Genomic DNA, 57,671 nt, shown 5'->3' on the forward strand with positions numbered 1-57,671 from the left:
ACCCAACCTTCTTGAAGTTCTGTTAATTGAAATTCTGGACTTGCATACGACATGACTCCAGAAATAATTCCAGCATCAAAACCAAATAAAAATCCTCCTAAAGAGACTACAAATGCAATTAATGCTAGTTTTTTTGACATGGGTTTAAATTTAAACTAATCTAATCTTCAAATTTTCTAAAAATAACTTCTTTTGAAAATATTTGATAATCAACGTTAATATAATAGTTTTTATATTTAAAAACTGTTTCTCCAGGATTGTCAGTAATGTAATCTTCCATTTTATCAAAAGCATTTTTTCCGATTATCCCTTTTACATGATTAAATTCTTGATCAAATAAACATTCAATTCTTGTGGCTTTGTTATTAGTAGCTGAGTTAAATGCTAATTGAGCTGGGTTAAAAAATACGGTTACATTACCCATTGAGGCAATTGGAAGTCCACCAAAAGGCATCATCATCATTCCTCCACCAGAATTTTGCTCTACATAACCTCCAATAACAACATGGAATTTATCATAAAAATTTCTAAAAGACACACCAATTTTACCACTAGAAATCTTTCTAAAAAACTGTTTAGTTTTTTCTAATTCTCTGTAATCCTCAAACCTTCCTCCTTCTTGAATAATAGGAGTGTTTTTAAAACTAATAGAGTCATTTACATTTAAAGTGAGAGTTTTTAATAATTCTCCTGATGTAAAATTTAAAAAATTAATGGATAAGTTTTCTTTATTAACTGCTATATTGCTAAGAATATCTCCATTTAGAAAAGAATTGGTTTTTGTGGAATTGCCTCCAAGTATACTTTTTTTGAATTTATTTGATGTTGCTTTTAGTGTCTTTAAATCTATTTGAAGAATTTGGCTAAACTCGTTATTAATATCTATAGAAAAAACAATATAATTTTCTCTTGAGAACATTTTTACTTCCTCTGATGCAATTTCTATAGATATTGGGGTATTATCTTCAATTTTTTTGATTGAACCAGCATTGAGTAAAATTGATAAAAGATTATAGTCTGTCCCTTTTTTGTTTATAAATTCTAAATCTGAAGTTTCAATATAATTTCTTTTTGGAAAACCATCGTCATCAAAAGTATATATAAAAAGTTTATTGTTTAATTTAGATCCAGTTATTAAGTAAAATTGATTGTTCCAATCAGCAGTTTGTATAAAGTATTCTTGTGAACTTATCAAAAAATCATTGGAAGAACTAATTTTATTTTCAAAAGAAAAGCTTACAGAAGAAAATTTATCTTCATTTTTATTTGTTAAAAAAACACGATAAGAATTTGATTCTGAAACACTTGATCCAATTAAAGTTTTATATTCTCTACTTTTTTCTTCAGATACCATTTTATCCAAAACTTTAAAGTCAGAGTTTAATTTATATCCATAAACATTTTTAGCATCAACAATAAAATATGCAATATCACCATTTTTAGCATTTACAATTGGGATAACATCTTTTACAGTTGAGGACGATTTTTTTAAATCATTTTCAAAAGAAACCAATCTTTGTTGTGAGTTTAAAAGATTACTTGTTCCTAAAAAAATCAGGAAACATAAAATTGTTTTAGTCATAATTATTAACTTATTTCTTGTCCGTTTGCAACTTTTTCAGAGGGCTCTACAAAAGCCAATTTTCCATCAACAGTATCAGTCATTAAAATCATTCCTTGACTTTCAATTCCTTTGATATTTCTTGGCGCCAAATTTACCAACACAGAAACTTGCTGTCCAATAATTTCTTTTGGCGAAAAACTCTCAGCAATTCCAGAAACAATAGTTCTAACGTCCAACCCAACATCGACTTTTAGTTTCAATAATTTTTTGGTTTTGGCAACTTTTTCAGCTTCTAAAATAGTCCCAATTCTGATATCTAATTTTGTAAAATCTTCAAATTCAATAATTTCTTTTTGAGGATTTACGGTTTTATTACCTGCCTGTTCGTTAGACAGGTCATTTTCATTGGCTTTTTTCGTGGCAATTAATTTTTGCAATTGCGCTTCAATAGCATCATCTTCAATTTTTGAAAATAACAAATCAGCTTGTCCAATTTGATGATTTGGTTGCAATAACACTTCTTTTTCAGCAACATCATTCCAAGAAATTCCTTTGTCTTTTTTGCAAAAAACAATGTTCAATAAGTTTTTCAATTTGGTGGATGTAAAAGGCAAAAAGGGTTCAGAAACAACTGTCAAACCAGCTACAATTTGCAAAGCAACATAGAGGATAGTTTTGACACGTTCTTCATCAACTTTGATTACTTTCCAGGGTTCTTCATCCGCCAAATATTTGTTTCCCAATCTTGCCAAATTCATCATTTCTTGAGATGCTTCTCTGAAACGATACCGTTCAATAGATTTTCCAATTTTGTCTGGAAATTCTTTCAAAGCCGCTAAAACATCTTCATCAATTGCTGAAAAATCGTTTGGAGTTGGCACAAATCCATCATAATATTTGTGTGTCAAAACAACCACTCGATTGATGAAATTTCCAAAAATTGCCACCAATTCATTGTTATTTTTTGCTTGAAAATCTTTCCAAGTAAAATCGTTGTCTTTATTTTCGGGCGCATTTGCAGTTAACGTGTAGCGCAATACGTCTTGTTGATTTGGGAAATCTTCCAAATATTCGTGCAACCAAACTGCCCAATTTTTAGAAGTTGATAATTTATTTCCTTCTAAATTTAAAAATTCATTTGCAGGAACATTGTCTGGCAAAATAAAATCTCCATGTGCTTTTAACATACTTGGAAACACAATACAATGAAAAACGATGTTGTCTTTTCCTATAAAATGCACCAATTTTGTGTCGCTGTTATACCAATAATCTTCCCAATTTTTTCCTTCTCTTTCAGCCCATTCTTTGGTGGAAGAAATGTATCCAATGGGTGCATCAAACCAAACATACAATACTTTTCCTTCCGCATTTTCCAATGGCACTGGAATTCCCCAATCCAAATCACGTGTAACCGCTCTTGGACGCAAACCATCGTCAATCCAACTTTTTACTTGTCCATAAACATTGGGTTTCCAGTCGTTTTTGTGACCCACTAAAATCCATTCACGCAAAAAGTTTTCATATCTATCCAAAGGTAAAAACCAATGTTTTGTAGATTTTAAAGTAGGAATATTCCCAGTAATCGCTGATTTTGGATTGATTAAATCTGTGGCATTATGACTCGTTCCACAACTTTCACATTGATCACCATAACTGCCATCAAAACCACATTTTGGGCAGGTTCCTACCACAAAACGATCTGCCAAAAATTGATTAGCTTGTTCGTCAAACAATTGTTCTGTAATTTCTTCGATAAAATCTCCTTGGTTGTACAATTTTGTAAAAAAATCGGAGGCTGTTTTGTGATGAATTTCAGCAGAAGTTCTTGAATAATTATCAAAAGAAATTCCAAAATCTTGGAAGGATTTTTTGATGATTTCGTGATATTTATCGATAATTTCTTTTGGAGAAATGCCTTCTTTTTTGGCTTTCATAGGAATCGCAACTCCATGTTCATCAGAACCACAGATGTAGGCAACATCAGCTCCTTTCAATCGCAAATAACGTGCGTAAATATCTGCAGGCACATACACACCTGCCAAATGTCCAATGTGAATAGGACCGTTTGTATAAGGTAATGCTGCAGTAATGGTATATCTTTTGGGATGAGTCATCAAAATTTCTTAGAATTTAAGAATGTAACTATTTTTTTGTTGGACAAAAGTACAAAAAACAGGGTTTTAATTTCGATTGAAATTGATACATTTACAAAGAATAGTTTTTAAATTTATAAAAAAAGAGAATGGCAATTATTTACAGAAAAACACTTCTGCCTTTAATGTTACTTTATTTCGTTTCATTTGTTTCTGCTCAAGAAAAATTCATAAAACCACCCTATTTAAAAACAGGGGATACTGTCGCAATTGTTGCGCCAGCAGGAATTTTGAAAAACAGAGAAGAAACGATTGAAAAAGCAAAAAGCGTATTGATTTCTTGGGGATTAAACGTGGTTTTGGGCAAGAATGTGTTCAATCAAAACAATCATTTTGCAGGCACAGATGAAGAACGGTTACAAGATTTTCAAGAAGCCTTAGACATTCCAACTGTCAAAGCAATTTGGGCTGCAAGAGGAGGGTATGGCTCTGTTCGGATTTTAGACAACATCAATCTTTCCAAGTTCAAAAAAAAACCAAAATGGATTGTTGGATATTCTGATATTACAGCTTTTCACAACCATGTAAACAACCTAGGTTTTGAAACCTTACATGCCATGATGCCCACAAGTTTAGAGGAAAAACCGGAAGAAATTGTTGAAACTATGGCAAGTTTTAAAAATGCTTTGTTTGGCGAAAAATTGTCTTATGAAATTCCGTCTTCGACATACAACAGAAATGGAAAAATTTCAGGAGAGATTGTAGGTGGGAATTTATCCATTTTAATGTCAATGTTGGGCTCTAAAAGTCAATTGAAAACTGATGGAAAAATCCTTTTTATCGAAGAAATTGGAGAGTACGAATATGCCATAGACAGAATGTTGCAAAGTTTGAAAAGAGCAGGGTATTTCAATAATTTGAAAGGAGTTGTTTTGGGAAATTTTTCTAAAATTAGAAAAAATCCTACCTCTTGGGGAAGCACCATTGAAGAATTGATTTTAGCAGTTTTACCAAAAGAAATTCCTATTTTATTTGATTTTCCTGCTGGGCATGAAGCGGATAATAGAGCCCTATTTTTTGGAAGAAAAGTGGAAATACACATTCAAAAAGATACTTCAACAGTGATTTTTCATCAAAAATAAATTGAAATAATTTGGCAGAACATAACGAATTAGGAGAAATTGGAGAACAATTAGCGATTGATTATTTGCTGAAAAATGGCTATCAAATCTTGGAACGCAATTATCGTTATATCAAAGCAGAAGTTGATATTATTGCGCTGAAAGAGAACACGTTAATTGCTGTAGAAGTAAAAACAAGAAGCTCCAATTATTTTGGAAATCCAGAGGATTTTGTGAGCAAAAAAAAGATAAAATTATTGGTTTTTGCTGTTGATCATTATGTGGTTCAAAGAGATTTGGATGTCAACGTTCGCTTTGATATCATCGCTATCACATTGGAAAAAAATTCGCACAAATTAGAGCATTTGGAGGATGCTTTTTTATACTTTTAATCAGTTGGGTGTAATTGAATTTTAAAATGAAATTGCCACGAATTCACAGATTTTTTATATCCAATGAATCCTATAAATTTGAATTTTCATCAAAGATGAAAACAATTATTCTTATGAATTTCTTAAAATTTGTGAATTCGTGGCAAAAAAATTATTTTTCTATCAAATAAAATAGATTAACCCAACAGGTTACTTTTAGTTCACTTCTGTTTTTTCTTTTACAAACGAAAGTAAAAATGGACGCAGAATAGAAAGTAAAATACTGAACAATAATGCGTGCCAAAAGCCTGCTACCATGAATCCATCTACAAATTTATCAGCCAAAAGAATAATTCCTGCATTGATAACGAATAAAAACAGCCCTAATGAAATGATGGTCACTGGGAAAGTAAGCAACACAATGACGGGTCTTACAAAAATATTTAGCAATCCAATAACCAACGCAACTGTAATTGCGGCAATGTAATTTTCAATTCTTACCCCTGGTAAAACAGATGCCAAGAAAAATACAGCTAAGGCAGTCAATAAAATTCTGAGAATTATATTCATTTTTTTAAATTTATTTTTTCAATGACTCTTCTGTCGCTTTTCGTTCTAATTCCGCTTGGAATTCTTCCATGACTGGTTTTACAGTACTTTCAGGAATATCTGCCACTTTGATGTACATCAAACCATCAATTGCATTGTTGAATTTTGGATCCACATTGAATGCCACTAAACGTGCGTTTTGTTTCACATATTTTTTTATCAATACTGGAATTCGCAATGCTCCTGGCTCAATTTCGTCAATTACTTTATCAAATTTTTGCATATCAGCTTTTGTAGCATCAAAAACAAAATCTTTATCTGCGTCTTTCAATTTCACTTTATATTCCTTTTTTGGTTGAATATATTGCGCAATATAAGGATCGTAATAATGCGATTTCATGAATTCAATCATCAACGATTTAGAAAAATCTGAAAATTGATTGCTGATAGAAACGCCTCCTAATAAATATTTATGCTCTGGATAACGCAACGTAACATGCACAATTCCTTTCCATAATAAAAATAATGGCATAGGTTTTTGCTGATATTCTTTGATGATAAAAGCACGTCCCATTTCAATGGTATTTTCCATCATTTGATACAATTCTGGTTCTATTCTGAACAAAGTTTGCACATAAAAACCATTGATACCATATTTTTTAAAAATCTCACTTCCTAAACCCATTCTGTAGGCACCAGCCAAACAATTTGCTTCTCTGTCCCATAAAAATAAATGGTAATAATATTTGTCATATTTGTCCAAATCAACTGAATTATTGGTGCCTTCACCTACATCTCTAAAGGTAATTTCGCGCAAACGACCAATTTCATGCAACAAATTAGGAATGTCTTTTGCATTGGCAAAAAAGACTTCATAATTTTTACTTTCCAATAATCTTCCTTCTTTTTCACGCAAATCATCCACTTCTTTGACAAACAAATCCACATTTTTTTGTGGGGCAATTTTTTTAGCAGGCTTTTTTATTTTGATGTTTTGAGCAGAAATCAGTTTGTGCGCTTTTTCAAAAGGATTTGCCAACATGTAGGTTTTTTTTCTTATAAATTCTGAAAAAGCGGGGATTTCAGTAAACTCTCTCTGGTCATCTACAGATATAGGTTTTCCAATACGAACTCTAATCACTTTTCCGTTTTGAGAAATCACTTCTGATGGCAATTTGGCAGTACGTAACGTATCACTGATTTTAGATAAAAAGTAAAAAAGGCGACTGTTTTTTGCGTGAAAATAAATCGGAATTACTGGAACTTCAGCTTTTTTGATAAGCCTCACAGCAGCTTCTTCCCAAGGTTTATCTACTTTTAATTTTCCGTCTTTGTAAGTAGAAACTTCGCCTGCAGGAAAAATTCCTAAAGGTTTTCCTTCTTGCAAATGCAACAACGCATTTTTGATTCCTGCAACACTAGATTTTGCATCCTTTCTATTTTCAAAAGGATTTACAGGCATTACATAAGGCTGTAAAGGCTCAATTCTGTGCAATAAAAAATTGGCTATAATTTTATAATCAGCGCGTTTTTCAATCAGTAATTTTAGCAATAAAACACCGTCAATTCCACCCAAAGGATGATTGGAAACTGTAATAAAAGCGCCGTCTTTTGGAATTCTTTTTAAATCTTCCTCAGGAATTTGAAAAACGATATTACAATCGTTCAAAACACCGTTTAAAAAGTGAAGTCCTTCTTTGTTTTTATTTTTGTTATAAATCCTGTTGATGGCGGAAATACGCAAAATTCGAATCAAAAGCCAACCTACAAAAGTTCCTAAAAAACCAAACTTTTCAAGACCAATTACGCCTGCAATTTCTTTAGATGTTACTAATGCCATAAGTTATTCAAAGACTAACGACAAACATACTAAAAAAAATGCAACTACTACTTTTAAATCGCTTTTACCACCATTTGAAGTGTTTCTTTATTTACTTGTGTCAATAATGAAGCACCTTTTTCTTCAATAGTTTTGATAGCTTTGTCATCAAAATGACGCACTGTAAAAAGATCTACTTCTTTTTGAACGTCCATCTTAAATTCGTTTTTCAAATCTTGATAAAAGTCATCAAACTTATTGAATTTGTTATCCACACAAACTGAAAAACTAATGGCAGAATTTTGAATTAAATTTACTTTCAGTTGATATTCATGTAATTTTTGAAAAATAAAACTGATGTTGTTCTCCACCATAAACGAAAAATCGAGTGCAGAAATAGAAACTAAAATTTGATTTTTCTTGACAATAAAACAAGGAATATAAGGCTCTAAAAGGGCACCTTTTGAAACTCTAGTTCCAGGTTCTTTGGGATTGATAAACGAACGAACCAACAACGGAATTTCCTTTTTTTGCAATGGTTGCAAGGTTTTTGGATGAATTACAGAAGCTCCATAAAACGCCATTTCAATTGCTTCTTCGTAGGAAATTTGATTTAATAATGTGGTTTCTTCAAAAACTCTTGGGTCAGCATTCAGTACGCCTTCTACATCTTTCCAAATAGTTACGCTTTCAGCATTCAAGCAGTAAGCAAAAATTCCAGCAGTATAATCTGAACCTTCTCTACCCAAAGTTGTGGTATTTTCAGTATCATTTCCAGCCAAAAATCCTTGAGTAATGTTCAGTTTTGAGGTGTCAACTTTTGAGGTAATTATACTTTCTGTAAGATTCCAATCTACTTTTGCATCTCTATAATTACTATCTGTTTTGACGTAATTTCGAACATCAAACCAGGTATTATTGATGCCTAATTTTGCCAAATACGCACTTACAATTTTGGTAGACAACAACTCACCAAAACAGATAATTTGGTCATATACGTAATTGTATCTTTGTGATGTATTTCTCGCTAAAAACCAACCCAATTCACCAAAAAGAATGTCAATTTCTTGATAAACAGCGTCGTTTTTATCAAAAAGCGAATTCATAATATTTTTGTGATACTCATCAATAAAATTCAATTTTGAGGGCAATTCTTCTGATTTGTGATAGTAAGCGTCTATTACTTCTTCAAAAGCATTGGTTATTTTTCCCATCGCAGAAATCACCACTAGTGTATCTGAATTTCCTTCAGATTGAATAATTTTTGCTACATTTTTTACGCCTTCAGCATCTTTTACAGATGCTCCTCCAAACTTAAATATTTTCATTTTGCGTTATTTTTGAATAAATTTTGCTAAATTTTCTTTGTTCATTTGAACTACGTGCCAACCACTTAAATACGTTGCGCCAGTACTTTTATAAAATTCAATGGCGTTGGTATTCCAATCCAATACTTCCCATGCAACCCTATTAAAATTATGATTATAAGCATATTTTAAAACTGCTGTGTACAATGCTTTTCCAACACCTAAATTTCTTTTTTGATTTGTTACAATTAAGTCTTCTAAATGAATTGTTTTTCCTTTCCAAGTAGAATATCGTTCGTAAAAAAGCGCCATTCCAATGATGATTTCATTCTCTTCTGCCACAAAAAGTTTGAATTTTGGAGTTTCAGAAAATCCGTCTTTTAGTAAATCTTCTGTTGTGATTTCAACAGCATTGGGTTCTTTTTCAAAAACAGCCAATTCAATAATCAAGTCTAAAATAGCTTGCACGTCTTTTGGCTGTCCTTGTCTGATGGTAAAACTCATTTTTATAAATTTTCAGCAAATGTAAATCATTTTCAATTGGACGAAAATTTTCAGAAATTTTTTGACAAAATAACCTATAATGTTGAATTTTTATAGAATGAATTTTTCATAAAAAAAGTTGCAAAAAGACCACTAAATCGTTGTAGTTCTTACAAAAAGATAGCATCTTTGTGGCATCAATCAAAAACATATTTCATGTCATCAAAAAATCAAACATTAGGAGAGTTTATTATTGAAAATCAATCCGCATTTAGATATACTTCTGGAGAACTTTCACGATTGTTAAACTCGCTAAGATTGGCTGCAAAAGTGGTGAATCACGAAGTGAATAAAGCAGGTTTGGTAGATATTTTGGGTGCTGCTGGTGATGTGAATATTCAAGGCGAAAATCAACAAAAATTGGATGTATATGCCAATGAAGTATTCATCAAAACCTTAACCAAAAGAAATATTGTTTGTGGAATTGCGAGTGAAGAAGAAGATGATTTTATTTCTATCAATAGTCAAGATGAAAACCATCAAAATAAATATATCGTTTTAATTGATCCTTTGGATGGTTCCTCAAATATTGATGTAAATGTTTCTGTAGGAACGATTTTTTCTATTTACAGACGTGTAACTCCTGTTGGAACTCCAGTAACCATTGAAGATTTTCTACAAAAAGGAAGTGAACAAGTAGCTGCAGGATATATCGTTTATGGTACTTCTACGATGTTGGTGTACACTACTGGTCATGGCGTTAATGGATTTACATTGAATCCTGCAATTGGCTCTTTTTATTTGTCTCATCCCAATATGACATTTCCAGAAACAGGAAATATTTATTCCGTAAATGAAGGAAATTATTTGGATTTTCCGTTAGGAATCAAAAAATACATCAAATATTGCCAAGAAGAAGAAGGTGATAGACCATACACAAGCAGATATATTGGTTCGTTAGTATCTGATTTTCATAGAAATATGATTAAAGGCGGCATTTACATGTATCCAAAAGGCTCAAGAAATCCTGATGGAAAATTGCGTTTATTATACGAATGCAATCCAATGGCTTTTTTGGCAGAACAAGCTGGAGGAAAATCTTCAGATGGCTATATAAGAACGTTGGATGTTGTACCCACTTCATTACACCAAAGAGTACCCTTTATTTGTGGAAGTAAAAAAATGGTAGAAAAGGCAGAAGAATTTATGCGCGAGTTTGGAGAATAAGTGATTTCTATACAGTTATAAAATATCAACACAGAAACTTCTTGGAAAACCCTTCTGAAATGGTTAATTTTACAATCTTAATATTTTATACTAACATTTTAAAAACATAAAAAAATGGCTTTTCAATTACCAGAATTAGGATATGCTTACGATGCATTAGAACCAAATATTGATGCAAGAACTATGGAAATTCACCATACAAAACATCACCAAGCATATACAAACAACTTAAATAATGCGATTGCAGGAACAGATTTAGAAGGAAAATCTATTGAAGATATTCTGACAAATTTAGACATGAAAAATGGCGCTGTAAGAAACAATGGAGGTGGATTTTACAATCACAATTTGTTTTGGACAGTACTAAATCCTGAAGATAGAGGCTATTTATCTGGCGAATTAAAAGATGCTATTGAAGCTGAATTTGGTTCAAAAGAAGCTTTTATGGATGTATTTTCAAAAGCAGCTGCAACACAATTTGGTTCAGGTTGGGCTTGGTTATGTGTGCATAAAGGAGGGAAAGTGGAAGTTTGTTCAACACCAAATCAAGACAATCCATTGATGCCAGGCGTAACTTGTGGAGGAACACCTATTTTAGGATTGGATGTTTGGGAACATGCTTACTATTTAAATTATCAAAACAGAAGACCAGATTATATCAACGCTTTCTTTAAAGTAATTAACTGGAATGAAGTTGAAAGACGTTATGCTGCTGCTAAGTAATTAGCAATTGATATAAAAACAAAAAAGCATCCAATTTTTGGATGCTTTTTTGTTTTTATAAATAGGTTACTTTTTAATAAGCCCTTTTATTATTCCCTTCATAGAAATTAATAAATGCTTGATTTACAACTCTATGGCCTCCAGGTGTTGGATAATTTCCTGTAAAATACCAATCGCCTAAATTTTCTGGACAGGCTTTGTGCAAACCTTCAATAGTTTGATAAATTACTTCCACGTCAGCATTGATATCATCTGTTTTGAGCATTTGCGCAATTTTAGCCGAAATTTCTTCCGCAGAAAATGGCTTGTAAATTTCCTTTACATGATTGATGATTTCAACATCTTTTTTGGATTGTTGTTCTTTGCATTTTTGGTAAACCTCATCCACAATATGATATTTATTGTGGTCTTTCAGCAATTCTAAGGCAGCTTTGAAAGCAATAAAAGCATCAATTCTTGCCATGTCAATTCCGTAACAATCTGGATATCTAATTTGTGGAGCAGAAGAAACAATCACTATTTTTTTTGGTTGCAATCTGTCTAAAATTCTGATAATACTCTTTTTCAAAGTAGTTCCTCGAACAATACTATCATCAATAACAACCAAATTATCAGTAGGTTTTACCACTCCATACGTTACATCATACACATGTTCCACCAAATCATCTCTTGAACTGTCATCCGCAATAAAAGTTCTCAATTTGGCATCTTTAATGGCGATTTTTTCAAATCGAGGTCTTTCAGATAAAATTTCGGTTACTTTTTGAGCGGATAAATTTTTACCTCCTGCTAAAATTTTGGCTGTTTTTTGTTCATTTAACAAATCTTCAGCAGCTTCTGTCATTCCATAAAAAGAAGTTTCAGCGGTGTTTGGGATGTATGAAAAAACAGTATTTGCAATATCACTATTAATCGATTTTAAAACTTGAGGAAATACATATTTTCCTAGATTTTTTCGCTCTTTATATATGCTGGCATCACTTCCTCTTGAAAAATAAATTCGCTCAAAAGAACAGGATTTTTTGATGCCAGGTTCATTGACCAATTTTACAGAGGTTTTTCCGCTTTTTTTGATAATCAAAGCATGTCCGGGTTCCAATTCTTGGACATCTTCGATTTTTACATTAAAAACCGTTTGAATTACAGGTCTTTCTGATGCAACTACGACAACTTCCTCATTTTCAAAGAAAAAAGTAGGTCTAATTCCATTAGGATCTCTCAATACAAATGCATCTCCATGACCCACCAAACCAGCCATTGCATAGCCTCCATCCCAACTTTTTGAAGATCTTTTCAATACTTTTTTCAAGCTTAAATGTTCTTCAATATAAGGGGAAGCTTGTCGTTTATTAAATCCTTCTTTTTTGGCTTCTTGATACAATTTCGCAACTTCATCTTCCAAAAAATGACCGATTTTTTCCATCACAGTTACAGTATCTGTAAATTCTTTGGGATGCTGACCCAATTCAATCAATTCTTCTAAAATTTGATTGGAATTGGTCATGTTGAAATTTCCAGCAACTATCAAATTTTTATGTTTCCAATTGCTTTGACGCAAAAATGGATGCACACTTTCGATGCTATTTTTTCCAAAAGTTCCATAACGAACATGTCCTAAAAACAAATTTCCAATGTAGGGCATGTTTTCTTCTTGCCATTTTACGTCGTCTTTTTTGTCTGGAAATTCCTCAAAAGTGCTGTTAATTCGTTCGTTGATTTGCGCAAAAATATCCTGAATTGGTTGAGATTGATTCGAGCGAACTCTACTGATATATCTTGTGCCAGGTTCAACATTGAATTTTATACTCGCAAAACCTGCTCCATCTTGACCACGATTGTGCTGTTTTTCCATCAACAAATACATTTTATTGATTCCGTAAAAAGCAGAACCATATTTGTCTTTATAGTATTGTAGCGGTTTTTTTAATCGAACCAATGCAATTCCACATTCGTGTTTGATAGCATCACTCATTTTTACTTTAATAGTTTTATTTTAATATTAAAAAAAAATCCGCAGCCAAAAAACTGCGGATTAAAATTACGATAATTTTATGTCAAATTGTGTCAATTCCTTGAAGGCTTGCAAACGGTTGATAACTTCTTCCGAAGTCAATTCTTGCATGCGTTCTGTACCAAATTTCTCCACACAAAATGAAGCCAAATTAGAGCCATAAATAATGGCATTTTTCATATTTTCAAAGGAAATGTCTCCTGTTTTTGCCAAATATCCACAAAATCCTCCTGCAAAGGTGTCTCCAGCTCCTGTTGGGTCAAAAACTTCTGCCAATGGCAATGCAGGTGCAAAAAACATATTACCTTCATTGAATAATAAAGCGCCATGTTCCCCTTTTTTGATTACCACAAATTTTGGTCCCATTTCATGAATTTTTTTGGCGGCATTTACCAAAGAATATTCTCCTGAAAGTTGACGTGCTTCTTCATCATTGATGGTAATTACATCTACTTTTTTCAATACTTGATGCAGTTCATCTAAGGCAATATTCATCCAAAAATTCATGGTGTCTAAGACAATCAATGTTGGTTTTTCAGTCATTTGTTCAATCACTGAATCCTGCACTGAAGGATGTAAATTGCCCAACATCACTATTTTTGCATCTCTAAATTTTTCAGGAACTACCGGTTTAAAATCTTCTAAAACATTCAGTTCCGTAATCAAAGTGTCTCTAGAATTCATGTCATTGTGATAACGTCCACTCCAGAAAAAAGTTTTTCCTGATTTGATGATTTCTATTCCATCAGTATTGATTCCTTTCTCATTCATCATCGATAAATAAGTCTCAGGAAAATCTCCACCAACCACAGAAACAATGCCAGTTTCAATACCAAATTGACTTGCAGCCAACCCAACAAAAGTGCCTGAACCGCCTAAAATTTTATCCGTTTTTCCAAAAGGCGTTTCAATCGCATCAAAAGCTACTGTGCCAACTGCCAAAAGTTTACTCATTGTGTATCATTTTTGTTTTGCTGAATAAAAATTTTCGTTAAAAGTTTTCTAAAACAGTTTCTTTGAATCTTACTGTTATTTAGATTAATTTAATTTTTATCAGTAATTTTGCACATCAATATTGCAAAACAAATTTAAGTCGCAAAAATAAGTTTAAAAAAATGACTATTAAAGAAATACAAGAAGAAATTATTGACGAGTTTTCGATGTTTGATGATTGGATGGAACGTTATGAATATATCATTGAATTGGGGAAATCGTTGCCAATAATTGACAATCAATACAAATTAGATGAAAATTTAATAAAAGGCTGTCAGTCAAAAGTTTGGATGTTTTCGGAATTGGAAAAAGATACTGTAAAATTTACGGCTGATAGTGACGCTATTTTAACAAAAGGGATTGTGGCATTGTTATTACGTGTATATTCTGGTCAAAAACCAAGTGATATTTTGAGTTCGGATACTGATTTTCTTGATAAAATAGGATTGAAAGAACACCTTTCGCCTACAAGAGCCAATGGTTTGGTTTCGATGATCAAACAAATAAAAATGTATGCCATTGCACAACAATCAAAATTAACTACCTAAGATTTTAAAAAAAATGACAGATAAAGAATTAGACGAAATTGGGGATAAAATTATTCGTGTTTTAAAAACCATTTACGACCCAGAAATCCCTGTAGATATTTATGAATTGGGATTGATTTACGATGTTTTTGTATCTGAAGATCATGATGCAAAAATTTTGATGACCTTGACTTCTCCAAACTGCCCAGTGGCTGAAACCTTGCCTGTTGAGGTGGAAGAAAAAATCAAAACATTGAAAGAAATCAATAATTGTGAAGTAGAAATCACTTTTGATCCCACTTGGACTTCAGAAATGATGAGCGAAGAAGCAAAATTGGAATTGGGAATGCTTTAATAATAGTTGTTCGTTTTTGGTTGTTAGTTATTAGTAGTCGAAAAAACCTTGAATTTTGAATTTTAAACTTTGAACTGAAATATGGAAATCATCAATAAAGTAGCCAATAGCGCACTAAAAACCATTGACTTAGAGGTTTTTTATCCTAAAGGAAAAAGAGTGTTATTTGATATCAAAGATTGGTTGTTTCATGAATTGATTTTAAAAGAAAAGGAGTTTAGAGCGTCTGTTGACAATCATGATTGGAGTCAATACCAACAGAGTTTTGTAGCGGTTACTTGCACTGCAGATGCAATTATTCCTTCTTGGGCATTTATGTTGGTAACGTCTAAATTAGTCCCTTTTGCAAACAAAGTAGTGATTGGAAATTTAGAAACTTTAGAAACCATTTTGTATCAAAAAATTATTGAAGATTTATCCACGGAAGACTTTCAAGGAAAACCAGTGATTGTAAAAGGCTGTTCCGAAAAACCAGTCCCAATTGCAGCCTATTCATTTTTATTGGAAAAATTACAACCCATTGCGAAAAGTATTTTATTTGGTGAAGCTTGCTCTTCAGTGCCAATTTATAAGGTGAAAAAGCAATAATTTTTGTTAAAATAAGTTCAATAGTGTATCAATAAAAATGATATTTTTGTAACTTTTAACAAAAGTGAATGAAAAAAATTATCCTGCTACTTTTTATAGTTTTCGCTATAAATTCATTCTCACAAAGCAAAAAAGATAGCGTTCCAAAATGGAAAATGCATGGACGATTTGCCTTTATTTTTAATCAATCTTCTTTTTCTAATTGGGCTTCAGGAGGTGAAAATACAGTTGCAGGAAATATCAATGTCAACTACGATTTAAATTATAAAAAAGACAATCTCAACTGGGATACTAGAATTATCACCAGTTATGGTTTGAGTCACATCAGCAATAAAGGATATCGAAAAACAGACGACCGTTTTGAACTCAATACATTAATAGGTTTGAAAACTGGGAAATATTGGTTTTTATCATTTATTGGTAATTTTAGAACTCAATACACTAAAGGATTTGACTACAAAAAGGAGCCAAAATTATTGGTTTCGGAGTTTTTATCTCCAGCGTATCTGACTTATGGACCTGGGATGTTGTGGAAAAAATCCAATGATTTGCATTTCAATATTGCTCCTGCAACTGCAAGATATACGTTTGTAAGTGATTTTTTCTCTGGAAAATTTGGTGTTGAAGAAGGTAAAAATACTGCTTTCAGTTTGGGTTTTAACTTTTCTATGTATTACAAATTCTGGATTATGGAAAATGTTGAAATGGAAAATATTTTGACATTATATACGGATTATTTGGCCAATATTGGCAATATAGATGTTGATTACCAGACAAATATTCGTTTTGTGGTCAACAAACATATCAAAATGCACATGACTTTTCACACAATCATGGATGATGATGCCTCAAGCAGAGTTCAATTTAGACAATTGTTTGGATTGGGCGTGAATTATAGTTTTCATGAGAAGGTTAAGTATTAACCTTACCTAAAAGTATTTATTAAACTATTAATAATTATTCAAAAGCGTCATAAACAGTAGCTTTATAATTTTTGTTTACGTGAATTTACCCAAATTCAAAAGATAATTTAATTAGTTCCTTTTCTCTAACTCTTTCATAAAGTAGGATGGTTTAATACCTTTCAACTTGAAAAAGGCTTTGGAAAATGATTCTGTATTATTAAATCCAGCTTCCTTGGCTAATGCATGTAATGTAAATTTTCTCAGTAAAGGATTCACCTTTATTTCTGATATTATGTATTCTATCTTTAAATTATTTATGTAGTTTGAGAAAGAAGTATTTTTATAATGATTGATCACCTTAGAAAGGTAATTTGTATTGGTATCAAGTTTTTTTGCCAAAGAATTTAAAGTGATTTTATTGGATGTGAATTTTTTACTTTTCTCAAACTCATCAAGTTTTGCTAGAATGTCATTAACAATATTTTCTGGAACATCTATTTTGTTTTTGTCTAAATTTCCTTTTGTATCGCAATCATTCTGATCATTATTATTTAGTATTTGGAGAAATCTTTTTTTGTATTTTTTTCTTTTGTTGAATTGATGATACAATAAAAAAAGTAATCCTAAAACAATACATGTAAATAAAGTAATAATGGATTTCAACCTTACTTTGCTGTTTTCCATTTCACTTTGAATCAATGCTTTTTCCTTTTTTAATTTGGGAATGTCATATTCTTTAAACATTTTATTACTTAGATAGCTTTCTGTAGCATTTAAAATACTATCAAAATACATCAGTTTATCTATATAAAATAACTGTTTTTTTAAATTGTTTTCCTCTTTATAATAGCTTATTAAATATTCATAGGATTCCCTGAATTCTTTAGTGTATTTTGAATTTGGATTAAAAAGTGAATCAATTTTTTTGTGATATTTTACAGCTTCCTTTTTATTTGCTTTTGAATCATATAATTTGCCCAAATGAAAATAGATGTACGCTAAATTCATGGAATCTTTATTTTTTTCAAAATAAGGTGTGTGTTTTGAAAGACTATCTAACGCAGTTTCATACCTTTTCTCAATAAAATGAATGATACCTTGATTCGCAGAAAAGTGATGGTATTTTTCGATATCTTGTTGCTTTAAAGATTCTTTTACACCAAGTCTGTTATAGTATTTTGCAGAATCTACTTCTTTCAGTTCATAAAAAACATTAGACATCGCCAATAATGTAAGTAAGTATGTATAACTATTTTTTGATAAATCTTTCTTTGAATATGACAAACAAAATCTATAAAGAAGTAATGCTTCGTCAAATTCGCCAATCTTTCTTTTAATAGTTCCAATACTGTAGGTATTTAAAAAAATTAGTTGGTCGTTTTTTTCTATTTCTGCGAATTTGTTAGATTGTAAATAATTTTCTAATGCATTCTTATAATCCCCTTTTCCGTGATAATAAATAGCTTTGGTATTGTAAGCAACCGTTGGATAATTTTTTAGTGGAGCATTTTTAGATAAATTGATAACACTATCCAAATAAAGTAATTTTTTTTCATCATCATATAATGAAGAAAGTATTTGATACCCTGATAAAACTCTTTTTTTTATGTTCTTTTTTTTGGCAACATATACAAAAGCGTTTATGTATTTTATTTGCTCATTTTTTAAAGAAGAGTTGCTGTAAAGATTGAATAATTCTTCTAATGATTTATTTCTAAGTGTATCATTTTGAGTTTGACCCAAAGTTGTAACATGACTAGAAATGAAAAAATAAATTACTATAAAAAAGTATATTTTTTTACAATTAGCCATTTCTAATGTATTTAGTTTTGATTTCTTACTCATCAAGCATTTATTTCAATTCCTTGAAAAAATTAGAGGTCGCTTATTTTAAAAAATAGTCCCCTTAAGAATTAAATTTACTCAAAACTAAAAAAAATATTGTCATTTACTATTATTTATATGCTAATGTTGACAATTAGAGGTTTTAACCGTTTTTTGGATAACATCCACATAAATATAAATTTAACCATTTATTTATCAGTAATTTAAATTTTAGTTATTGCTATAAAATTCATAAATGACATGTCGTTATTTATAAATCTTGATATATAAAGTTTTTTATACAATCTGTTATGATGTACTATTGAGTAAATAATTATTATTTAACGGTCAGAAATCTATTATCAGAAATTATAAATGAATTATTAAAAGGAAATAATATTTCTTTTGATAAAAAAAATGAATTGAAATTTCAAAATCTAGAACAAGCAGGAAATCAATTTGTCTCTAATAGTTGTGTTAATAGGTTTGGGAATTTTTCTAATACTTGTTCTTAAAAATATCTAAACTTAAAAGAATGAATCTAAAAAAAATATTTTTATTGTTTAACCTTTTGACGGTAATTACTTTATTCAATTGCACTAAAACTGATAAAATTAATGAATCTGATTATTATGAAATAAACGCAATTATCAAAGGAGTTAAAGAAAACTCAAAAGTTGTATTACTTAACTATGATGAAAAAAAGGTAATTGATTCTACAATTATCAAACAAGGGAAATTTTATTTCAAGGGAAAAATAGAATTCCCTTTTGAAGCTGCTATTTCAATTGATGATGAATGGTTAATGATACCATTTTGGGTTGAACAAGGAGAAATTTCCATTAGTACTGATAAGCAAACTTTAAAAAAATCTAATTTAGGATATCATGAATTTATAAAAGGAGGTGAAATTAATGATATGAATCTGAAGTTCAATAAATATATTGAGCCTTCACAGGTTAAAAAGGGATTGAAATATAAGGAAATGAAAGAAGGTGTCATTTCAGAAAAAGAATTTCAAAATCAAATTGACACCATATTCAAAAATGTGAATGCTTTTTTTAAGAATGATTCAAATGCAAATAATTATTTTTCTTTATCTCAAATGATTAATTACAGAGAAGGAATTCCCAAAAAAGATTTGAAGATTTATTATAATAAATTATCCCAAAAATTGAAAGACTCGCCAAAAGGAAAAGCATTGTATGATTATTTTACCTACGATGGCGTGAAAGTTGGTGAAATAGCTCCAGAAATTATTGCTAAAAATGTAAATAGAAAAGAAATCAGTTTAAAAGATTATAGGGGAAATTATGTTTTATTAGATTTTTGGGCTTCTTGGTGCATGCCTTGTATTGAGGAAATAAAAACAACTTTGCCAATTTTATATAAAAAATACCAATCTGATAATTTTAAGATTATTAGTTTTTCAACTGACAATGATACTGAATCTTGGATTAAAAAAAGTAATGAATTAAAAATGGCTTGGGATAATATTTCAAACAATATTAAAGCAAATATAAATTCTGTTGCTATTAAATACGGAGTGAAAGTTTTGCCAACAAGATTTTTAATAGATCCAAATGGAATTGTAATTAAAAGATTTACCAATGAAGAAGATTTATTGATAGAAGTTGAAAAAGTAATGAATAAATAAAACTTATTCTTAACCTATTTTACATAAACTTATGAAAAAAGTTATATCAATAATATCCTTGTTAATTTTAATTTCTTGTGATAAAACAGAGAGCAAAATTAAAAAAGCAATATCAGATAAAATAACCCTAATTATTAAGAATGACCTCAATATCAAAACAAATATAGGTTCAGGAGTTAACAGAAAAAATTTTGATAGAATTGATATTGATATTGAGAAGAAATTAGATACTATTAATATTGATGCTCTTTCAAATTTAAAACTATACATAAAAAATCAAAACACATTTACAACTGTTTTATGTAAAAGTGGAGATACTTTACTAATAAACATCTATGATAATGACACTAAAATTCAGTTTAAGAATACAGTTTTAAAAAAATATGATACTCTTTCTCTTGAGGATATTTACAAACTTAATTCAAAAGACCTTATAATAAATCATAATAAACTTTACGAAAAGTTTATGAAGGTTGATGAATCCTCAAATAGAATAACGCCAAATTATCAAGAAATAAAATCAGATATTGTTGCATTTAGAAAACTAGACGAATCCTCTGAAAAAAAGTTTTACAGAAAAAAACAAATACTGAAAAATATTTTTGATAAAAATTTAATAAGCAGCGTAAATTATGATCATGAATTATCTCAATTAAATTTCAAATATTTCTTGTCAATTGTAGAAAGTTATAATGCAAGTGATGATGCCTATTTTTTAAATAAAATCAAAAACATATTTTTTGAAAGTAATTTAGCTTTTAATGATCCATTTGTATCTTATGGTTTTTTAAATGTTTTTATAAGTCAAATAATTTACAAAGAAGAAAATAATGGAATCGTAAACTTTAGTAAAGTATATGATCTACTTCCTACTTATTTTGAAGCAAATCCACTAAAATTATTTCGAGAATTTTGTTTGCATCAAATGACTGAACAAAAAGAAAGCTCCGAAATTGTTTTAAATTATCTAAATAGCTATAAAAATGAATATGACGAAAATTCTTTTACAACATTTTTTGAAAAGAAATATTTAACAAAAGAAAAACAACTAAGCGTTTCTTCAAATTTAGTGGAATTGATTGATGATAAATCAAATAGAATCTCACTTGATGAACTTATAAAAAAGCATCAGGGAAATTTAGTTTATGTTGATTTTTGGGCGAGTTGGTGTGCCCCTTGTAGAGCAGAAATGCCAAGTTCAAAAAAATTACAAAATGAATTTAAAGACTCTAAAATTAAATTTATTTACATTTCAATTGATACTGATAAAAATAAATGGGAAAAAGCATTTAAAGAAGAATTGATAACGGAAAATAATTTTTTTGCGCTCAATTATCCAAAAGCTGATTTTTACAATAATTTTAATTTGAAAACCATTCCAAGATATATCATATTTGATGCAAAAGGAAATTTAATTTATGAGAATGCACCAAGACCAAGTGACAAAAGATTGAAAGAAATTATTTTAGAAAATTTGAACTGATTAATACATTATAATCCTCATTAATTATGACATATAAAAAAATATATTTCCTGATTTTTTCAATAATATTTTTAGTTTTTATCAATTGCACTAAAAATGATAAAATTAATGAATCTGATTATTATGAAATAAATGCAACAATCAAAGGAGTTAAAGAAAACTCAAAAGTATTGCTATATAATTATGAAAAAGAAGAAGTAATCGATTCTACAATTGTAAATCAGGGAAAATTTAATTTTAAAGGGGAATTAGAATTTCCTTTTCAAGCTGGAATTATGATTGATGATGGCGAAAAAATACTCATAGGTTTATGGGCTGAAGAAGGAGAAATAATAATTGAAACAGATATTGAAACAATTAAAGAAAATCAATTTAAAACCAATGATTTTGTAATAGGAAATGAAATAAATCCTTTGAATCTTTCTTATCAAAATCTTTTAAAAAAGCTTTATGCTAAAAGAAATGAAAAATATCAGCAAATGAAAAACGGAATCATTTCTGAGAAAGATTTTCAAAAATATAAAGATTCAATTTTAACAATTACATATAACTTTTTTAATGATAAATCAAATGCAGATAATTATTTCTCTTTATCTCAAATGATCTATTTTAAAGAAGGTATCTCTAAAAAAGATTTGAAAAATTACTATGATAAATTATCTCAAAAATTGAAAGACTCTCCAAAAGGAAAAGCATTGTATGATTATTTTACATTTGAAGGAGTAAAAGTTGGCGAAATTGCACCAGAAATTATTGCTAAAAATGTAAATGGAAAAGTAATCAGTTTAAAAGATTATAGAGGAAATTATGTGCTTTTAGATTTTTGGGCTTCTTGGTGCAAGCCTTGTATTGAAGAAATAAAAACCACTTTGCCAGTTTTACAAAAGAAATATCAAGCTGATAATTTTAAAATCGTCAGTTTTTCATTTGATGTTGATGAAAAATCTTGGCTAAAATCAAGTACAGATTTACAAATTGACTGGATTAATATTTCCGATAATAAAAAATTATCCACAAGTTCAGTTGCATTCAAATATGGAGTAAGTGAAATTCCTAGCAGTTTTCTAATTAGCCCAGATGGAATCGTTTTGAAAAGGTTTCAATATGGTGAGGATTTATTGAAAGGAGTTGAGAAAGTAATTAAATAAATATAACCCAAATTAGATTTTATGAATATTTCATCAAGAATTTTAATACAAATAAGTGTAATTATTTTTTTTATTAGTTGTAAGAAAAAGGAGGTTTCTAAATCAATAAATACAAATTATGTACGTGTAAGTTTACAAAATCAGATAAATACTGATTTTGAGTTCGATTCAAGGGCAACAGATTTCCTTATGTTTTCATATAAAGAAAAATACCCAAAATATTACAATGAATTAATTAAGAGATCATATAATATTCCAAAATTAGACTCATTTAATATAGTATCTTATTCTTTCCAAAAAGGAAAATTGCTTTATGACCTATTGCAAAACAACTATTTTGAAAATGAAGCTGATAAAATAAATTTTCAATATTATATAAATGACACCATTAAAATGATTGAAAAAACATTTAATCATCAAGTTAATGCCGTTTCAGGTTTCAAAGATGGAAAACAGGTCATCATTTTAGATACTCAAAACAACAATAATTATGGAGATGATGAAATTGTTGTTTTTGATGAAAAATTTGATTTTAATAATGCCGAAAAACTAAACGACTTGCCAATAAGAAGTTTTAATTATGAAATAGCAAGTTATGATACTATCGTAAATTTCAAAAGAAAATTACAAATTTTACCTTCTCCTAATCATCCATATTCTCGTTTTTTTATTAATTCAGAACTATTTAAAAAATACGCTTTATTGATAAAGATTAAAGATTACTGGAAAGGGAAAATTAATATTAAAAACACAGATTATGAAATTGCAATACAAGGAGAAAATAAATTTTATAATAATATAATTTTATTTAGACCAGATTCTCTGAAAAATAAAAATATAGGAAAAGCTTACAATAGAAATTTCATCTACAATTTTAATGATACTATTAAAATCTCTAATAATTTATATAAAATTGATAGTATCTATGATGATATGTCTATGTTAAAATTAAAAAAACTAACAATAAACACCCCTTTTTACAGCTATAGACTTGGTTATACTATCAAAAACTTTAAATTGAAAAGTTTTGATGATAAAGAGCATAAAATAAATGAATTATTAGGCAAAAAATATACCCTTCTCGATTTTTGGGGAACTTGGTGCTCACCTTGTAAAGAGTTAACTCCTAGTTTGGTTAAGCTAAATAAAGAATTAGGTTATAAAGTTAATATAATAGGAGTTTCCTTTAATAGTCCTTTACAAGATTCTAAAAAATATGTTTCGGATAATAATAATATGAATTGGCAACATACTTATAGTAAAGACAGAGTTGGGATTATAAGGGATTTAAATATTGTTAGTTATCCTACTTTTATATTATTAGATAGTAAAAGGAAAATTTTATATAGAGGTACTGGAAAAGATGCTTTGGATTATATTGAAAAGTTTATTTTAGAAAATTAAATATTAATTGATTGAAAGAAATCTAATTTGATTAAATTTTTAAACCTAAAAAGTAGTTTTGGAATTTCCATTCCAAGATACGTAATCCTTGATGAAAATAACAAAATCATTGACAACAATGCTCCAAAACCATCACATAAAGATTTTGAAATGATTGTTAAAAAAATAAATTAAACAATATCTATTTTTAAAAATCCCTTCATAAAACTTGCTCTCTGACGAATATTTTTAAATTTGTAATTTTAAAACTCTAAAAAAATGAAAAAAATTACACTTTTTATATTATTGGTTTTTGTAGGATTTTCTTTTTCTCATGCCCAAACAACAGATGAACTCAAAAAAGAATTGTCATCAAAAAAAGATTCTATTGCTGCATTGCAATCCAAAGCAGATCAACTTCAAAAACAAATTGACGCACTTCCGGGTTGGAGAAAAGGGGCTTTTGGTACAATAGGTGCAAGTTTTTCTGGTTTTAACAATTGGTATTCTAGAAACGCCCCAAATGCATCTGCAGGAAATATTGGAGTGACTGTAAATGGTTTTGCCAATTTGATTGAAGAAAAATTCTTTTGGAGAAATTCTGGAGGCATCAATTTGGGTTGGGTAAAATTGGATGACAAAGCAATAGTTGGCGATGAAGGTTTTGAGACAGCCACTGATGTTTTTACCATCACTTCTTTATACGGAAGAAGAATTAATGAAAAATGGGCCCTTTCTGCATTGACAGAATACAGAACAACCTTGATTGATAATTTTAACAATCCTGGATTTTTAGATTTTGGGGTTGGTTTTACATGGACACCAACTGAAAGATTGGTGGTTGTGATGCATCCTGGAAACTACAATTTTGTGTTTAGCAAAGGGGATGCTAATTTCCAATCTTCTCCAGGAGCAAAATTGGTAGCTGATTATACAGCGTCTTACTACAAATTAAACGTAAAATCAAATGTATCGATTTTTACAAGTTATAATAACAGTAACTTATCCAACTGGAACTGGACAAATTCTTTTTCATACACTTTATGGAAAAAAATTGGTGTTGGTTTTGAATTTGGTTTGCGAAACAACAAACAAGAAGCACTCAACAATGCGCTTATTACAAATCCGATTGCCACTTTTGATACTGCTGATAACAAAATCCAAAATTATTGGCTTGTTGGTTTGAGTTATGCGTTTTAAGAAAAAATAAAAAATCCAAAAACCTTATCATTCAATTGATAAGGTTTTTATCTTTGAGCCACTTTAAAACAACGATTTTATGAACGATTTTATGCTATATCTAAAAATGGGTCTTTTTCATGTTTTGGATATAAAAGCCTATGACCACATTTTATTTTTGATAGTTTTAGCGGTTGTTTTTGGCTTTGTTGATTGGAAAAAAGTCTTTTGGTTAGTGACGCTTTTTACGATTGGTCATTCCATTTCATTGACATTGGCTGCCTTTGAAATCATCCAAATTAAAGTTGAAATTATTGAGTTTTTAATTCCTGTGACCATTTTTATTACAGGAGTTACCAATATTTTTAATGCCAAAAAAATATCAAAAACAAAAGACAGCGTCAATTTGTTTTTTGCGTTATTTTTTGGATTGATTCACGGTTTGGGATTTTCCAATTATTTCAGAGGAATGATTGGAAGAGAAGATGATAAATTAGTGCCATTGGCCGAATTTGCCTTGGGAATTGAAATTGCTCAAGTCATCATTGTGCTATGTATTTTAATTCTTGGGTATGTGCTTCAAAATATGATGAAAGTGAACAAAAGAGATTGGATTTTGGTAACTTCATCAATTGTTGTCGGATTTTCAATTCAAATGATGCTAGACAGAGTGTTTTGGTAAATTATTAACTATTTTTACACGCAAATCTTTTTACTTTCGCTGTTGATGAATGATGAAAAACAATTAAAATACGATAGAGCCTATTTAAAAATGGCACAAGAATGGGGAAAATTATCTCATTCCAAACGCAAACAAGTAGGTGCCTTAATTGTCAAAGATAGAATGATTATTTCTGACGGATTTAATGGCACTCCAACAGGTTTTGACAATTGTTGTGAAGATGAAAATGGCGTTACAAAATGGGAAGTGTTGCATGCAGAAGCCAATGCTATTTTAAAAGTTGCTGCCTCCACACAATCCTGTAAAAATGCTACTTTATACATTACTTTATCACCGTGTAAAGATTGCAGTAAATTAATACATCAAGCAGGCATCAAAAGAGTGGTGTATGCAAATGCGTATAAAGATACTTCTGGATTGGATTTTTTAGAAAAAGCAGGTGTCGAAATTAACCATTTACCTTTTTTATGAACAAGAACAATTTTCCTATTTATTTTTCATTAGCCGTTATTTTCGGAATAATTATCGGGATTTTTTTTAGTGGAAATTCGTCAAGTACTGTCTTTTCAAAAAATAATTTACAGGAACAAAAAATTAAAAAACTCATCAATTTTATCGAACAAGATTATGTGGATGATGTAAATACTGACCAATTGTTAGATGGCGCCATTGCTGAAATGCTCGAAAAATTAGATCCTCATTCTGTCTATATTCCAAAAGAAAATCTGCAAGCAGTTACAGAAAGTATGGAAGGGAATTTTATTGGAATTGGTGTTGAATTCAGAATCATCAACGATTCAATTACTGTGGTTCAACCCATCAAAGGAGGACCAAGTATCAAAGTGGGCATCAAAGCAGGTGATCGTATTTTGATGGCAAATAACGATACGCTTTATGGAAAAAAAATTCGTTCTGCCAATGTTCCAAAATATTTGAAAGGAAAACCACTCACCAAAGTAAAATTGCAGATTTATAGAAAAACATCCGATTCTATATTCACTGTAAATGTGACTAGAGATAAAGTAAACATCAAAAGTGTGGATTTGTCATATATGATTAACAAATCGTTAGGATACATTAAAATAGATCGTTTTGCAAGAAATACGTATAGTGAATTTAAAACTGCGTTAAGTTCCTTGAAAAAAAGCGGCATGACTGATCTGGTCTTGGATTTACGTGGAAATGGTGGAGGTTATATTGATATTGCTACCAGAATTATTGATGAATTTTTGGAAAACAAAAAGTTGATGGTTTTCACCAAAAATAACAAAGGAACTATTGAAGAATATTTTGCGAGTTCAGAAGGGATTTTTGAAAAAGGTGGTTTGTATGTGTTGATTGATGAAAATTCAGCTTCAGCATCCGAAATTGTAGCAGGCGCTTTGCAAGACAATGACAAGGGAAAAATCATTGGACGAAGATCTTTTGGAAAAGGATTGGTTCAGGTAGAAATGGATTTGGGCGATGGTTCTGCAGTGCGTTTGACAACAGCTCGTTATTACACGCCAACAGGACGTTCTATTCAAAAACCGTATGGAAAAAATGCATCCGAAAACTATTATGATGATTATGAAAACCGCATTGAAAGTGGAGAATTGTTAAACAAAGATAGCATCAAAGTGGTTGATTCATTGAAATACAAAACGCCCAAAGGAAAAATCGTTTATGGTGGTGGAGGCATCATTCCTGATGTTTTTGTAGCAATTGATACTACTTCTTATTTGTCTGGTTTTTACTTTAATTCTGTGAATAATTTTGCCTTTGATTATGTAGATGCGAATAGAAAAAAGCTCGAAAAATGGAAATTGAATGATTTTATCCAATACTTTGACAAAGACAATTTGGTTCTTCAAAAATATTTGACAACCATCAAAGAGCGTGCAAATCCATCTATAAAAACCAAGCAGAATATTGAAAAATACTTAAAAGCATCCATTGCAAATGTGCTTTTTGGGGATATTGGTTTTTATAAAATCATTCATCAAGATGATAAAATGCTCCAAAAAGTATTGGAGTTGGAAACGAAACAAGAATAGTGTATCATTGTAAATTATGATTTCAATCACCACTTCTCAATATAAAAAAGTCTATTTTGCTTCAGACCAACATTTTGGTGCGCCAACTGCAGCAGCAAGTTTGCCAAGAGAAAAAAAGTTTGTTGCTTGGCTAGACAGTATAAAAAGTGATGCTGAAGCCATTTTTTTATTGGGAGATTTGTTTGATTTTTGGTTTGAATACAAAAAAGTGGTCCCCAAAGGTTTTACCAGAGTTTTGGGCAAATTAGCTGAAATTTCTGACAGTGGAATTCCCATTTACTTTTTTGTTGGCAATCACGATTTGTGGATGAAAGAGTATTTTCAAAAAGAATTGAACATTCCTGTGTATCACAAACCGCAAGTGTTTTTAATCAACAATAAAACATTTTTTATTGGTCATGGAGATGGTTTAGGCCCGGAAGATTTTGGCTATAAACGCATGAAAAAAGTATTTACTTTTCCTTTATTTCAATGGCTTTTTCGTTGGTTGCATCCTGATTTGGGTGTAAAACTAGGACAATACATGTCAGTAAAAAACAAATTGATTTCAGGAGAAGAAGATGCCAAATTTTTGGGAGATGAAAAAGAATGGCTTGTTCAATATTGCAAAAAAAAGTTGCAAGAACATCAGTATGATTATTTTGTTTTTGGTCACAGACACTTGCCATTAGAAATAAAATTGAATGAAAATAGTACTTATTTTAACCTTGGAGATTGGATTCAATACTTTACTTTTGGAGTTTTTGAAGAAAGTAGGTTTTCATTGAAAAATTTTAACTAAAATCCTTAAAATTAAAGGGATAAGCTAAAAACCTTTAACCTTGTTTTAACAAAATAATTTTGTTAAAATTGTAGTTTTGTTTGCTATAAAAAATTAACTATCAATCAGTATATATAATGGAAGTAGATGTAAGAGCTATTAACGAAAAAATTGAGAGAGAAAGCGCCTTTGTGGATCTTTTATCTCGCGAAATGAATAAAGTGATTGTAGGTCAAAAACAAATGATAGAAAGTTTGTTGATTGGCTTACTTGGAAACGGTCACATATTGCTAGAAGGAGTTCCTGGATTGGCAAAAACCTTGGCAATCAATACACTTTCAAAAGCAGTGCAAGGCAGTTTTAGTCGTGTGCAGTTTACGCCAGATTTATTGCCTGCAGACGTTGTTGGAACCATGATTTACAACACCAAAGTAAATGATTTTTCCATCAAAAAAGGACCTATTTTCGCGAATTTTGTATTGGCTGATGAGATCAACAGAGCACCTGCAAAAGTGCAATCTGCTTTGTTAGAAGCCATGCAAGAACGCCAAATAACAATTGGAGATACTACTTTCAAATTGGAAGAACCTTTTCTAGTAATGGCAACTCAAAACCCTGTAGAACAAGAAGGTACTTATCCTTTACCAGAAGCGCAAGTGGATCGTTTTATGCTAAAAGTGGTGATTGATTATCCAAAACTTGCGGAAGAACAACTTATCATGCGTCAAAATTTAACAGGTGATTATTCATCTGTAAATCCAGTAATTTCTACGGAACAAATCATCAGAGCTAGAAAAATAGTTGATGAGGTGTATATGGATGAAAAAATCGAAAAATACATTTTGGATATCATTTTTGCAACACGTTATCCAGACAAATACAAATTGCCTCAATTGAAAGATTTGATCAGTTTTGGAGCTTCTCCTCGTGGAAGTATCAACTTGGCAAAAGCAGCAAAATGTTATGCTTTTATCAAAAGGAGAGGTTATGTAATTCCTGAAGATGTAAGAGCAGTTGTGTTTGATGTGTTGCGTCACAGAATAGGAATTACGTACGAAGCTGAAGCAGAAAATTTCACTTCTGTAGATATTATCAACGCGATAATTAATGAGATTGAAGTACCTTAATAGCTGTTGGCTTTTAGCTTTTGGCTTTTGACAAATTCCCTAAAGCTAAAAAATTCTTACTTAAATTTAATAAAGGAAAGTTGATGCGAAGATTGAATTCAAAAACGAAATTAAAAAATAATTAAGGAATGTAAAAAGTCCTTCCCTTTGGGAAGGATTTAGGATGGGCTCATGGATACCAAAGAAATACTCAAAAAAGTTCGGAAAATAGAAATTAAGACAAAACGCTTGTCTAATAATATTTTTGGTGGCGAATATCATTCTTCGTTCAAAGGACGTGGAATGACGTTTTCTGAAGTGCGTCAATATCAGTTTGGAGATGATGTTAGAACGATTGATTGGAACGTAACTGCGCGTTATAACGAACCTTATGTAAAGGTTTTTGAGGAAGAACGTGAACTGACCATGATGTTGATGGTGGATATTTCTGGCTCAGAATTTTTTGGAACTACCAATCAATTTAAAAAAGATACAGTTACAGAAATTGCAGCAACATTGGCGTTTTCGGCCACTCAGAATAATGACAAAGTTGGTTTGATTCTATTTTCTGATGCCATTGAATTGTATATTCCACCCAAAAAAGGAAAAAGTCATGTATTGAGAATCATCAGAGAATTGATTGAATTTCATCCAAAAAGCAAAAAAACAAATATTACTGAAGCGTTGAAATTTTTATCCAATGTGATGAAAAAAAGAGCCATCGTTTTTATTCTTTCTGATTTTATGGATGATAATTACGAGCGAACGCTGAAAATCGCTGGTAGCAAACACGATATCACAGGCATTAGAGTCTATGACAGATTTGATGAGGAAATCCCCAATTTAGGGTTGGTACCAATGGTTGATGCAGAAACAGGAAGTGTACAATTGGTCAATACTGCTTCAAAAAGTATCCGAACAAATTACAAAGCAAACGCGCTAAAATTGACAGATTATTATCAAAATTCCTTCAAAAGAAGTGGTGCAGGAACCATCAGTACACGAGTTGATGAAGGGTATGTAAAAAAATTATTAGGCTATTTCAAACAAAAAGGAAGATAGTTTACATCAAAATGAGAAAAATTATAACATACATATTGCTATTTATTTCAAGCATTGGATTTGCACAAAGTTCCATGGTGAATTCGCAGGTTGAAACCTCAAGCATTCGAATTGGAGAGCAATTTCAATATAAAATTTCTGTAAAAGAAACCGAAAATGTCATTCTACCAAAACTAATTTTGGGCAAAGGTTTGGAAATTATTGATTCTGCAAAAGTAGACACCATCAACAATATGTTGATTCAAAAATATGTGTTGACAGGTTTTGATAGTGGCGCATTTTACATTCCACAACAACAAGTATTTGTCAGAAATCAAGCTTATTTGACAGATTCTTTACTGATTAGTGTAGCAACTGTTGAAATTGACACTACTAAAATCAAAAAATATCCTATAAAATCCATTAAAAGCGAACCTTATGTTTTTGATGATTTCAAAATTTATATTTTTTTATTGTTAGCAGCTTTAGCCATTATAGGTTTCTGGATTTACTATTTTGTCATCAGAAAACGAAAAGTAACCGAAGACAAACCTACCTATAAAGTATTGCCTCCTTTTGAAGAAGCCATTTATAAATTGAATGAATTGGACAGCAAGTTGTTGTGGCAAAATAATCAAGTGAAAGAATATTACAGCGAATTGACCGAAATTGTTCGAAATTATATAGAGCGTGAATTGCAAGTGCCTGCATTGGAAAAAACGACCGATGAAATTATTGGAATGTTGCGTGATTTTCAGAATGCAAATACCATTCAAACCTCAAAAGAAACTATCAAAAAATTAAAAGAATTATTGCAAGAAGCTGATTTGGTGAAATTTGCGAAATCAAAACCAATTTCCATAGAAATCGAAGAAGACAGAAAAGACGCTGAAGATATCATCAGTAATTTAAAACCAAAACCAACACCCAAAAAAGATGAATTGGAATAATTTTGAATTTCTGAATCGCGAATTTTTATGGTTGCTCATTTTGATACCATTTTTGGCAATTTGGTACTTTTTGTCTCGAAAAAAAGAAGGAGCCACCTTATTAATTCCGAATGTAAAAGGGTTTAAAGCAACTACGTCATTGTTGTCAAAACTAAAACCTTTGTTACATGTGTTGCGACTTTTAGCACTTGCTGCGATTATTGTGGCTTTGGCAAGACCAAGAAATGTTGCCGTAAGTACCAAAATAAAATCCAACAATGGAATTGATATTGTGATGGCAGTAGACGTTTCTGCAAGTATGTTAGCTCGAGATTTAAAACCTAACAGATTAGAAGCGTTGAAAGTGGTTGCCATTGATTTTGTGGATAGAAGACCCAATGATAGAATAGGAATTGTCTTATATGCAGGAGAAAGTTATACGCAAACGCCCATTACTAGCGATAAAAGTATTGTAAAAAGTGTCATTTCAGAATTGCAATGGGGACAATTGGATGGAGGAACAGCCATTGGAATGGGTTTAGGCTCAGCAGTAAACAGATTGAAAGACAGCAAAGCAAAAAGTAAAGTGATTATTTTATTGACAGATGGCGTTAACAATTCTGGAAATATTGATCCAAAAACAGCTGCTGAATTGGCAAGAGAATTGGAAATAAAAGTATATACCATTGGAATTGGAACCAATGGAATGGCCGATTTTCCTTGGAGTAAAGACCCAAGAACAGGATTGCTAAATTTTAGAAAACAGCAAGTAGAAATTGACGAAAAACTATTGCAATATATTGCCAATCAAACAGATGGAAAATATTTTAGAGCTACCAATAATCAAGATTTGCAAGAAATTTATGATGAAATTGACAAACTCGAAAAAACAGAAATAGAAGAATTTAAATACTACAATTACGAAGAACTTTTTAGACCCTTGGTTTTTTTAGCACTTGGATTGCTCGTTTTAGAATTTTTATTGAGAAATACATTATTTAAAAGCTTTATATAATGTCAGAATTATACAGATTAGAAGAACCCAAATATTTTATGCTTTTAGCAATCATTCCTTTGATGATTGCGGTTTTTCTATTGGTTTTTTGGTGGAAAAAAAGAACACAGCGCAAATTTTCGGATGCTGATTTATTGAAAAAATTAGCGCCAAATTCTTCTCCTTTTAAGGCAAGTTTAAAGTTGACAATGCTACTTTTTGCCATTGCTTTTTTAATCATTTCATTGGTTAATCCAAAAATGGGTTCAAAATTGGAAACGGTTAAAAGAGAAGGAGTTGATGTGGTTTTTGCGTTGGATGTTTCCAAAAGTATGTTAGCAGAAGATATTGCTCCCAATAGATTGGAAAAAGCCAAACAAATTATTTCTAAAATCATTGATAATTTAGGCTCAGATAGAGTAGGAATGATTGTGTATGCAGGAAATTCGTATCCATTAATTCCGATCACCACTGATCATGCAGCTGCCAATATGTTTTTACAAAATGCCAATCCTGAAATGGTTTCAAGCCAAGGAACAGCGATTAGTGAGGCACTAGAATTGGCAAAAACTTTTTTCAATGATGAAGAGCAAACCAACCGTTTTTTGATAGTAATTTCTGACGGGGAAGATCATCAAGAAGAAACGAAAGAAGTTGCTCAAAGTTTGATAAATGAAGGAGTAAAAATTTATACAATTGGTATTGGAACCGAAAAAGGAGGGCCAATTCCAATGCGCATGAATGGCACAATGATTGGTTATAAAAAAGACAATCAAGGGGAAACAGTAATCACAAAAAGAAATGGAGATATTTTAGACAATATTGCTTCCATTGGAGAAGGAAAATATATTGACGGAAATTCTACCGAAAATCCAGTGAATGAAATAACAGAAATCATCACAAATGCTCAAAAAAGTGAGTTTGAAACCAAGCAATTTTCCGATTATAAAGACCAGTTTCAATGGTTTTTGGCAATTGCTATTCTCTTTTTATTGCTAGATGCTTTTTTGTTTGAGAAAAAAACAAAATGGGTAAAAAATATCGATTTGTTTAACGAAGAAAAAACAACAACATAACATGAAAATACTACTAAATACGCTTCTTTTTTTAGGGATTTTCTTTTCTGGGTTGGAAATTGTGGCTCAAAAAGATTCTATTGCATTGCAAAGAAATGCCCGAAAATTAGTAAGAGAAGGAAATGCTTTGTACGAACAACAAAAATTTACTGATGCTTCTGTGGCATATAAAAAAGCGTTGAATAATAGTGCTTATTATGACAAAGCAAGTTATAATTTGGGCAATGCTTTGTATCAAGATAAAAATTATCAAGAAGCAATTCCACAATACGAATTGACAGCAAAAACAGCTACTGATAAGTTTACAAAAGCGGAAGCTTTTCACAATATTGGAAACGCCATGATGGAAACAAAAAACTATCAAGGAGCAGTTGATGCATTTAAAAACTCGTTGAGAAATAATCCAAATGATGATGAAACACGCTACAATTTGGCTGTTGCTCAAAAATTGTTAGACAAACAAAATCAAGATAATAAGGATAACAAAGACAATAAGGATAATAAGGATAAGAAAGATAAAAAAGACCAAAATCAAGATAAAAAAGAAGGCGAAGACAAGGATAAAAAAGACGATAAAAACAAGGATGGTGAAGGAGATAAAAACAAAAAAGATCAGAATCAAGATAAAAAAGAGGATGATAAAAATCAAAAAGAGAAACCAAAACCTCAACAAGGAAAAATGTCTCCTGAACAAATAAAACAATTGTTGGAAAGCCTTCAAAATGAAGAAAAAAAGACCCAACAAAAAATGAATGCTCAAAAAGCAAAAGGAGACAAGTTAAAACAAGAAAAAGATTGGTAAATTTGCCCGTTTTTTAAGAGAAAAATGAAACTGAAAATTTACATATCATTTATAATAAGCGTATTATCCTATTCGATTTTTGCTCAACAAGCTGAATTGAGTGTTTCAATAAGTAAAAATACTCTGGGTTTGAATGAGCGTTTGCGCATCGAATTTTCCATAAACAAACAAGGTGGAGATCATTTTACGCCACCAAAATTCAAAGAGTTTAAAGTCGTTGCAGGACCAAGTCAATCTGTGAGTCAATCTTGGATTAACGGAAAAGTAACATTCTCACAATCATATACTTATATTTTAAAGCCAACTAGAAAAGGCGAATTGATTATTGAGCCAGCATCTATTGAAATTAGTGGAGAAAAAATTTATACAAAATACATAAAAGTAGTAGTAACTGAACCAATTGACATTCCTGAAAATCCCAATGACCCAGAATATATTGCCAATCAAAATATTCATTTGGTAGCTGAAGTAACCAAAACAAATCCTTATGTGGGAGAAGGAATTTATGTAGAATATCGTTTGTATGTGAGCGAAAATGTAAGTGTTTACGACACTTCTGTAACAGAAGCTCCACAATACAATGGTTTTTGGAATCAAGAAATTCAAATTGATGGATATCCTGTGAAAATGGGAAAATACAATGGGCAAAATTACAGATATATTGTATTGCAAAAAGCATTGCTCGTTCCTACAAAAACAGGAAATTTAACCATTGATCCCATGAAAATGGATATTGTAATTGGTGTTCCAACAGGAAGAGCTGATTTTTTTGGAAACGTTATCAGTAAAAATATTCAAAAAGAATTTGCTTCACCAAAGAAAACAATCAACCCAAAAGAATTGCCATTGAATGGAAAGCCTGAGAATTTTACAGGTGCTGTTGGGGAGTTTAGTTTCAATGTAACTTTGAGCAAAGAAGTGCTGAAAGCCAATGAATCTTCGCAAATAAAAATCGATGTTTCTGGAAAAGGTAACTTAAAATTATTTGAACTTCCTACAGTGGAAACACCTGCTGAATTGGAAAAATATCAACCAGAAAGAAAAGAAAATGTCCGTATTAATACAGATGGAATCAGTGGTTCTGTGTCAGATTCTTATACGATTGTTCCCCAATACAAAGGGAAATATAAAATACCTAAAGTGTCGTTTTCGTATTTTAATCCGAAAGAAGGAGCGTATAAAACAATTACTACTGAAGATATGTATGTGGATGTTTTGGAAGGAAAGGAATTGACATCAACAACCAATGAAACTTCACAAAATGCCATTGAAAAACAAAATGTAGTTTCGTTAGGGAACAATTTTAGATATATTCAAACAAAAACGGTTTTCCAATCTCAAAAAACAGCTGATTTTTATAATTCTCCCTTGTTTTATTTGTTATTATTATTGCCATTTATTGCGATTCCAATTGGCATTTTTATTGGAAAAAGAAATGAAGCACGAAATAGTGATGTGATTGGACTTCGTTTGCGAAAAGCAGAGAAATTAGCTCGAAAATTCTTGTCGGAAGCACAAAAACAATTGGGTAAAAAAGAGGCGTTTTATGAGGCTTTAGAGCGTGCATTGCACAATTATTTGAAGGCAAAATTAAACATTGAAACTGCAGACATCAGTAAAGAAAGAATCACCCAAATTTTAGAAGAAAAGAAAGTTGATGCAGCAACAATTTCTAAATTTATTGAAGTGTTACAGGCTTCTGATTTTGCCAGATATACTCCTGTTACAAACACGGAGATGAACAAAGAATTTGAAAAAGCGAAAGAAGTAATCGTTCAAATAGACAAACAATTATCATGATGAAAAAGACATTTTTTTTATTTCTACTGTTTGCGAACACCTTATTTGCTCAAAGTGTTGATGATTTATTTGACTCGGCAAATGATTTTTATAAAAATGAGAAATTTGAAAAAGCCATTGAATTGTATCACCAAATTGCCTCTAAAGGAACTATTTCGGTTGAATTGTATTACAATTTAGGAAACTCCTATTATAAAATCAACAAAGTTGGTCCTGCAATTTATTATTTTGAAAAAGCCCTGAAATTAGACCCGACAAACGAAGATGCTCAAAATAATTTGATTTTTGCAAAGCGATTGGCATTGGATAATATAGAGGAACTTCCGAAAAATATCTTTCAAAAAATCAATGTAAACTATTTGCAACAACTTTCTTACAATCAATGGGCGATTGTTTCCGTAGTTTTTTCATTCCTTGCCTGCATTTTATTTTTGCTATTCTATTTTGCAAATTCATCTGCTAAAAAGAGGTTTTATTTTGGCTCGAGTATAGTAGGTTTTTTATTGTTAGTTATTTCTTTTTCAATCACTTATAACCAATTTTTATTCTTTAAAAACAACAAAGAAGCCATCGTTTTTGCAGAAACATCTGCTGTTAAAAATGCACCAACTTTCAACTCTGAAGATGTGTTTATTTTGCACGAAGGCACTAAAGTTATTGTTTTAGATGCGCTAGATAACTGGAAAAAGATTAAATTAGCGGATGGAAAACAAGGTTGGATCAATGCAAAAGAAATAAAAGAACTATAAATTTGATTGAATACTCTAAATTATTTTATTTAAAACTACTGATTTTACTGTTGTTGACAGTAAAGGTTTCCTATGTTTTATCCGAAACTTTTTCAGATATTCCTTCAGAACAAATCATCAATACTTGTCCAGATGAAATTGAAATCGAGCCAGAATTTGAAACCGCTTTTTTTCAAAAAATCACCAAATTTTCATCACTAATAATTCCTAAAACAAACCCTGCAAAAGCACCTGTTTTTAAAAATACGTTTTCTCACAAAATACATCTTATAGAGTTTACTACTCCACCACCTGAGTTTTTTCTCTAACCTCAGAAATCAACTTAAAATTATCAATCAAAAACTTGCCTTTACGGGTAAGATAAAATTCACATAAATGTTTAAAACGTTAAAAAACGATATTCCTGCGAGTATCGTTGTATTTTTTGTTGCACTTCCCCTTTGTTTAGGAATCGCTTTAGCTAGTGGTGCACCACTATTTTCAGGAGTTATTGCGGGTATTATTGGTGGAATTGTTGTTGGAGCTTTGAGTGGCTCTAAAATTGGGGTAAGTGGCCCTGCAGCTGGTTTGGCTGCTATTGTATTGACTGCAATTGGCACTTTGGGAGGATATGAAAATTTCCTTGTTGCTGTTGTTTTAGCGGGCTGTATTCAATTATTATTTGGTGTTTTAAAAGCAGGAATTATCGGGTATTTTTTCCCCTCTTCTGTGATTAAAGGAATGCTTACTGGAATTGGAATCATTATCATTTTAAAACAAATTCCACATTTTTTTGGATATGATGCAGATCCAATTGGAGATGATGCTTTTTTACAAGTAGACTCTGAAAATACATTTTCTGAGTTACAAAATGCCGTGAATAATATCATTCCAGGATCATTAATAATTGGGATAGTTGGATTATTGGTTATTCTCTTTTGGGACAATGTTCTCAGTAAAAAATCTAAATTATTTCAAGTTATTCAAGGCCCTTTTGTGGCTGTTGTTCTTGGAATTGTATTTTATTTGGTAACAAAAAATAACGCTACTTTATCCATTTCTCAAACACATTTAGTAAATGTTCCTATTCCAGAAAGTTTGAATTCTTTTCTAGGACAATTTAGCTTTCCAAATTTTGGTGTTATCAGTAATTTGGACGTTTGGGTTGTGGCTTTTACGATTGCTTTGGTAGCTAGTTTGGAAACTTTATTAAGCGTTGAAGCTACAGATAAATTAGATCCTGATAAAAATGTAACTCCTACAAATAGAGAATTATTAGCACAAGGAGCAGGAAATATTTTATCAGGTTTGGTTGGTGGTTTGCCAATTACTCAAGTGATTGTAAGAAGTTCTGCGAATGTTCAATCAGGTGGAAAAAGTAAAATATCAGCCATAATTCACGGATTTTTATTGTTAATTTCTGTTTTATTAATTCCCAAATTATTGAATAATATTCCTTTATCGGTTTTAGCAGCTATTTTATTGGTAGTTGGGTATAAACTAGCAAAACCTTCTTTATTCAAAAAGATGTATCAATTAGGTTGGAAACAATTTGTTCCTTTTTTAATTACTATAGTTGGAATTGTTTTTCTAGATTTATTAAAAGGAATTGGATTGGGATTAACTGTTGGAATTGTCATAATTTTGATAAAAAGTTATCAAAATTCACATTTCTTACACAAAGAAATTGATTCAGCAGACAAAAGTCATTTAAAAATGACACTTGCTGAAGAAGTGACTTTTTTTAATAAAGGAGCAATTCTCAATGAGTTAGATAAAATTCCAAAGAATTCTCACCTTGAAATTGATGTAAGAAAAACACAGTATCTAGATTATGATATCATTGAAATATTGGAAGATTTCCTTGTCAAGGCAAAAGAAAGACACATAGAAATAAGGGTAATATCAACCAAAAAAACAATTGAAAATCCTGAAAGTTTCGTGAAATTTTTCAGTGAAATAAATCCAAAAAAATCAAAAAACTAAAAATATGAAAGATAACTATTACGATAATCTGCTTATAAATAACAAAGCTTGGGCAGAAGAAATGATTGCAAACGACAAAGATTATTTTATAAAACTTTCCAAAGCACAATCACCACCATTGTTGTGGATTGGTTGCTCAGATAGTAGAGTGCCAGCAAACGTAATTACAGGAACACTTTCTGGTGAAATATTTGTGCACAGAAATATTGCAAATATGGTAGTTCACACAGATATGAATATGTTGAGTGTTTTAGATTATGCCGTAAATCATTTAAAAGTAAAACATGTTGTTGTTTGTGGGCATTATGGTTGTGGAGGTGTTGAAGCGGCAATGTCGAATAAATCTTTGGGGTTGATTAACAAATGGATACGAAATATCAAAGAAGTGTATCGTGAAAACTATACAGAATTGAACAAAATTAAAGATGATAAAAAACGATTTGACAGACTGGTTGAATTGAATGTAATCGCACAAGTATATGACTTGGCAAAAACATCCATTGTTCAAAAATCATGGAAAAATGATTCTGGTTTAGAGTTGCATGGTTGGGTTTATGGATTGGATAATGGACTCATCAAAGATTTAAAAGTAACCATGAATAGTGATGAACATTTAGACGATGTTTTTAAATTAGATGTTTAAATAACCATTAATTTTAAAAAGCAAAACCATCAAAAATAATTTTGATGGTTTTTAGTTTTACAAAACTACTCATAAAACGAACTTTAAAATAATTGTACCACAGCAAAATAAATGGGCATTCCAATAGTAATATTGAATGGGAAAGTAATTGCCAAAGCCATGGGAATATAAATTCCTGCATCAGCTCTTGGTTCAGCCAATTTCATGGTTGCTGGTACTGCAATGTATGAAGCTCCTGCAGCTAAAATGGCGAATAACAGTCTATTACCCTCACTTTCTGTTACAAAACCACTCAAATACGCAACCAACATTCCATTAAAAAGAGGCACTAAAATTCCGAATATAAATAAGAAAACGCCATGTTGTAAAAATCCTTTGATTCTACTTGCGGTCACCATTCCCATTTCTAATAAAAATAAGGATAAAAAACCTTTGAAAATATCAGTTGTAAATGGCTCAATCCCTCTTGCCTGAGTGGCATCTGCGACCAAACCAATTACTAAACTTCCTATCAACATTAACACACTTCCACTTGTAAATGAGTGTTTTATGATATTCCCAAACGATTCTTTTTTGGTTGTTGAAGTATCATTTAGCATGATTAAAATCACACCAACAATAATGGCTGGAGATTCCATAATTGCCATGATTGCCACCATGTGACCACCAAAAGTGATGCCTTGATTTTCTAAAAATGAAACCGCTGTCACAAAAGTCACTGCACTTACAGAGCCATAAGCAGCAGCAATTACTCCAGCATTTGGAGTGCCAACTTTTGATTTTAAAATATAAAAAGTGTATAAAGGAACTATGACCGAAAGCGCAATGGCAAATAAAATAGAATATAAAATTTCTGAATTGAATTCACTGTGTGACAATTCTTGTCCTCCTTTAAAACCAATGGCAAACAATAAATACAAAGAAATAAACTTTGAAGAAGAATCTGGGATTTTTAAATCACTTTTCACAAGTGATGCAATAATTCCTAACACAAAGAATAACAAAACCGGATTTGTTAAATTGCTGATTAAAATATCAATACTCATATATATATTTTAAAATTCGTGCAAATCTAAAGGCAATTATTCATATATTTTTATTTAATTTTGTTATGTAACACATTAATATAATTTATGAATTTTACCTTACATCAACTCAAAGTATTTACCACAATTGTAGCGCATAGAAGCATTACAAAAGCGGCAATTGAATTGAATATGACACAACCTGCAGCTTCTATTCAGTTGAAAAACTTTCAAGACCAGTTTGAAATTCCCTTATCAGAAGTGATTGGAAGACAGTTTTATGTTACCGATTTTGGCAAAGAAATTTATGAAATTGCGCTAGAAATTCTAAATAAAACAGAAACCATTCAATATAAAACAGCTGCTTTTAAAGGATTGCTTTCTGGAAAATTACGAATTTCAGTAGTTTCTACAGGAAATTATGTAATGCCTTATTTTTTGAATGGGTTTTTAAAAAAACATCCCAAAGTGGAGTTGGTTTTAGATGTATCAAACAAAACGAATGTTATCAAAGATTTAGAACAAAACTTGGTCGATTTTTCCTTGGTTACTGTCAGTCCAACTCATTTAGAATTGAATGAATTGCCCATTATGGAGAACAATTTGGTGTTAGTTGCTGCAAAAAACAACACGCTGTTGAATAATGATAAAAATGAAAAAACGATTTTCAAAACCATTCCATTAATTTTCAGAGAAGAAGGTTCAGGAACTAGACACACTATGATGGAGTTTTTTAAACAAGAGAAGATTGCCCCAAAAACACAATTAGTTTTGACTTCCAACGAAGCCATCAAACAAGCTGTTGTTGCGGATATTGGCGTTTCTATTGTTTCATTATTGAGTATTAAAAATGAATTACTGCAAAACGAACTGAAAATAATTCCCACAAAAGGATTGCCTTTGCGTTCCACATGGAAACTTATTTACTTAAAAAAGAAGGAACTATCTCCAGTTGCTGCCGCTTTTTTAGCCTATGTTGCGTCAGAAAAAGAAACAGTTTACAAGCACTATTTTGATTGGCTAAATGAAATTTTAGATTGAAATTTCAGCATCTGGAAAAACTATTTTCCAGTCATTGGGTTGTTCAATAATTGATGGAAAAATAGTAGGAGCTATGATTTTTATTGGTCCAAATAAAATAGATTCTTCTTGAACTTTTTCAGTTAGAAATGGAATTTTTGCATTTATTTTATCTATAAAAACAAAAATAATACTAAAAATAAGTGCCGTTTTTAGTAGACCAAAAAAGCCGCCTAATACTTTGTTAATCAATCCTAAAGCAGTTATATCTGCTATTTTTGTGAGTATTTTTCCCGTAAAAATTACCAACATAACCACTCCTAAAAATGTAATAATATACCCAACAATTTTATTGGTTTTACTGTTCCAGCCTAAAATACTTTCTCTCAAAAAATCTTCAGCATAATACGAAAAATGAATTGCAACATAGATTCCTAATAATACTGCCACTAACGAAGCAATTTCTGAAAATAGACCTTTCATAAAACCGCTAATAAAGCCTAAAACCAAAAAAGATGCTATTACAATATCAAAAACAGTCATTGAAAAGAAAATTTATCCAAACCTACACCTTTTTTTTACAATTTAAAAATGAAGCGAGTATCTTTACGTTTTTAAATCAATGAGCAATGACAAAAGAATGGAGTCTCAAAGAAAAGTGGGATTTTTTGACAGAACAATTAACCGAAAAATTTTCTGAAGGAGAGGAATTAAATGTTGATGGAATTATTTATTTAATTGGTGTTCAAGAACTTGGACAAGGTTATCGCGCGTTTAAGAAAGATGAAAAACTCAATTTAATGCACATTGCGATTTGCAAATTATTGGAACCTTATGGTTATTATGAATTTGATTTTTTTGATGAAGATGGATGGCCTCACTATAAAATTATTACAGAATTGCCCAATTTAAAACCTGGTGAACAAACCATTTTAATGAAAGAAGCCATTCTTGCTTATTTTGAAAGTCTGGGTTTTTTTGAAGATTAAGTAACACTCAATTTTCGGATCATTATTGACAACACTTTTGGAAAAAATCGTTTTACATAAACGCCCAATTTCTCTTTAAATCCGCCAATATACGCTTCCTCTTTTTGTTGTTGAATCGCTTTTGCCATCAATTTCGCAAAACGCTCTGGCTCAATGCCATTTTGAGTGGCAAGGTCCATTTTTTGTTGTGGAGAACCATCACCAGTCAACGCATTTATAGAAACATTGGTGTTTACAAAACCAGGACAAATCAATGTGACAGCAATATTGTCCTTATGATGTTCTGCTCTTAAACTATCAAAAAAACCATGCAAAGCATGTTTGCTTGCTGCATAACTTGAACGTAAAGGTGTTCCAATTTTGCCAACAATACTTGTGGTAACTACAAAATGACCTTTTTTATGTTCCGTAAAATAAGGTAAAATCGCTTTTGTCAACGCAACAGTTCCCAAATAATTTACATCCATAATTCGTTTGTCAACCAAAATATCCGTGTCTTTTACCAATGAACGTTGACTAATTCCCCCATTATTTACTAAAATGTCAATGGTTCCAAAAGCTGCAATTGCACTCTCCACTTTCTCAGAAAAGGTTTCATAATTGGCTAAATCTAGCTGAATGATCGTTACTTTTTCTGGAGTTTTGCATTCTTTTTTCACCAATGTTAAACCATTGAGATCTCTTGAGGAAAGAATCAATTTCGCATTTTGTTGACTCAATTCAATTGCCAATGCTTTTCCAATTCCTGAGGATGCTCCAGTAATCCAAACTACTTTATCTGAAAAATTCATATGAATAATTTTAACGTTACAATATACCTATTTTCCCATAGAAATAGTACTTTTGATGTGAATTAGAAATACGATTTAAAAAAGAAAAATTGACACAAAAAATGACCAAAACAATTCTTACGTTCCTTATTTTTTTAACTTCATTCAGTTATTCACAGCATAAAATTAAAGGAATTTTAGTTCCAAAAGTCAAAACAGATTGGGTAATTGTATATAAAATTGAGGCCACAAAAAAAATTTTTGTAAACAATACAACCTTAAAAGCGGATTCGTTAAAAATTGGAAACAAAAAAGAAGCTGTCAGTGTTTTTGAAATTACACTTCCTTCCACTGCCAAGTCAGGAGCTTACAGAGCAACATACGCTTTAGAAGGTGCAGGTTCTGTCGATTTTTTTTACCATAAAGAAGATGTTACTTTTCGTTTCAATCCACAATATCCAGATGAAACCATTACATTTTTAAAATCAGAAGAGAATAAATTGTATAAAGAATATTTGGAAAAAATAAATGCAGCTCAAGAAAAATTAGATTCAATTCAAATTGCAGTTTTTCAAAATTCTACCTTAAATGCAGCTGAATCTTACAAGAAATCACTTGCAAAAGTGGTAAAAACCCAACAAAAATATGAAGAGCTTTCTAAAAATAAATACATTTATCCACTAGTAAAAGCGACTTCAAGAAACAATTTACAAGAAATAGAAAGTTCGCCAGAAGTATATATGAATACTTTGAAAAATACGTATTTTGATAAAATCGATTTTTCAAATGAAACCCTTAAAAACTCCACTTTTATTACAGATAGAGTTGCTGATTTTGTGTTTTATCTCAATTTTTCTGATGATGAAAAAACACAACAAAACTTGTATAAGGAAGCCATTAAAAAAGTACTTGGGAAAATAAAAAGTCAACCCTATCAGAAAGAAATTATTGAATTTTTGATTACACAATTTGAAGCAACTAAAAATTTGGAAATCATTGATTATCTTTTTGAAAATCAATATAATAAATTGCCAGAAAATTTACAAGATGCTAAATTCAGAAAAGAAAAATTAGCTCTTTTTGCAACCGAAATTGGCAGAATTGCTCCCGATTTTACTTGGACAGAAAAAGGCAAAAAAATGCAATTATCCACTTTGAATAACGCATCACAATATGTGTTGGTTTTTTGGAGCACGAGTTGTTCTCATTGTTTGCGCGAAGTTCCTCAATTACACACTTTTTTAAAGGATAAAAAGAACATCAAAGTAATTGCTTTTGCGCTTGAAAAAGAGGCTTCTGTTTGGGAAAATTTTTCAAAAACAAATCTTTATGGATGGTACAATGTTTTGGGATTGAAAAAGTGGGAAAATGAAGTTGCAAAAACCTATCAAATTGTTTCCACACCTACTTATTTTATATTGGATAAAAACAAAAAAATCATCGCAAAACCAGAGGAAATAGCGGATGTAAAAGCGTTTTTCAATCAGAAATAAGGATTTTTAATCCCCGCTATATTTGAAAAGCAGCTCTCTGCAAACGATCGTTTACGGAATTCCCTAACCCAATTTCAGGTAATTTTTCGGCAATAATTACATCCAATTCTAACGAATCTAATTGGTGAAGCGAATCATATAAATTCGTACCAGCTTCTTCTAAATTACCGGTTTTAGAAAGAATGATGTTTTCGAAAATCCCATCCGAAATAACTTCATTTTGAAAAGCCAAGACCCCAATCTTTTTTCCCTGAAATTTTTTAATTTCTTCTAAAATATTGTCTGTTAAAATGGTTTTTGTTTTAGGAGCGTAGTGTTTCAATAGCATTCCTGGAGCTTCAGGATTCTCTTCTTTTGTATTTTTTAAAGTGACTTTTCCAATAATTTTTTCGATATTTTCTACAGACAAAGCTCCCAATCTATAAATCACAGCTTCCTCGTTTTCAAAGCCTACAATTGTAGATTCAATACCGTTTTTGCAAGAACCACCATCTAAAATCAAATCGATTTTATCTCCAAAATAATGCGCAACATGAATCGCTTTTGTAGGGCTAATACTATTGAAAGGATTTGCACTTGGAGCTGCTAAAGGGAAAGGCAATTGTTTCAATAATTCCAGTGTTAATGGATGATTTGGAACACGAACAGCCACCGTATTTTTTCCAGCTGTAATCAAATCAGGAATGGTATTTTTCTTAGGCAAAACAAGCGTTAAAGAACCAGGCCAAAAGGCTTCAGCTAACTTTTTTGCTTTTTCAGGAACATACGAAACAATACTTTTTAATGCCTCTAATGAATGAATATGAACAATCAACGGATTGAAATGCGGTCTTTTTTTGGTGGTAAATATTTGCTGAATGGCTTTTTCACTAAAAATATTTCCAGCCAAACCATAAACAGTTTCTGTTGGGATTGCGACTAATTTTTCGTTTTCTAACAACGAAATGGCTTTTTGGATGTCTGTGGAAATAATGCTCATAATTGCCACAAAATTACATATAAAATCTAAAAATCTGGTGCAATCGTAAAACTCATTTTTTCATTCGTTGAAGGATGAACAAACTCAATAAATTCAGCATGAAGACACAATCTTGTGGCTTTTTTTCCATACAAATCGTCACCAACAATAGGTGCATTCAATCCATTTTTATGAGCTGCATGAACACGCAATTGATGCGTTCTTCCAGTAATTGGATAAAAATAAACACGTGTTTTGTCCTTTTCTACGCGAATAATTTCCCAGTAAGTTTCCGCTTTTTTTCCATTTTCAAAATCAACCAATTGTTTAGGCCTGTCATCTAAATCCAAACGAATTGGAAGTTTTATAGTTCCTTTTGTTTCCGTTAAGTTTCCTTCTAATAAAGCCACATACCGTTTTTTTACGGTTCTTTTGATAAACTGACTTTGTAAAATCTTGTTGGCTTTTTTCGTTTTTGTAAGTACTAAAATTCCTGAAGTTGACATGTCTAATCTGTGCACAATCAATGGTCCAGTTGCCTCAGGATATTTTTCTTTCATTCGTGTGTAAACGGAATCTGAAATTTCTTTTCCAGGAACAGATAAAAATTCAGCTGGTTTATTAACAACCACCAAAACGTCATCTTCATAAATAATTGTGATTTGCTTTTTTTCTGACAGATTTTCAACCAACAAATTTTCATCCATTTTTACCTTTTGAAGCATGTGAGATAAAATGGGTTTGCATCGACTTTGGCAAGCAGGATAAAAGTTTTTATGCTTTCTGATTTCAGAATTTGGTGAAATTCCCCACCAAAATTCTGCCAAACAAATGGGTTGCAAATTATTGGCAAAGGCATATTGCAACAATTTTGGTGCAGCACATTCTCCTGAACCTGCAGGAGGTTTTACAGTTGGAAAATTAAAAATTTCCAACAAACTTTTGGGTTCTTTTTGTTGATTTAAAAAAGTATAATTGCTAAATAATTGTTGCTGTAAAATGATTGATTTTTCTTTTCGTTCTTTTTTAAGCGCAATTATTTTATGTTCAAAAACATTCAATTCAGATTGAATTTTATGTGTTTTCAGGTCATAATATTCTTGCAATTCTTTATAAAAAAATTGGTCGTTATAACTTTCTTGTTCCAATTTTTTTGAGAAGTTTTGAATGTCTTCAACTGATAAAGAAGTTTCCGAAATTTTCTTCCGAAGTTTTCTTTCCGTTTTCGAAATCTTCATTTTTTTTCTTTGTTCAGCCAAATCCTCCTCAATAATTTTGATCAATTTTTTGAATGATTTTTTCAAAGAAATATACATTTCATCATTTTTTAAAACACTGATTTGACGATTTATAGCATCAATTTCAGCTTCTCCTTTGATATAAAAACTTCCTTCAGTTCGCATGTTAAAAACGGGCGGAACAAATTGTGTTGGCAAACTATTATCTGCCAATTTTCCTGAAAAAGCAGCCAAATAACCAAGTTCATTTTTGTTGTTTTTTACCACCAAAACTCCAAACATTTTTCCAATTGCTCCAGCATTATCTTGGTTTTGAAATCCAAAATCATGCTGAAAATCTGTTTGATTTTCTAAATACTCTTGCAATTCTTTGGATGCAATTTTCGCAAGCAAATGAGGCTCGTAATAAAATGGAAACGTAAATTTCTCAGGAAGTTGAATGGTAGAAATATCAGTTTTAAAATGTAGAAAGTGAGTCAAATTTTGAGGTTTTAATGCGCTTCCAACCAATTATTTCCCAAACCAATTTCAACATCCAAAGGAACTTTTAATGAAAAAGCATGTTCCATTTCGTGTTTGATGATAGGTTTTATAATGTCTATTTCGTCTTTGTGGGCATCAAAAACCAACTCATCATGCACTTGTAAAATCATTTTTGATTGGAAGTTTTCTTGCTCAAATCGTTTATGAATATTGATCATTGCCAGTTTTATAATGTCTGCTGCTGAGCCTTGAATTGGCGCATTTACAGCATTTCTTTCAGCTGCACCTCTCACTACAGCATTTCTAGAATTGATATCTTTCAAATAACGTCTTCTGTTTAAAACTGTTTCCACATAGCCATTTTCGCGCGCAAAATCAACCTGAGAAGACATGTATGCTTTCAATTTTGGATAGGTTTCATAATATGTGTCAATTAATTCTTTGGCTTCACTTCTTGATAAGTTGGTTTGGTTGCTCAAACCAAAGGCAGAAACTCCGTAAATAATTCCAAAATTCACTGTTTTTGCATTGCTTCTTTGTTCACGAGTTACCTCATTTATATCCACATTAAACACTTTTGCAGCTGTTGAAGAGTGAATATCTTCGCCATTTTTAAAAGCGTTCATCATGGTTTCTTCTTCGCTTAAAGCCGCAATAATTCGCAATTCTATTTGGCTATAATCGGCTGCTAACAACACATAATCTTCATTTCTTGGGATAAAAGCTTTGCGAACTTCTCGTCCTCGTTCTGTTCTAATAGGAATGTTTTGCAAGTTCGGATTGTTCGAACTCAACCTTCCAGTGGCTGCAACTGCTTGCGCATATTCTGTGTGAATTCTTCCCGTTTTTGGATTGATTTCATTCGGAAGCGCATCAACATACGTGCTTTTCAATTTATTATATTGACGATATTCTAGAATATCTCTGATAATCTGATGGTCTTTGGCGAGGTAAGAAAGCACGTCTTCGCCAGTGGCATATTGCCCTGTTTTCGTTTTTTTAGGTTTGTCAATCAACTTCAGATTTTCAAACAAAACAACGCCCAATTGTTTGGGAGAAGCAATGTTGAATTCCTCTCCAGCTTGCGAATAAATCGCTTTTTCCAATCTGTCAATATCAGCTGTTAAGGCGATTGAAAGTTCCTTTAAAAAATCAGTATTGATGTTAATTCCCTCAATTTCCATGGACGTTAACACGGAAACCAAAGGCAATTCAACGTCATTAAAAAGTTTGGTCACATTGCCAGTTTCTAATTCTTTCGTAAAATGATTTTTCAATTGAAGTGTCACATCAGCATCTTCCACAGCATATTCTGTTTGCTCTTTGATGGAAATAGCTCTCATAGAAAGTTGGTTTTTTCCTTTTTTTCCAATCAATTCTGTGATAGAAACTGGTTGATAATTCAAATAAGTTTCTGCCAAAACATCCATATTGTGACGCATATCAGGATTGATGAGATAATGCGCAATCATGGTGTCAAACAAAGTTCCTTTTACTTGCATGTCGTAATTTGACAACACTTTGAGGTCGTATTTTAAGTTATGACCAATTTTTTCAATGTTTTCTGATTCAAAAAAAGGACGAAATTCCTCTAAAATAGTTTTGGTTTCTTCTTGATTTTCAGGAAATGAAACATAATACCCTTTGCCAGTTTCGTAAGAAAATGATATGCCAATCAATTCTACTTCTAAAGCTCGTAAACCTGTAGTTTCGGTGTCAAAACAAACCGATTTTTGTTGTAATAATTTGTCAATCAATATTTTTCTTGAGAAAGGAGAATTGATATGTTGATAAAAATGGGAGGTGTTTTCAATCGTTTTAAAACCACTAGCCATGTCAATTTCGGAAACGTTTCCACTTCCTGGACTTGCAAATAAATCAAACTGATTTGAAGTATTTACAGGTGATTTTTTTTCGGTAATTGTTGGTTTTTCAGCAATATCTTCAAGGTTATTTTGAAGACTATTTTGCGCAAAAGTATTCGTAAAATTGACCAATAAATTTCGGAATTCTAAGTCATTGAAAATCTCAGTAACTTTTTCTAAATCTGGTTGATCAAGCGTAAAATCATTGGCATTAAATTGTACAGGAACATCCAACATAATGGTGGCTAATTTTTTGGAAAGCATTCCCAATTCCTTTGCCTCTTCAATTTTCTCTTTCATTTTACCTTTTAGTTGATGCGTATTTGCTAGCAAATTTTCCATCGAACCAAAATCAGCAATAAATTTCTTTGCCGTTTTTTCACCAACTCCAGGCAACCCAGGAATATTGTCAGAGGCATCTCCCATCATTCCTAAAAAATCGATGACTTGCAACGGATTTTCAACTTCAAAATTCTGTTTTACTTCTTCAACTCCCCAAATATCATAACCACCACCAAAACGTGGTTTGTACATAAAAATATTTTCAGAAACAAGTTGTGCAAAATCTTTATCAGGTGTTACCATATAGGTTTTGTAACCTTCTTTTTCGGCTTGTTTTGACAAGGTTCCAATCACATCATCTGCTTCAAAACCTTCTTTTACCATAATGGGAATGTGCATGGCACGCAAAATTTCTTCAATATAAGGCACTGCAATTTTGATAGCTTCAGGAGTTGCCTCTCTATTTGCTTTATAAGCTTGGTATAATTCTACTCTTTCAACACTGCCACCTTTATCAAAACAAACTGCTAAATGATCGGGTTTTTCACGTTTGATAACATCTAATAAAGAGTTCATAAACCCCATAATTGCTGAAGTATCTAGGCCTTTTGAATTGATTCTTGGGTTTTTTATAAATGCATAATAGCCTCTGAAAATTAAAGCATAAGCATCTACTAAAAAAAGTCTTTTTTGTACTGACATTGAATGTTTTTTATCGATGCTAAAGCTACAAAACTTTAACAGGATGTTAAAATTGATTCGTCATTTAACTAGTATCTTTGATGAAATTTTTTTAAAAAGAAACTTTATGGGTCGTTGGATTTTTCTGATTGTGCTAATCTTCTTACTAATTATCATTGATTTTTACGCTTTTCAAGCTTTTAAAACAGCATTTAAAAGTAAATACGCACGATTTTTTTCCATGTTTGTAAATATTGCTGTGTACGTTTATTTTTTATTTACCATTTTAACCTATTCAAGAAGTGATGGTCAAACGCCCCAATTTCAGTTAGCTGCAGGTCTGTTATTGACCTTTTTAATTCCGAAATTGGTGATTGTCATCATGCTTTTTGGCGAAGATATTTTTAGAGGAATTGTAAAAGTAATTTCTATGATTTCCCCTTCAGAAACACAACCTTTGGCTGGCAGAAGAAAATTCATTTCTCAATTGGCATTAGGCATTGCAGCCATTCCATTTGCTTCTTTTATTTATGGAATTATTCAAGGAAAATACAATTATAAAGTGTTGAAATACCATCTTTCTTTTAAAGATTTGCCTGATGCTTTTGACGGATTTACCATCACTCAAATTTCAGACATTCATTCAGGAAGTTTTACGAATGCGGAAAAAATTCAATATGGAGTTGATTTGATCAATGAACAAAAATCGGATGTGATTTTGTTTACAGGCGATATTGTGAATAACAAAGCTGACGAAATGGACAATTGGATGGATATGTTTGCCAAATTAGAAGCGAAAGAAGGCAAATATTCAATCCTTGGAAATCATGATTATGGCGATTATATGGATTGGAAAACACCAAAAGAAAAAATCGATAATTTTCAGGCAGTGAAAGATATTCACAAAAAAATCGGATTTGATTTGTTGTTAGACGAACACAGATATTTAGAAAAAAATGGTCAAAAAATTGCGCTTTTGGGTGTAGAAAATTGGGGAAAAGGATTCAATCAAAAAGGAGATTTGGAAAAAGCATCCTCAGGAATCTCCAAAGAAGATTTCAAAATTTTGATGAGTCATGATCCAAGTCATTGGGAATATAAGGTGAAAAATGATGATTTTCATTATCATTTAACATTGAGTGGTCACACACATGGATTGCAAATGGGGATTGAAATTCCAGGTTGGTTTAAATGGAGTCCATCACAATATGTGTATAAACAATGGGCGGGGTTGTATGAGGAATTTGGCAGGTATATCAATGTAAATAGAGGCTTTGGATATCATGCATTTCCTGGAAGAGTAGGAATTTGGCCAGAAATAACAACAATTGAGTTGAAAAAAGCCTGATTTTCAGTATATTTCAGAAGATTTATTATATTTGTGGGTTAATTGACAAAAAGAGATTAGGTTTTACCCTTAAAAACAGTTAGTTATGACAAAATTTGGAGAGTTAATTAGTATTGATAAACCTGTTCTAATTGATTTTTATTCAGAATGGGATGAAGCAGAAACAAGTATTGATACTTTAAGAGATGTTGCTGCAGCTTTGGGAGATAAAGCAAAAGTGATTAAAATTGACATTAATAAAAATGAAGTTTTAGCTGATGCACTTCGTGTGAAAGGAAATCCTACGTTTATGATTTATAAAAATGGCGAAATGAAATGGCGCCAAACAGGATTTCAAGATGCCAATACGTTGATTGGTTTGGTACAACAATATGTTTAGTTTGTAAGAAATTCCTTGAATAAAAAAGACCTCAAAAGTTTGATATACTTTTGAGGTCTTTTTTTATATAAAATCCTTCAAAGTTTTTAAATTTTATAATTTAAAATTAAACTTATATATTTTTTCCACGAATTCACAAATTGTAAGGAATTCATCACCATAATTGTTTTCATTTTAAAATTCAATTACACCCAACAGGTTAGAATTATCAATTTTATTTATTTTCCAAAACTTTAAATATGATTGTCTTAGCGCCAATATTTTGAGTTATTAATAATGAGCTTGTTCTACTTTTGGGAAGAATTTTAAAATTATCCATACCTAATAAATCAAGGTTTGAAAAAGTTTCCACCTGAAAAGAATTGTTTATAAGTGACGCTTTTTTGATTTTAAAATCTAAACTTTCATTTTCGATTTTTTTGTCTGAAATTAAAAAGAAATCCATTTCTCTGTTTTGATTTAGTTGCTTGTATATAAAATCTAGTTTGCCCTGTGCTTGCATTTCTAATAAGTTAAATTGTGGTCTAACACTCATGGTATTTAAACCTGTATAGGTCTCGTTTTTTTGCAGTTTTTGCGAATTCACAAAATTTAAATTCTCATCAAATTCAACAATAACCATATCACTCAAAGTATAGGTTGTTTTCCAATTGTTCGAAATCAATCCGCCAATAGCACCTCCAATAACTGATGATGTAAGAATTTTAAAAACAGATGCCCCTTTTTTCTCTCTTTTTGCCATTTGCCCTATGGCATACAATGTATTGTTAGTTTCTAAAAAATCATAAAAATGGATGATTCCAAAATCTTTTTGCTTTGCATCATCATCAATCCCCAATGATTTTTTAAATGCATTATTTTCATAACGCACACTTGTTTCTTTAATCAATTGGCCACTTTTTGAATATTGCTCTATAAAATATCCAATATTGTAATTGTCATCAGGATAATTATTATCATCATCATACAGTTCCCCAAATAAGAGAATATCGCCCTTTTTTGAAACTATTGCTTTGGTATAAAAATTCTGTTTAGTTTCATAGTCATGACTAACAGAAAACAATTCTTTGCCATTTTTAGTATCAACTATTATTGCTTTAAATGTAGGTTGTTGGTCAAAATTAGAACCCCATTCTTTCTCCATCAATATCACAACTTCTTCATTTGAATACATAGGTGCAATCGTTTTTCTGTTATTGTGGTCTGATGGAGATTCATAACTCCAGTCTTTGCCATCAATGTCTAAATAATAAAGATTATAGCCTCTTCTTTTCTTTTTAATGATTTCAGTAATCATATACCCTTTGTTTTCTACGGGGTAGATTAATTGAAAATCACCACTAGGTTCCATAAAGCTTTTATAGCTGCTAGGACTAAATAATAATTTATTGTATGTTATTTCTTTACTTTTTAATAATTCGCCATCCAACGAAAAAATCTTAAAGTCAATGGTGTATTTTTTTTCATCGGCAAAGGCAACAATTAGTGAAGTATTATTGTTTTTTACCTCTAGAAAATGGATATGACTTTCTATATCAAATTTTATATTTTTATGTTCGGTCAAATCTTCATTAAAAATGGTTAGTACCCCATTTTCAATAGTATCTTTTGATTTTTTTTCCAGGATATGAAATGTGTAATAATATGATTTAGAATTCGTATGTACTGTACCACAATCGTTTGTGTTAAAATTAGCTACATTCTCAATTACTTTTAATTGAGCATACGAAATATTTGTTAGGAATAAAATTAAGATGTGTTTTAATTTTAGTTTCATTTTTGCCTTATTTAATTAACTATTATTTTTTGGGGCACAAAAATAGAATATGAATTTTAAATCTTTTTAACTGACATTAAAAAAGTATACTTTTTTTGAGATTTGATTTTTTGAAAAAATCAGAAGAATTTTTTTAAAAAGAATCACTAAAACAAAAAAACCTTAACAGTAATGTTAAGGTTTTTGTACTGAAGGCGGGACTTGAACCCGCACGAACATTACTGCTCACTGGATTTTAAGTCCAGCGTGTCTACCAATTCCACCACTTCAGCATTGGTATTTTTTTTAGAACAGAGCGAAAGACGGGATTTGAACCCGCGACCCTCACCTTGGCAAGGTGATGCTCTACCCCTGAGCTACTTTCGCAGACTTTAAAATAAAGCAAATAAGTGGCTACTTATTTTTGCTCCCCCTCTTGGGCTCGAACCAAGGACCCTCTGATTAACAGTCAGATGCTCTAACCAACTGAGCTAAGGAGGAGTTTGCTTCACTATTTTGTGATAAGCGAGTGCAAATATATACCTTTTTGAAATATAGGCAAAAATATTTTTTGTTTTTTTAATAAAAGTTTAAGCATTAATCTTTCAAAAAAAAATATGCTTTAATCTTAAAAATCGTATTTTTGTGCCCATTATTTAGCTATCTAAAAAGCATACACCAGTTTATGGATAAATTCTCGTTTTTAAACGCAGCACACATAGGCTTTATCGCCGATTTATACGACCAATATTTATTGAATCCAGATGCTATTGAGCCAAGCTGGAGAAGCTTTTTTCAAGGGTATGATTTGGCAAATGAGCACTATTCTTTCAAAGAGTATGAACCTTCTGAAAAAAGGCAGGAATCTTCTCAAGAAATCTCTCAAGAAGTAAAAAAAGAGTTTTTAGTGGTCGATTTGATTAATGGTTATAGAACAAGAGGACATCTTTTTACCAAAACAAATCCTGTAAGAGAGCGAAGACAATATCATCCTTCTTTAGCCATCGAAACTTTTGGTTTGTCAACTGAAGACCTTCAAAAAGAATTTTCTGCAGGTCAAGTTATAGGATTAGGAAAAACCACTTTAGCAACAATTATTCAACATTTACAAAGTATTTATTGCGATTCTATTGGGGTTGAATATATGTATATGAGAAATCCTGAAAAAATAAATTGGTGGCAATCTCGATTGAATCAAAATGACAATCATCCAAGGTATTCTCTCGATGCTAAGAAATATATATTATCAAAATTAAATCAAGCAGTTACTTTTGAAAATTTTTTACAAACAAAATATGTTGGTCAAAAACGTTTTTCATTAGAAGGAGGAGAAGCATTAATTCCGGGAATTAGTGTTTTGTTGAGAGATGCTGCTGAGAAATTTGGAGTAAAAGAATGTGTTTTAGGAATGGCTCACAGAGGTCGTTTAAATACGTTGGTAAATATTTTCAAAAAGCCAGTAAGAGATTTATTCAGTGAATTTGAAGGAAAAGATTTTGAAGAAGAAGATATTGATGGCGATGTAAAATACCACTTGGGAATTACACTAAGCAAAACGTTCAGAAATGGAAGTGAAATTACCATGAATTTAGTACCAAATCCTTCTCACTTAGAAACAGTTGCTGCTGTAGCTGAAGGAATTACGCGTGCTAAAATTGATAAAAAATACAATGGTGATTCAAGCAAAATATTACCAATTATCATTCATGGGGATGCTGCAATTGCGGGTCAAGGAATAGCCTATGAAATTGTTCAAATGGCAAAATTAAATGGCTATAAAACTGGAGGAACTGTTCATGTTGTGGTAAATAATCAAATAGGTTTTACTACAAATTACTTAGACGCTCGCTCAAGTACTTATTGTACAGATGTAGGAAAAGTGACACTTTCACCAGTTTTACACATAAATGCTGATGATATTGAAGCAGTTTGTCACGCTATGGAAATGGCTTTAGAATTCAGAATGCGTTTCAAAGCGGATGTGTTTATTGATTTGTTAGGCTATCGAAAATATGGTCATAATGAAGGTGATGAACCTCGTTTTACACAACCAAAATTATACAAAGCCATTGCGAAACATAAAAATCCAAAAGAAATTTATGCGCAAAAATTAATATCAGAAGGAGTTATTGATAAGGAATATTTGGAATCAATTACAGAGGAATTCAAAGAAATGTTGGATCGTGAATTTGATTTTTCTAAAGAAGATAAAAATTCGAAAGTAATTGAATTTATGCAATCCACTTGGGAAGGTTTTGAGCGTCAAGATTTAGCGGCAATGTTGACTCCCGAAAACACAAGCTATCCAGAAGGTAAATTAAAAAATATTGCAAAAATAGTTTCTACAGTTCCTGAAGGCGTAAAATTTGTAAAAAAAGCAGAACGTATTTTAGAAGGAAGAGCAAGCATGGTTTTTGAAACCAACCAATTGGATTGGGGAATGGCAGAAAACTTAGCGTATGGAAGTTTGATGGAAGAAGGATATAATGTAAGAATTTCTGGACAAGACGTAGAAAGAGGAACTTTTTCACACAGACACGCTATTTTACGTGATGAAATCACAGAAGAAAGAATCAATTTGTTGAATACAAATCCTGAAAATAAAGGACAAATGACGATTTATAATTCGTTATTGTCAGAATACGGAGTTTTAGGTTTTGATTATGGATATGCCATGGCACATCCAAATACATTGACTATTTGGGAAGCTCAGTTTGGAGATTTTTCAAACGGAGCTCAAATCATGTTTGACCAATATATTTCTGCTGCAGAAGACAAATGGAAAGTGCAAAATGGAATCGTGGTTTTATTACCTCATGGTTATGAAGGTCAAGGTTCTGAGCATTCATCAGCAAGGATTGAACGTTATTTGCAGTTGTGTGCAGAAGACAATATGACTGTTGCCAATTGTACAACTCCAAGTAATTTTTATCATTTGCTACGTCGTCAAATGAAACGAAATTATCGCAAGCCATTGATTGTTTTCACACCAAAAAGTTTATTACGTCATCCAAAAGTAGTAAGTTCTATTCAAGATTTGGCATCAGGAGAATTTCAAGAAGTTATTGATGATGTTTTGGCACCAGAAAATGTGAAAAAATTGGTATTTTGTTCTGGTAAATTCTACTATGATTTATTAGAAGAAAGAGAAAACTTAGGTAGAGAAGACATTGCATTGGTAAGAATTGAACAATTATTCCCACTTCATAAAGAGAAAATTCAAAAAGTAATTGACAGATATCCAGCTATTGAAGAATATATTTGGGCACAAGAAGAGCCAAGAAACATGGGTGCTTGGAGTTTTATGTTGCAACGATTTGAATTGGTGAATTTAAATGTTCGTTCTTTGAACTATTATGCAGTGCCTGCAGCAGGTTCAAGTACACGATTCAAAAAAAGACACAAAGCTGTGATAGATAGTGTTTTTAGTGATGATAAATCATAAACAAATAGCTAACTAAAATAAAAATTAACAAATAGCTGATACAATT

The 57,671-nt window shown here is 31.1% G+C and carries 51 protein-coding genes, 3 tRNA genes and 1 pseudogene; 35 read left to right on the forward strand and 20 right to left on the reverse strand.

Going from position 1 to position 57,671, the window contains the following annotated elements; translation table 11 throughout:
• The 3 genes and pseudogenes from IU405_RS01335 to metG all read right to left on the reverse strand — a co-directional run.
• Positions 1-140, reverse strand: a pseudogene (locus tag IU405_RS01335) (D-xylose transporter XylE); the annotation flags it as partial.
• 20 nt (positions 141-160) lie between these two features.
• A complete protein-coding gene (locus tag IU405_RS01340; protein ID WP_197436829.1) occupies positions 161-1,582 on the reverse strand; it encodes a hypothetical protein in 1,422 nt (473 codons plus the stop codon).
• Positions 1,583-1,587: 5 nt separating this feature from the next.
• Positions 1,588-3,678, reverse strand: coding sequence for a methionine--tRNA ligase (gene metG / locus IU405_RS01345; RefSeq protein WP_197436830.1), 2,091 nt, complete (start codon positions 3,676-3,678; stop codon positions 1,588-1,590).
• A 164-nt stretch (positions 3,679-3,842) separates the two neighbouring features.
• On the opposite strand from metG, the gene IU405_RS01350 reads away from it, so the two are divergent.
• The gene (locus IU405_RS01350) at positions 3,843-4,799 is read left to right on the forward strand and encodes an LD-carboxypeptidase (protein ID WP_231749446.1); all 957 of its coding nucleotides are present in this window, start codon (positions 3,843-3,845) and stop codon (positions 4,797-4,799) included.
• 11 nt (positions 4,800-4,810) lie between these two features.
• Positions 4,811-5,170, forward strand: a complete 360-nt coding sequence (locus tag IU405_RS01355) for a YraN family protein (RefSeq protein WP_197436832.1) — start codon at positions 4,811-4,813, stop codon at positions 5,168-5,170.
• A gap of 195 nt (positions 5,171-5,365) precedes the next feature.
• Here IU405_RS01355 and IU405_RS01360 read toward each other — a convergent pair whose 3' ends face one another.
• The 4 genes from IU405_RS01360 to IU405_RS01375 are packed head-to-tail and all read right to left on the reverse strand — an operon-like array spanning position 5,366 to position 9,328.
• Complete coding sequence (locus IU405_RS01360; protein WP_197436833.1) at positions 5,366-5,719, reverse strand: phage holin family protein; 354 nt, start codon at positions 5,717-5,719, stop codon at positions 5,366-5,368.
• A 10-nt stretch (positions 5,720-5,729) separates the two neighbouring features.
• Positions 5,730-7,538 (reverse strand): GNAT family N-acyltransferase, encoded by a 1,809-nt coding sequence (locus IU405_RS01365; protein WP_197436834.1) that lies wholly within the window; start codon positions 7,536-7,538, stop codon positions 5,730-5,732.
• A gap of 53 nt (positions 7,539-7,591) precedes the next feature.
• Complete coding sequence (locus tag IU405_RS01370; protein ID WP_197436835.1) at positions 7,592-8,845, reverse strand: aspartate kinase; 1,254 nt, start codon at positions 8,843-8,845, stop codon at positions 7,592-7,594.
• Between the two features lie 6 nt (positions 8,846-8,851).
• Positions 8,852-9,328 carry a GNAT family N-acetyltransferase gene (locus IU405_RS01375; protein WP_197436836.1) on the reverse strand — a complete coding sequence of 159 codons (477 nt, stop codon included), beginning with the start codon at positions 9,326-9,328 and terminating at the stop codon, positions 8,852-8,854.
• A 195-nt stretch (positions 9,329-9,523) separates the two neighbouring features.
• Between IU405_RS01375 and fbp the strand changes: the two genes are divergently transcribed.
• Both fbp and IU405_RS01385 read left to right on the forward strand, forming a co-directional pair.
• On the forward strand, positions 9,524-10,534 hold the full coding sequence (fbp, locus tag IU405_RS01380) for a class 1 fructose-bisphosphatase (RefSeq protein WP_197436837.1): 1,011 nt from the start codon (positions 9,524-9,526) through the stop codon (positions 10,532-10,534).
• Positions 10,535-10,648: 114 nt separating this feature from the next.
• On the forward strand, positions 10,649-11,257 hold the full coding sequence (locus IU405_RS01385; protein ID WP_197436838.1) for a superoxide dismutase: 609 nt from the start codon (positions 10,649-10,651) through the stop codon (positions 11,255-11,257).
• Between the two features lie 73 nt (positions 11,258-11,330).
• Here IU405_RS01385 and IU405_RS01390 read toward each other — a convergent pair whose 3' ends face one another.
• Entirely contained in the window at positions 11,331-13,229 is a 1,899-nt protein-coding gene (locus tag IU405_RS01390) for an amidophosphoribosyltransferase (RefSeq protein ID WP_197436839.1), read from the reverse strand.
• Between the two features lie 66 nt (positions 13,230-13,295).
• Positions 13,296-14,222: a PfkB family carbohydrate kinase gene (locus tag IU405_RS01395; RefSeq protein ID WP_197436840.1), complete on the reverse strand. Its 927-nt coding sequence runs from the start codon at positions 14,220-14,222 to the stop codon at positions 13,296-13,298.
• A 161-nt stretch (positions 14,223-14,383) separates the two neighbouring features.
• Here IU405_RS01395 and IU405_RS01400 point away from each other — a divergent pair, with 161 nt between their 5' ends.
• From IU405_RS01400 to IU405_RS01415, 4 genes are all read left to right on the forward strand, one after another.
• Positions 14,384-14,809, forward strand: coding sequence for a SufE family protein (locus tag IU405_RS01400; protein WP_197436841.1), 426 nt, complete (start codon positions 14,384-14,386; stop codon positions 14,807-14,809).
• Positions 14,810-14,822: 13 nt separating this feature from the next.
• Complete coding sequence (locus tag IU405_RS01405; protein ID WP_197436842.1) at positions 14,823-15,143, forward strand: DUF59 domain-containing protein; 321 nt, start codon at positions 14,823-14,825, stop codon at positions 15,141-15,143.
• Positions 15,144-15,224: 81 nt separating this feature from the next.
• Positions 15,225-15,731 carry a DUF2480 family protein gene (locus IU405_RS01410; RefSeq protein WP_197436843.1) on the forward strand — a complete coding sequence of 169 codons (507 nt, stop codon included), beginning with the start codon at positions 15,225-15,227 and terminating at the stop codon, positions 15,729-15,731.
• 68 nt (positions 15,732-15,799) lie between these two features.
• Complete coding sequence (locus IU405_RS01415) at positions 15,800-16,654, forward strand: DUF3078 domain-containing protein (RefSeq protein WP_197436844.1); 855 nt, start codon at positions 15,800-15,802, stop codon at positions 16,652-16,654.
• Between the two features lie 111 nt (positions 16,655-16,765).
• On the opposite strand, the gene IU405_RS01420 is transcribed toward IU405_RS01415, so the two are convergent.
• Positions 16,766-18,481 carry a helix-turn-helix domain-containing protein gene (locus IU405_RS01420; protein WP_197436845.1) on the reverse strand — a complete coding sequence of 572 codons (1,716 nt, stop codon included), beginning with the start codon at positions 18,479-18,481 and terminating at the stop codon, positions 16,766-16,768.
• Positions 18,482-18,995: 514 nt separating this feature from the next.
• Between IU405_RS01420 and IU405_RS01425 the strand changes: the two genes are divergently transcribed.
• The 21 genes from IU405_RS01425 to IU405_RS01525 all read left to right on the forward strand — a co-directional run bounded on the left by IU405_RS01425 (position 18,996) and on the right by IU405_RS01525 (position 39,893).
• Positions 18,996-20,117 (forward strand): TlpA disulfide reductase family protein, encoded by a 1,122-nt coding sequence (locus IU405_RS01425; protein WP_197436846.1) that lies wholly within the window; start codon positions 18,996-18,998, stop codon positions 20,115-20,117.
• Positions 20,118-20,148: 31 nt separating this feature from the next.
• A complete protein-coding gene (locus IU405_RS01430; protein ID WP_197436847.1) occupies positions 20,149-21,600 on the forward strand; it encodes a TlpA family protein disulfide reductase in 1,452 nt (483 codons plus the stop codon).
• Positions 21,601-21,626: 26 nt separating this feature from the next.
• Positions 21,627-22,748, forward strand: coding sequence for a TlpA disulfide reductase family protein (locus IU405_RS01435; protein ID WP_197436848.1), 1,122 nt, complete (start codon positions 21,627-21,629; stop codon positions 22,746-22,748).
• A 21-nt stretch (positions 22,749-22,769) separates the two neighbouring features.
• Positions 22,770-24,152 (forward strand): TlpA family protein disulfide reductase, encoded by a 1,383-nt coding sequence (locus IU405_RS01440; protein WP_197436849.1) that lies wholly within the window; start codon positions 22,770-22,772, stop codon positions 24,150-24,152.
• Between the two features lie 27 nt (positions 24,153-24,179).
• Positions 24,180-24,326, forward strand: coding sequence for a hypothetical protein (locus IU405_RS01445; protein ID WP_197436850.1), 147 nt, complete (start codon positions 24,180-24,182; stop codon positions 24,324-24,326).
• A gap of 84 nt (positions 24,327-24,410) precedes the next feature.
• Positions 24,411-25,331 (forward strand): DUF3078 domain-containing protein, encoded by a 921-nt coding sequence (locus IU405_RS01450; RefSeq protein WP_197436851.1) that lies wholly within the window; start codon positions 24,411-24,413, stop codon positions 25,329-25,331.
• Positions 25,332-25,410: 79 nt separating this feature from the next.
• A complete protein-coding gene (locus IU405_RS01455; protein WP_197436852.1) occupies positions 25,411-25,992 on the forward strand; it encodes a HupE/UreJ family protein in 582 nt (193 codons plus the stop codon).
• A gap of 45 nt (positions 25,993-26,037) precedes the next feature.
• Positions 26,038-26,463, forward strand: a complete 426-nt coding sequence (locus IU405_RS01460; protein WP_197436853.1) for a deoxycytidylate deaminase — start codon at positions 26,038-26,040, stop codon at positions 26,461-26,463.
• The gene (locus IU405_RS01465; protein ID WP_197436854.1) at positions 26,460-28,028 is read left to right on the forward strand and encodes a S41 family peptidase; all 1,569 of its coding nucleotides are present in this window, start codon (positions 26,460-26,462) and stop codon (positions 28,026-28,028) included. The genes IU405_RS01460 and IU405_RS01465 overlap by 4 nt, the downstream gene beginning before the upstream one ends.
• Positions 28,029-28,044: 16 nt before the next feature.
• Positions 28,045-28,809 carry a UDP-2,3-diacylglucosamine diphosphatase gene (locus IU405_RS01470; RefSeq protein ID WP_197436855.1) on the forward strand — a complete coding sequence of 255 codons (765 nt, stop codon included), beginning with the start codon at positions 28,045-28,047 and terminating at the stop codon, positions 28,807-28,809.
• Between the two features lie 116 nt (positions 28,810-28,925).
• Positions 28,926-29,915 carry an AAA family ATPase gene (locus IU405_RS01475; protein WP_197436856.1) on the forward strand — a complete coding sequence of 330 codons (990 nt, stop codon included), beginning with the start codon at positions 28,926-28,928 and terminating at the stop codon, positions 29,913-29,915.
• Positions 29,916-30,086: 171 nt separating this feature from the next.
• Entirely contained in the window at positions 30,087-30,956 is an 870-nt protein-coding gene (locus tag IU405_RS01480; protein WP_197436857.1) for a DUF58 domain-containing protein, read from the forward strand.
• A gap of 11 nt (positions 30,957-30,967) precedes the next feature.
• Positions 30,968-31,885 carry a hypothetical protein gene (locus IU405_RS01485; protein WP_197436858.1) on the forward strand — a complete coding sequence of 306 codons (918 nt, stop codon included), beginning with the start codon at positions 30,968-30,970 and terminating at the stop codon, positions 31,883-31,885.
• Positions 31,872-32,879 (forward strand): vWA domain-containing protein, encoded by a 1,008-nt coding sequence (locus IU405_RS01490; RefSeq protein WP_197436859.1) that lies wholly within the window; start codon positions 31,872-31,874, stop codon positions 32,877-32,879. The genes IU405_RS01485 and IU405_RS01490 overlap by 14 nt, the downstream gene beginning before the upstream one ends.
• Positions 32,879-33,934 (forward strand): vWA domain-containing protein, encoded by a 1,056-nt coding sequence (locus IU405_RS01495; RefSeq protein ID WP_197436860.1) that lies wholly within the window; start codon positions 32,879-32,881, stop codon positions 33,932-33,934. Before IU405_RS01490 ends, IU405_RS01495 begins: the two co-directional genes overlap by 1 nt.
• Before the next feature lies 1 nt (position 33,935).
• Positions 33,936-34,736, forward strand: a complete 801-nt coding sequence (locus IU405_RS01500; RefSeq protein WP_197436861.1) for a tetratricopeptide repeat protein — start codon at positions 33,936-33,938, stop codon at positions 34,734-34,736.
• Between the two features lie 24 nt (positions 34,737-34,760).
• Complete coding sequence (locus IU405_RS01505; RefSeq protein WP_197436862.1) at positions 34,761-36,536, forward strand: BatD family protein; 1,776 nt, start codon at positions 34,761-34,763, stop codon at positions 36,534-36,536.
• A complete protein-coding gene (locus IU405_RS01510) occupies positions 36,536-37,285 on the forward strand; it encodes an SH3 domain-containing protein (RefSeq protein WP_197436863.1) in 750 nt (249 codons plus the stop codon). Before IU405_RS01505 ends, IU405_RS01510 begins: the two co-directional genes overlap by 1 nt.
• Positions 37,286-37,335: 50 nt before the next feature.
• A complete protein-coding gene (locus IU405_RS01515; protein ID WP_197436864.1) occupies positions 37,336-37,593 on the forward strand; it encodes a hypothetical protein in 258 nt (85 codons plus the stop codon).
• Positions 37,594-37,660: 67 nt separating this feature from the next.
• Entirely contained in the window at positions 37,661-39,250 is a 1,590-nt protein-coding gene (locus IU405_RS01520; RefSeq protein WP_197436865.1) for a SulP family inorganic anion transporter, read from the forward strand.
• A gap of 4 nt (positions 39,251-39,254) precedes the next feature.
• Positions 39,255-39,893 carry a carbonic anhydrase gene (locus IU405_RS01525; RefSeq protein ID WP_197436866.1) on the forward strand — a complete coding sequence of 213 codons (639 nt, stop codon included), beginning with the start codon at positions 39,255-39,257 and terminating at the stop codon, positions 39,891-39,893.
• A gap of 83 nt (positions 39,894-39,976) precedes the next feature.
• Here the strand turns inward: IU405_RS01525 and IU405_RS01530 are convergent, their stop codons facing one another.
• A complete protein-coding gene (locus IU405_RS01530) occupies positions 39,977-40,939 on the reverse strand; it encodes a sodium-dependent bicarbonate transport family permease (RefSeq protein WP_197436867.1) in 963 nt (320 codons plus the stop codon).
• 87 nt (positions 40,940-41,026) lie between these two features.
• On the opposite strand from IU405_RS01530, the gene IU405_RS01535 reads away from it, so the two are divergent.
• Entirely contained in the window at positions 41,027-41,959 is a 933-nt protein-coding gene (locus IU405_RS01535) for a LysR family transcriptional regulator (RefSeq protein ID WP_197436868.1), read from the forward strand.
• Here IU405_RS01535 and IU405_RS01540 read toward each other — a convergent pair.
• Complete coding sequence (locus IU405_RS01540; protein ID WP_197436869.1) at positions 41,951-42,481, reverse strand: CvpA family protein; 531 nt, start codon at positions 42,479-42,481, stop codon at positions 41,951-41,953. The two genes, IU405_RS01535 and IU405_RS01540, sit on opposite strands and share 9 nt — an antisense overlap.
• Before the next feature lie 86 nt (positions 42,482-42,567).
• On the opposite strand from IU405_RS01540, the gene IU405_RS01545 reads away from it, so the two are divergent.
• Positions 42,568-42,927, forward strand: coding sequence for a hypothetical protein (locus tag IU405_RS01545; RefSeq protein WP_197436870.1), 360 nt, complete (start codon positions 42,568-42,570; stop codon positions 42,925-42,927).
• Here the strand turns inward: IU405_RS01545 and IU405_RS01550 are convergent.
• Positions 42,924-43,718 carry an SDR family oxidoreductase gene (locus tag IU405_RS01550; protein WP_197436871.1) on the reverse strand — a complete coding sequence of 265 codons (795 nt, stop codon included), beginning with the start codon at positions 43,716-43,718 and terminating at the stop codon, positions 42,924-42,926. The genes IU405_RS01545 and IU405_RS01550 overlap by 4 nt on opposite strands.
• Before the next feature lie 101 nt (positions 43,719-43,819).
• Between IU405_RS01550 and IU405_RS01555 the strand changes: the two genes are divergently transcribed.
• Positions 43,820-45,190, forward strand: coding sequence for a TlpA family protein disulfide reductase (locus IU405_RS01555; RefSeq protein WP_197436872.1), 1,371 nt, complete (start codon positions 43,820-43,822; stop codon positions 45,188-45,190).
• A gap of 16 nt (positions 45,191-45,206) precedes the next feature.
• Here IU405_RS01555 and IU405_RS01560 read toward each other — a convergent pair whose 3' ends face one another.
• From IU405_RS01560 to polA, 3 genes are read right to left on the reverse strand one after another with little or no spacing between them, the layout of a single operon-like run.
• Positions 45,207-46,169: an L-threonylcarbamoyladenylate synthase gene (locus tag IU405_RS01560; protein ID WP_197436873.1), complete on the reverse strand. Its 963-nt coding sequence runs from the start codon at positions 46,167-46,169 to the stop codon at positions 45,207-45,209.
• Positions 46,170-46,195: 26 nt separating this feature from the next.
• Complete coding sequence (locus IU405_RS01565; protein WP_197436874.1) at positions 46,196-47,866, reverse strand: RluA family pseudouridine synthase; 1,671 nt, start codon at positions 47,864-47,866, stop codon at positions 46,196-46,198.
• An 11-nt stretch (positions 47,867-47,877) separates the two neighbouring features.
• Complete coding sequence (gene polA, locus IU405_RS01570; protein ID WP_197436875.1) at positions 47,878-50,718, reverse strand: DNA polymerase I; 2,841 nt, start codon at positions 50,716-50,718, stop codon at positions 47,878-47,880.
• A 106-nt stretch (positions 50,719-50,824) separates the two neighbouring features.
• Here polA and IU405_RS01575 point away from each other — a divergent pair, with 106 nt between their 5' ends.
• Positions 50,825-52,045 (forward strand): metallophosphoesterase, encoded by a 1,221-nt coding sequence (locus tag IU405_RS01575; protein WP_197436881.1) that lies wholly within the window; start codon positions 50,825-50,827, stop codon positions 52,043-52,045.
• Between the two features lie 85 nt (positions 52,046-52,130).
• The gene (locus tag IU405_RS01580) at positions 52,131-52,424 is read left to right on the forward strand and encodes a thioredoxin family protein (protein ID WP_197436876.1); all 294 of its coding nucleotides are present in this window, start codon (positions 52,131-52,133) and stop codon (positions 52,422-52,424) included.
• Positions 52,425-52,638: 214 nt separating this feature from the next.
• Here IU405_RS01580 and IU405_RS01585 read toward each other — a convergent pair whose 3' ends face one another.
• The 4 genes from IU405_RS01585 to IU405_RS01600 all read right to left on the reverse strand — a co-directional run bounded on the left by IU405_RS01585 (position 52,639) and on the right by IU405_RS01600 (position 54,681).
• Entirely contained in the window at positions 52,639-54,201 is a 1,563-nt protein-coding gene (locus IU405_RS01585) for a DUF6770 family protein (RefSeq protein WP_197436877.1), read from the reverse strand.
• A gap of 186 nt (positions 54,202-54,387) precedes the next feature.
• Positions 54,388-54,473, reverse strand: a tRNA-Leu gene (locus IU405_RS01590).
• A gap of 22 nt (positions 54,474-54,495) precedes the next feature.
• Positions 54,496-54,567: transfer RNA gene (locus IU405_RS01595), tRNA-Gly, on the reverse strand.
• 40 nt (positions 54,568-54,607) lie between these two features.
• A tRNA-Asn gene (locus tag IU405_RS01600) sits at positions 54,608-54,681 on the reverse strand.
• Positions 54,682-54,865: 184 nt separating this feature from the next.
• Between IU405_RS01600 and IU405_RS01605 the strand changes: the two genes are divergently transcribed.
• Positions 54,866-57,625 carry a 2-oxoglutarate dehydrogenase E1 component gene (locus tag IU405_RS01605; protein ID WP_197436878.1) on the forward strand — a complete coding sequence of 920 codons (2,760 nt, stop codon included), beginning with the start codon at positions 54,866-54,868 and terminating at the stop codon, positions 57,623-57,625.
• Positions 57,626-57,671 lie beyond the last annotated feature (46 nt).

The sequence above is a fragment of the Polaribacter sp. BAL334 genome (genome assembly GCF_015767435.1).
Classification (GTDB): Bacteria; Bacteroidota; Bacteroidia; order Flavobacteriales; family Flavobacteriaceae; genus Polaribacter.

Excerpts from the sequence above, each read along its gene's own strand:
- IU405_RS01340 (WP_197436829.1), bottom strand. The coding sequence starts at position 1,582 with ATGACTAAAACAATTTTATGTTTCCTGATTTTTTTAGGAACAAGTAAT.
- metG (WP_197436830.1), bottom strand. The coding sequence starts at position 3,678 with ATGACTCATCCCAAAAGATATACCATTACTGCAGCATTACCTTATACA.
- IU405_RS01350 (WP_231749446.1), top strand. The coding sequence starts at position 3,843 with ATGTTACTTTATTTCGTTTCATTTGTTTCTGCTCAAGAAAAATTCATA.
- IU405_RS01360 (WP_197436833.1), bottom strand. The coding sequence starts at position 5,719 with ATGAATATAATTCTCAGAATTTTATTGACTGCCTTAGCTGTATTTTTC.
- IU405_RS01365 (WP_197436834.1), bottom strand. The coding sequence starts at position 7,538 with ATGGCATTAGTAACATCTAAAGAAATTGCAGGCGTAATTGGTCTTGAA.
- IU405_RS01370 (WP_197436835.1), bottom strand. The coding sequence starts at position 8,845 with ATGAAAATATTTAAGTTTGGAGGAGCATCTGTAAAAGATGCTGAAGGC.
- IU405_RS01375 (WP_197436836.1), bottom strand. The coding sequence starts at position 9,328 with ATGAGTTTTACCATCAGACAAGGACAGCCAAAAGACGTGCAAGCTATT.
- fbp (WP_197436837.1), top strand. The coding sequence starts at position 9,524 with ATGTCATCAAAAAATCAAACATTAGGAGAGTTTATTATTGAAAATCAA.
- IU405_RS01385 (WP_197436838.1), top strand. The coding sequence starts at position 10,649 with ATGGCTTTTCAATTACCAGAATTAGGATATGCTTACGATGCATTAGAA.
- IU405_RS01390 (WP_197436839.1), bottom strand. The coding sequence starts at position 13,229 with ATGAGTGATGCTATCAAACACGAATGTGGAATTGCATTGGTTCGATTA.
- IU405_RS01395 (WP_197436840.1), bottom strand. The coding sequence starts at position 14,222 with ATGAGTAAACTTTTGGCAGTTGGCACAGTAGCTTTTGATGCGATTGAA.
- IU405_RS01400 (WP_197436841.1), top strand. The coding sequence starts at position 14,384 with ATGACTATTAAAGAAATACAAGAAGAAATTATTGACGAGTTTTCGATG.
- IU405_RS01405 (WP_197436842.1), top strand. The coding sequence starts at position 14,823 with ATGACAGATAAAGAATTAGACGAAATTGGGGATAAAATTATTCGTGTT.
- IU405_RS01410 (WP_197436843.1), top strand. The coding sequence starts at position 15,225 with ATGGAAATCATCAATAAAGTAGCCAATAGCGCACTAAAAACCATTGAC.
- IU405_RS01415 (WP_197436844.1), top strand. The coding sequence starts at position 15,800 with ATGAAAAAAATTATCCTGCTACTTTTTATAGTTTTCGCTATAAATTCA.
- IU405_RS01420 (WP_197436845.1), bottom strand. The coding sequence starts at position 18,481 with ATGAGTAAGAAATCAAAACTAAATACATTAGAAATGGCTAATTGTAAA.
- IU405_RS01425 (WP_197436846.1), top strand. The coding sequence starts at position 18,996 with ATGAATCTAAAAAAAATATTTTTATTGTTTAACCTTTTGACGGTAATT.
- IU405_RS01430 (WP_197436847.1), top strand. The coding sequence starts at position 20,149 with ATGAAAAAAGTTATATCAATAATATCCTTGTTAATTTTAATTTCTTGT.
- IU405_RS01435 (WP_197436848.1), top strand. The coding sequence starts at position 21,627 with ATGACATATAAAAAAATATATTTCCTGATTTTTTCAATAATATTTTTA.
- IU405_RS01440 (WP_197436849.1), top strand. The coding sequence starts at position 22,770 with ATGAATATTTCATCAAGAATTTTAATACAAATAAGTGTAATTATTTTT.
- IU405_RS01450 (WP_197436851.1), top strand. The coding sequence starts at position 24,411 with ATGAAAAAAATTACACTTTTTATATTATTGGTTTTTGTAGGATTTTCT.
- IU405_RS01455 (WP_197436852.1), top strand. The coding sequence starts at position 25,411 with ATGAACGATTTTATGCTATATCTAAAAATGGGTCTTTTTCATGTTTTG.
- IU405_RS01460 (WP_197436853.1), top strand. The coding sequence starts at position 26,038 with ATGAATGATGAAAAACAATTAAAATACGATAGAGCCTATTTAAAAATG.
- IU405_RS01465 (WP_197436854.1), top strand. The coding sequence starts at position 26,460 with ATGAACAAGAACAATTTTCCTATTTATTTTTCATTAGCCGTTATTTTC.
- IU405_RS01470 (WP_197436855.1), top strand. The coding sequence starts at position 28,045 with ATGATTTCAATCACCACTTCTCAATATAAAAAAGTCTATTTTGCTTCA.
- IU405_RS01475 (WP_197436856.1), top strand. The coding sequence starts at position 28,926 with ATGGAAGTAGATGTAAGAGCTATTAACGAAAAAATTGAGAGAGAAAGC.
- IU405_RS01480 (WP_197436857.1), top strand. The coding sequence starts at position 30,087 with ATGGATACCAAAGAAATACTCAAAAAAGTTCGGAAAATAGAAATTAAG.
- IU405_RS01485 (WP_197436858.1), top strand. The coding sequence starts at position 30,968 with ATGAGAAAAATTATAACATACATATTGCTATTTATTTCAAGCATTGGA.
- IU405_RS01490 (WP_197436859.1), top strand. The coding sequence starts at position 31,872 with ATGAATTGGAATAATTTTGAATTTCTGAATCGCGAATTTTTATGGTTG.
- IU405_RS01495 (WP_197436860.1), top strand. The coding sequence starts at position 32,879 with ATGTCAGAATTATACAGATTAGAAGAACCCAAATATTTTATGCTTTTA.
- IU405_RS01500 (WP_197436861.1), top strand. The coding sequence starts at position 33,936 with ATGAAAATACTACTAAATACGCTTCTTTTTTTAGGGATTTTCTTTTCT.
- IU405_RS01505 (WP_197436862.1), top strand. The coding sequence starts at position 34,761 with ATGAAACTGAAAATTTACATATCATTTATAATAAGCGTATTATCCTAT.
- IU405_RS01510 (WP_197436863.1), top strand. The coding sequence starts at position 36,536 with ATGAAAAAGACATTTTTTTTATTTCTACTGTTTGCGAACACCTTATTT.
- IU405_RS01520 (WP_197436865.1), top strand. The coding sequence starts at position 37,661 with ATGTTTAAAACGTTAAAAAACGATATTCCTGCGAGTATCGTTGTATTT.
- IU405_RS01525 (WP_197436866.1), top strand. The coding sequence starts at position 39,255 with ATGAAAGATAACTATTACGATAATCTGCTTATAAATAACAAAGCTTGG.
- IU405_RS01530 (WP_197436867.1), bottom strand. The coding sequence starts at position 40,939 with ATGAGTATTGATATTTTAATCAGCAATTTAACAAATCCGGTTTTGTTA.
- IU405_RS01535 (WP_197436868.1), top strand. The coding sequence starts at position 41,027 with ATGAATTTTACCTTACATCAACTCAAAGTATTTACCACAATTGTAGCG.
- IU405_RS01540 (WP_197436869.1), bottom strand. The coding sequence starts at position 42,481 with ATGACTGTTTTTGATATTGTAATAGCATCTTTTTTGGTTTTAGGCTTT.
- IU405_RS01545 (WP_197436870.1), top strand. The coding sequence starts at position 42,568 with ATGACAAAAGAATGGAGTCTCAAAGAAAAGTGGGATTTTTTGACAGAA.
- IU405_RS01550 (WP_197436871.1), bottom strand. The coding sequence starts at position 43,718 with ATGAATTTTTCAGATAAAGTAGTTTGGATTACTGGAGCATCCTCAGGA.
- IU405_RS01555 (WP_197436872.1), top strand. The coding sequence starts at position 43,820 with ATGACCAAAACAATTCTTACGTTCCTTATTTTTTTAACTTCATTCAGT.
- IU405_RS01560 (WP_197436873.1), bottom strand. The coding sequence starts at position 46,169 with ATGAGCATTATTTCCACAGACATCCAAAAAGCCATTTCGTTGTTAGAA.
- polA (WP_197436875.1), bottom strand. The coding sequence starts at position 50,718 with ATGTCAGTACAAAAAAGACTTTTTTTAGTAGATGCTTATGCTTTAATT.
- IU405_RS01575 (WP_197436881.1), top strand. The coding sequence starts at position 50,825 with ATGGGTCGTTGGATTTTTCTGATTGTGCTAATCTTCTTACTAATTATC.
- IU405_RS01580 (WP_197436876.1), top strand. The coding sequence starts at position 52,131 with ATGACAAAATTTGGAGAGTTAATTAGTATTGATAAACCTGTTCTAATT.
- IU405_RS01585 (WP_197436877.1), bottom strand. The coding sequence starts at position 54,201 with ATGAAACTAAAATTAAAACACATCTTAATTTTATTCCTAACAAATATT.
- IU405_RS01605 (WP_197436878.1), top strand. The coding sequence starts at position 54,866 with ATGGATAAATTCTCGTTTTTAAACGCAGCACACATAGGCTTTATCGCC.